Source organism: Clostridium sp. MCC353 (assembly GCF_018785315.1).
In the GTDB taxonomy this organism is placed as follows: Bacteria; Bacillota; Clostridia; order Lachnospirales; family Lachnospiraceae; genus CHH4-2.
This window is the reverse complement of sequence record NZ_WQPN01000113.1, coordinates 1-49661: the sequence shown is the minus strand read 5'-3', so window position 1 is coordinate 49661 and position 49661 is coordinate 1. Positions and strand designations below refer to the sequence as shown.

Genomic DNA, 49661 nt, shown 5'->3' with positions numbered 1-49661 from the left:
TTCTATTTGAGCAAGATGTATATTGATGATTTTTCAAAAGGGGAGGATTATTCCAAACTGGAGGAGTGTATCCATATAGGTATTTTAGGGTTTGACCTGCCTCATGCAGATCATTATTACTCGGTTATCCGGCTAATGGATGAGAAAACGCACGTCATATATAGTGACAAGCTGAGTTTGCGCATGTTATACTTAAATCAACTGGATCGGACCTCCAAAGAGGAGAACGAAGAAGAGGTTTATAAGTGGGCAAAGCTGATATCGGCGAAAGATTGGAAGGTGTTGAGAGAGATGGCTGAGAAGAATGAATATATGAAAGCAGCGGTAGAAGAGATGGGGAAGATCAATTCAGATCAGGAACTGCGGTACAGATACCTGAAAGAAGAGATGAGATTATCGGATGAGACAACGATCAGGAATGCTTTTATTAATAAGGGGCGGGAAGAAGGAAGGGCCGAGGGATTACAGATGATGCTGCGTCTGATCAAATCGATGCTGAAGGATGGCATTGGACAGGAGGAACTTGACCGTCTGGAGACAGATGAGGAATTTAAGGAAAAGATGATTGAGAAGTATATGAAGTGATATTCCGGCGGTATATAGATCTGCCTTAAAAAAGGACCAATTCGGGCTGTTTTCTATTTGAAGACAGCCTGTTTTTATTTTATAGAGGAAGGCTGTTTGCAGGCGTTCAGGAGTGTGACAGAAAGCAATGTTCAAACACGCCCTGGTATTTTCAAAATGCAGCCTGGGATATAACTTTTTTCTCTGGGATGTATTTTTACATTGCTATAAAAATTAATAAGATACGAAAAAAGGATTTTTGAATACCATATAATAGAACGTACCAATTGCGAAAATAAGCGATTATATGCTGAATACCAGCAATATCCGGAAAAGAAATGGGATTAATTTTTATATTATTCTGAAATAATATTGACACGTTCCAATTTATGGATTATACTATGCAATATAAAGAATAAAAACGGGATTGGTGTAAAAAATAGTCTCTCATAGATTATTGATTCGCCCAAATTTGTGCCGGAGCCACAAATTTGATTCGCAGCTGGGAATTTGAAATTTTCAGCGCGTGCCTGTGCATAAAATGCTCCGGTATGGAGGGATTTATATGAAGAAAGAAGTGTTGATAGCAGCTCACCGTGGAACATCAGGCGCTAACATCATACAGAATACCATAGGGGCTTACGAGAATGCGCTGCTGCATGGAGCCGATATTCTGGAAGTGGATGTGATCCAGACAAGGGATGGGGATTTTTTTACGTTTCATAACGGACAGGAACCGGGTCTGGTAGGGACCAGTCAGGATATCAGAACCATGACTACAAATCAGGTGAAGGAACTCAGATTTATTAACGGAATGCAGGAACGGGTTTTAGAACCTGTTAATGCCCTGGACGATGTGCTGGAACATTTTAAGGGCCGTCAATGTCTGATTAACATTGACAGGAGCTGGTTTTACTGGAAGGATATCATTCAGGTGCTGAACAGGCATCAGATGAATGACCAGGTCATTTTAAAGAGCCATCCTGAGAAGGAAGAGCTTGAGATTTTGGAAGCTTCAGGGCCGCAGCTCATGTATCTGCCGATTTTGAGGGATCCGGCGAAATTGGACTTTGTGAAGCAGTATGGGGTGAATCTTTATGGGGCGGAAGTGATCTTTGAAACGGAGGACAGCATTTTTACATCGGAAAAATTTATTGGGGAGATGCACAGGCAGCAGAAAAAGCTTTGGGTTAATGCCATTACGTTAAATGATACGATAAAACTGACAGCGGGACATGACGATAACAGCGCTATTTTGTCCGATATGGATGAAGCCTGGGGCTGGCTTTTGGATAAGGGGTATGACATCATTCAGACAGACTGGCCGCTGCTGTTGAGGAATTACATAGAGAAGAGAAACGCATAAACAGATGACCGGGCCGCGAAAAGCGGCAGAATAGGAGAAGAAAATGAACAAGAAAAGATGGATGGCGGCAGCTATATTAGTATCAGTGGCCTTAACCGCGGGATGCGGGCAAAAAGGCGGTTCCGGCACGGCTGACCCGGCAGTTTCCAAAACAGAAGAGAAGTCAGGTTCCAAAAGCGGCAGCCCGGTTACGGTCAATTATTATGGCAGGCCGGATGACAACAAGGTGGAATCTACGATTGTGGCGGCATTTGAAGCCTCTCATCCGGATATTAAGATCAACTATGTGGAACTGCCGGATTCTTCTAACGACCGTTTAAAGACGATCAATACGGTCTTGCAGGCAGGGGATGCGTCCATAGATGTGTTTGCGGGAGATGTGGTCTGGCCTCCGATCTTCGCCTCCGCGGGATGGGTGATTCCATTTGACGAGTATCTGACAGAGGGGGAACTGGGGGAATATTTGTCAGGCCCATTAAGCGCCTTCCAGCTTCAGGGAAAAACTTATGGGCTCCCATTTATGTCTGACGCAGGCGGGTTATACTACAGAAAAGATCTCCTGGAAAAGTATGGGAAGGAAGTTCCAAAGACATGGGCAGAGCTGAAAGAGACTGCCGCAGAGATTGTTGAAAAAGAGGGGAACCCTGATTTGAAAGGATTCGTTTCCTACTGGAAACAGGCCGAAAGTCTGACAGGTTCCATGCTGGAGATGTATTGGGAAAAGGGCGGACGCGTTATAAATGACGACGGAACCAGCGCCATTGACCAGGCTCTCTTGGAAGAGACGCTGGCAGATATGAAAAAAATGATGGATGACGGGCTGACTGCGCCGGGAATCGAGACATTTGGAACAAAGGAAGCGAGAGATGTGGTCTGCGCGGGAAATGCGGTGTTTGCGAGAGACTGGCTCAGCGGATATGGACCGTTTAACGATGCGGAAACTTCCAAAGTCGCGGGCAATATGATGCTTGCGCCTCTGCCGGGAGACGGATGTCTGGGGGGCTGGGGAGTTATGGTATCCAGTTTTTCAAAGCACCAGGCGGAAGCGGTTGAATTCGCCAGGTTCAGAGCCAATTATGAAAGCCAGATGACCGCTTTTGACCTGGTGGATATTAAGCCGACCCTTAAAAAGGTTTTTGAAGATCCGGAGATCCTGGCGAAAAAGGCGGAGATGCCTCAGTATTTGAAGGCCCTTGACCATTCCAGGCCAAGACCCCAGTCGCCGTATTATGCGGAGATTTCGGGCATTATGCAGCTGGAAATCCATAGTGTGATCACGGGTATGAGCACGCCGGCGGACAGTGCGGATAAGATTGTGAAGCAGGTGAAACAGGTCATCCAGTAATTTTAAAGAAAAAGGAGAAGCCCATGGAACGAAAAAGTACCAGAATTGGATATTTTCTGCTTCTGCCCAGTGTGGTTTTGATCGCTGTTATGATTGTTTATCCGGCGGTAAATACGATCTATCAGAGCTTTTTCGAGATCAGGACCCAGACTGCGGCTTTGGGAGCAAAATTTGTGGGGGTTAAGAATTATATCCGTGCATTTCAGGATGAACATTTTTGGGATACCTTGTGGTGGACCCTGGCATTTACCGGAGTATCGGTTTTTATTGAACTGATCATCGGCATGTGCCTGGCGCTGGTGATGAACCGGAAGATACCGGGACAGGGGCTGATTAGAACTGCAATCCTGATTCCATGGGCGATTCCCACGGTTGTATCGGGTATTGTCTGGACCCAGTTTTTCTCACAGAACGGGCTGGTAAATTTCGTGATGCAGGTGATGAATCTGATCGATGCGCCCCTCAACTGGCTGGGCAATGAATGGCTTTCCAGACTTTCTATTCTCATTGCGGATATCTGGAAGAATACGCCCTATATGTCGCTGCTGCTTCTTTCGGGACTTTTGACCATATCCAAAGATTACTATGAGGCGGCCCAGATCGACGGAGCCAGCAAATGGCAGCAGTACTGGAAGATTACCCTGCCTCTGATCAAATCTACCATGTCGGTTACGGTGCTGTTTCGGATTATTTCTGCCATGAGGGTTTATGACCTGATTGTGGCAATGACGGGCGGCGGGCCGGCAGGGAGAACGGAGACGGTGTCCATGTATGCGGTCAACACTTATTTTACATATGGCAACACGGGATACGGAGCGACTTTGTCGGTGCTCATGCTGGTCATATCCGTGGGAATCAGCCTGTTCTTTGTGGACAGTTTAAAGACGAAGGGAAGTGTTTAAATGGGCGTGAAGATGACGGGATGGAAGAAATTTGTTTATCTGCTGTTTGTGGCCGCGTTTTTATTTGTGATGATTTCACCGATGCTGTATATGATTTCGGCTTCATTTATGGCGGAATCGGATCTGAGCCGGATTCCTCCGCGGATTCTGCCTTCGGTCTGGAGCGTGAAGAATTATGTGGCGGCGTTTGTGCAGCAGCCGCTGCTTAGGTATGTATTCAACAGTTTTGTGATCACAACCATCGCTGTGGCGATCTGCATAACGGCGGGAAGTATGGCTTCTTATGCGCTGACCAGGACGAATATCCGGTTTAAAAAGGTATTTTTAATCTTTGTGCTGACCATATCGCTGCTTCCTACGATCACACTGATCAGTCCCATTTTTAAAATGTACAGCAAGCTGGGGCTTTTGAATACTCATATCGGTCTGGCGCTGATCGTGTCGGTTCTGGATCTGCCGATGACGATCTGGTTTTTGACAGCCGTGTTTAAGGGGATACCGGTTTCATTTGAAGAGAGCGCTAAACTGGACGGGGCCAATATGTTCCAGTTGTTTGTATATATCATTATCCCGCTTTTAAAAGCCAGTATTTTTTCCATCAGCATTCTGGTTTTTATCGGGGCATGGAACCGTTTCCTCTTGTCCCAGGTGCTGAACCAGTATGAGCAGTACCGGACTGTGGTGGTGGGACTGACTTTGTATCAGACAACCCATACCATTCCGTTTGGGGTTGTGGCGGCCGCGGGTATGATAACGGTTCTGCCGCTGATGGTTATGGTGTTGGTGTTCCAGAAGAATATTCTGGGCGGGATTATGGAAGGGGGGGTGAAAGAATAATTAGGGCTTAAAAGCAGGGAGAGACGGCAGAGGGATGTACTTGAGAATTGGAGTGAGTTAAATTCCGCAAGCCTTGTCCGGAGAGCTCTGCTTGCACTTGTAATTGGGGAAGCATCGGGCTGGAGAGAGGACGCAAAAGTCAGCCTGCATCGGGCTGGCGATGGGGACCGGGCTTTATGAAGGGACGGTTATTACGCTGAAAACACTGCAGACCAGGGCGCATTCGGAAATCGTGCAGAAAATCAGTGGATAGAGCGGGCTGAAATATTTATAAAAGAGATGAAGGCGGCTTTTCTTGGAACTGCACCGCCGGTATGCCTAAAGGATGGCGAGTGGCTGTAAATGGTGATTTGGGGTGCCTGGAAGAATATATGATTATAAAATATTTTCAGCAATTCATCTTGAAAAATAAATAGACTTTACACTCTGAATATGCTACATTGTTTATAGGATATTTATTGGAGCAGGAAAGAGGGGATACAATGACAGATTCGCAAAAGCTTGATTTTATTATAGCGAATATGGTTAATATGGCGACTAAAGAAGATTTAAGCCACATGGCGGCTAAAGAAGATTTAAGTCAAATGGCAACTAAAGAAGATTTAAGCCATATGGTGGCTAAAGAAGATTTAAGTCAAATGGCTACCAAAGAAGATTTAAGCCATATGGTGGCTAAAGAAGATTTAAGTCAAATGGCAACTAAAGAAGATTTAAGTCAAATGGCAACTAAAGAAGATTTAAGCCATATGGCGGCCAAAGAAGATTTAAGTCAAATGGCAACCAAAGAAGATATAAGCCACATGCCATCTAAGGAAGATTTGCAGTTGTTGAAAATGGAATTGTATGATGAAATAATAAGAGCAGAAAATGCTGTTGATAAATACAACGAAATACTAAAATCTCTTAATGTAAAATACGATACATTGCTGCTGCAATCTGATAATACAGTGTTGCTATTGAAATTAGTAACTAATTTACAGGACCGGGTCACAGACCTTGAGAAGAAATTGGCATGATATTAAATACAGATTTAAAGGTGTAAAAGTCTAAGAGAGATCAAGGCTTTGCACCTTTTTATTTTCTCTATTATGCAACATAGATTTTAAATATTCAAATTAGCCTTTGACAATAATTTCATAGGTTTTATTTTAAGGTCTAATACGATTCTGTATATCCGCCAATTGTTTCATACAGGGGAAACGTTCATCAGCAATTAAGCCTGTACAGACACCATAGAAATCCGGTAATTTGAATTTATCAGCAATAAGTTCTGTTAAAAAACTGCGTCTGCTGGGATTTTTTTTACTGGTGTCTGCCAAACTATTTCGATAGGGATGCTATCAGCATATCCACATTTGCTAAACGTTCACGGCTGGTTTCCCATGTTTTTTGAGAAATTATGGCCGCAAGAATTTCTGAAACTACTGCGTTACTGACATTGGAATAGAAGGGCAGCCCGGCGTTTGCTTTGGAGTACAGGGTTACATCCGCAGTGGTAATGGTGTTAGTTTCCTTTTTGTCCGTTATGACAATGAGATTAGCACGCTCTCGATTCACAGCCATAAGAACTTCTTTTTCTAAACGGCATAAACGCCCAAAACTAAAAAGGATAACACAATCATCCTTTTTCAGATTGGCCAGAATGGAAGAAGCCTCAAATCCCCATTCGGTCAGCTTGAATAGGTTGGGCAGAATAGGGAGAAGGAGGGTGTATAAGGTCTCGACTGCGCCGATTCTGGAAAAAGACCCAACAATATAGTGGCTCTTTCCCTGGACCATCAAGTCAGCCGCTTGTGAAAATGTCTCCATTTCGTTGCGTTCAATGGTTTTCTGGACCATGCCGCAGTATAAGTCTTTCATCTGCTCCGTATTTTCCAATGGGAAAAATTGACGCATCTCCATTCCGGAAGTGAATTTTGTCAGTGTGTTGACATCCTCCGGGTTCTTATCAATCAGCAAAGCAAGCTCAGCTTGTACCTGACGCTTTAAATCAGCAAAGCCATCATATCCCAAGGTCCTGGAAAACCGGACAATAGAGATGTCACTAATATTCAAATCTGCAGCGATTACTTTTAAGGACTGAAACGCGAGGATCGACTTGTTTTTGATAAAGTATTTCGCAATTTTACTCTCAGTTCGAGTCAGTCTTGCTTCTTGAAGCCGCTCCTCAAATGTTTTTTCCACGTCTATGATCCCCTTTACATTTTATTTAGCATGATTATAACGTATATTATTTTGGATTGCAAATATGTTGCGAATACAAACAAAATATTCGTATAAAAGTCACAATTATCGACAATAAATGTTGTAAACTATGACAAAAAATATCGAAAAACCGCTAAATATGTTGACATTTACAACATATATCAATATGATAAGAATACAAACGCAACATAAAGTCGGCTTTTTAAAATAACAAGGAGGAACAGAAAAGTATGTTAAACTTAGGAATCATCGGCTTTGGCGAGGCAGGCTACTACCTCACTAAAAACCTCATCGAAGGCAGTGTGCAGGTATACACCTTTGATGTGGCCGTAAACCAAGAGGACGAGAGAGCGGAACTGATCGCCTGTAGGGCCAGGGAGAATTCCGTCATTCTTGCAGACTCCATGGAGGATCTTTTTGAGAAAGTTGAGATCGTGTTCTGTCTGACCAGTGCTGGCAGTGCGGTGCCTGTAGCCAAGAGCATCAAAAGCCTGCTCCGTCCGGGCCAGGTTTATATCGACCTGAACTCCACCTCACCACAGACCAAAGAGGAGATAGCTGCAGCTCTGGATGGAGCTGAGGGTATTTTTGTGGAGGGTGCTGTCATGGGCGCTGTTCCTGCGAAAATGACCCAGGTACCCATTAATGTCTGCGGACCGGATGCTGGGGTGACTGCTCAGCGTTTGAATGCAGCAGGTTTGAACATTCATGTTGTTGAGGGCAAAATCGGATCTGCCTCGGCTATGAAAATGTTTAAGAGTATTCTTTCTAAAGGTATGATTGCCCTCATTTCCGAGACTGTTTTCTGTACAGAAAAGTACGGCCTGACCAAACCAGTCCTGGAGGACCTGATCAATACCATCAACCAGATGACCTTTGACGGATTCTGTAACTACGTTGTAACCCAGGCGGCGGTTCATCACGTCCGCCTCTCCAAGGAGATGGAGGAAGTAGTTAAGACACTGGACAGCCTTGGGGAAAATTCCATCATGACTCAGGCCGTTCGGGACAAGTTTGTCTGGATGACCGAACAAGGCTTTGCAGATTATTTCAAGGAGCGGCCAGCTACTTATGACGAGGTCGTCGCCGTAAAACGCAAAATGGAGGGTAAAAAATGATAAGAGAATTTGTAAATCTCCGAAAAGAAATTGCTAAAGGTAAGAAACTGGCTGGTACATTCGTTCGTATTGAGAGAAATCCCGCAATTTTCTATATTGCCAAAGAAGCCGGTCTCGATTGCGTGGTATTCGACGCGGAACATGGTGCATACAACATAGAGACCCTTCACGATCTTTTGTCCACCGCTAATGCCTTAGAGGTTCCTGCCATCGTCCGTATTCCAGAGGGAACCAAGGACTTTGTTTCACGCACACTGGACGCTGGTGCTTCCGGCATTGTGGTGCCTATGGTTGGTACGGCAGAGTATGCCCGGAAAATCGCTTTTTACGCCAAGTATCCGGATATTGGCAGCAGGGGGTATACATCCAGCAGCGGCCATACCCAGTACACCTCCTTTGCCAGGCATGTGGAGCTGATGAAGGAGGCCAATGAACGAATCCTGGTCATCGTCCAGATTGAAACTTTGGATGGTGTGGACAACGTGGACGAAATTGCGGCTGTGGACGGGATTGATATGCTGTTCATAGGGCCAAACGATCTCTCTGTTGCTTTGGGCATTCCTGGTGACCTGACTAATCCCAAGGAGTTGGAGGCCATTAAGAAGGTCAGCGATGCCGCCAAGCGACACAATAAGGGATTTGCTATGGCTGCAGGCAAAGGTCTGTGTGAAAAATTCAAAAATGAGCTGGATCTCTTCGTCCTGGGCGCTGATGCTGCAATGCTGTTCAGCGGCATGAAGGATGTTCGGGAGACAGTGGATGGTTTTATTGCGGAGAAAGAGGAGGATTGATAATATGGGTACGACTGCTATTCTCACATTAATTATCCTGATTGCGACTACTTTAGGCTTCATCTTCAATATTGCTCCCGGCGGCTTGGTTTCCATGACTGCCGCCATTGCTCTGGCCCTGGTTGGTGCGGTAAGCCCTGCTGATGTGTTTTCGCCTATGGGCGGCACAACCGTTGCGCTGGTTATGACCATGATTGTGTTAGGATATGCCCTGTTTCATGTCGGTGTGGCAAAGAAGATGGCACAGGCTATCGTTAAGATCGTGGGCAAATCGGAATCCCGTATCATGATTGCCGTGGTCATCGTTGCTCTGATTTTGTCTGCTGTATGCAGCGGCGTTGCTGTGGTTGCCGTACTGCTCCCGATCGTAATCAGCATTTGCCTTGAGGCCAATATCTCTGTTTCCCGTCAGCTGATCCCGCTGTCCTTTGCCGCCAGCATCGGTTGTAACCTGACCCTTGTTGGCGCCGCCAGCAATGTGGTCGTGGCCGGTGTACTGGAAAATGCTGATGTACCCTTCCTTTCATTTTTTGAGTTGGGAAAGGTTGGCCTTCCTCTCTGTATACTGTTTATTATCTATTTCCTGCTGATTGGAAAAAGACTGCTTCGTAACGGTGACACGTCTAATCAAGAGTATATTCAGAGACTTACGGCGAAATCCAAGGATGACGAGAATTTTAATACCAGAAAGGCTTCTATTACTGTAATCGTGCTGGCTGCTGTTTTTGTGGCTATGGCTTTGGATTTAGACCGTTTCCCCATGTACTTTGTGGCTGGTATTGGTGTTGTGGTCCTGCGTTTGACCAACTGTATCAACGAAAAAGAGTTTTTTGAGTCCATCGACTTATCAACGCTGTTTATTGTTTCTGGTCTCATGACATTGGCTACCGGTGTCAGTAAGAGCGGACTGGCGGCAGCTATTGCCAACGGCTTTATAGCCTTCCTGGGTGATAATCCAAGCAAAATGATTGTACTTTTGGCTGTACTGGTGATTACCTGTATTTTAACCAACCTCATGTCCAATACTGGTGCGGCCGCCCTCCTCACCCCTGTTTTTCTTCCCATTGCTCAGACACTGGGGGTAAACCCGGTAGCAATTGGTGTGGCAATTTGTGTAGGGGCATCCATGCCTTTCCTGACACCTTATGGTTCTGGAACGAATACATTGTTGATTGCTCCGGGCAATTTAACTGTACGAGATTTCTTTGTTCCGGGTATTGGACTCACCATCGTGAGTATCATCGGCTCTATGATTTTCATTCCTCTTGCGTTTCCGCTTTAATGAAAAACGCTGGTGTATAAATGGGTTTTAGAGATCACATAGAGATTTAAAATTGAAGTTGAAAATGGTTGATTTATCTGTTAAATTCAGTTAAATACTTGTAATCCCAATAAATATGTGCTACTATGTATCAATAATTTAATAATAAAATCTTCAGGGCAGGGTGTAATTCCCTACCGGTGGTATAGCCCACGAGCCGCAAGGCAGGATTCGGTGAGATTCCGAGGCCGACAGTATAGTCTGGATGAAAGAAGATAATTAGGATTGCGTGATTACTGTTTAACGCTGTATTTTTGATTTGCCCTGGAATGAGATTTCTCATTTCAGGGCATTTTTTATTTCATAGGAAAGTTCATCCTATGAAATAAAAAAGCCCTCCGGGCAGGATCGCACTACGGCGGCGGGGAATTATGTCGCTGAAGCGGCCTGCCGCCCGGATGAGTCTTTAGCTGCAATCCTGACCGTTCCATACACAGATACCCTGAATTTTAATTGATTCAGGGTATTTTTGCGTTGTAACGGTGGGAATAAGAAAATTAAATGCGGAGAAAGTGAGGAGCAGAGTGGAAAACAAAGAAAACCATAAAGAACAGTACGGCCTGAAAAATGAAGAAAAATACATGGCCCTGGCCCTGGAACTGGCGGAAAAAGGAGCCGGTTTTGTCAGTCCCAACCCAATGGTGGGCGCGGTGGTGGTGAAGGAGGGCAGGATTATCGGCACGGGATATCACAAAGCCTGCGGGCAGGCCCATGCGGAGCGGAATGCTTTGGCGGACTGCCGGGAATCGCCGGAAGGGGCGGATCTTTATGTAACACTGGAACCGTGCTGCCACCACGGGAGTACCCCTCCCTGCACAGAGGCGATTCTGCAGAGCCGGATCGCCAGGGTGATTGTGGGGTCCCGGGACCCTAATCCGCTTGTGGCGGGAAATGGCATCCGCATGCTGCGGGACAGGGGAATTGAGGTGGTTACAGGGGTGCTGAAGGAACGGTGTGACCGGCTGAATGAGGTTTTTATGCACTACATCAGCACGGGTACGCCCTATGTGGTTTTAAAGTACGCCATGACGCTGGATGGGAAAATCGCAGCGGTTTCAGGGGATTCCAAATGGATAACCGGAGAAGAAGCCAGACATTATGTCCACCAATGTCGCAGCCGTTACAGCTCTGTTATGACCGGGGTAGGAACTGTATTGGCGGATGATCCCATGCTCAACTGCCGGATTCAGGGCGGCAAAAATCCGGTCAGGATCATCTGTGATTCCAATCTGCGGATGCCGTTAGAATCCCGGATCGCGGCCACGGCGGCAGAGATTCCCACAATTCTGGCAAGCTGCTGCCAAAACCGGGAAAAGGAAGAGGCGTACCGGAAATGCGGGATAAAGATTCTGCATACAGCGCCTAAGAATGGCCGCGTCGATCTTCGTGAACTGATGAAAATGCTGGCAAAATTGGAGATCGACAGTATTTTTATGGAAGGCGGGGGTAATCTTAACTGGTCTGCATTGGAATCCGGCATTGTAAATAAGGTGCAGGCATACATAGCCCCCAAACTGTTTGGAGGCACAGGCGCAAAAACCCCTGTAGGGGGAGTGGGAGTGGAGCGGCCAGACCAGGCATTTTACCTGGACCAGATATCCACAAGGCAGATTGGCGGTGACTGGCTGATAGAAGGGAAGGTGAAAAAATCGTGTTTACAGGAATCGTAGAAGAGATTGGAACGGTAAAGGAACTCCGCAGAGGAGCAGATTTCTGCATGGTGGAGGTCAACTGCAAAAAAGTGCTGGAAGGGACCGGGGCAGGTGACAGCATCGCGGTCAACGGCGTCTGCCTCACGGTAACATGGCTGGACGGCAGGGGTTTCCGTGCCGACGTGATGCACGAAACCATGAACCGGTCGTCTTTAGCCCGCTTGATACCCGGAAGCCGGGTGAATCTGGAACGGGCCATGGCAGCAGACGGCCGGTTCGGAGGCCATATCGTAACCGGTCATATCGACGGCACAGGGACTATATTGAGGACGGAAAAAGACGGAATTGCGGTTTGGTATACCGTTAAAACGGACGCAAATATCATGAGATACATCATAGAGAAAGGATCCGTGGCGGTGGATGGGATCAGCCTGACTGTTGCGGATGTGAAGAAGGACACCTTTTGCATCTCCGTAATACCCCACACCATGTCCGAAACAATTCTGTCCGAAAAACGGCCGGGAGATGTGGTGAATTTGGAAAATGACTGCGTAGGGAAGTATATCGGCCGCCTGGTAAATAGCCCGGAAAACGTTGAAAATGGCAAAAACGTTGAAAATGGCAAAAACGGTGAAAACAGCAAAAACGGGGAAAACAGCAAAAACGGGGAAAACAGCAAAAATGGTAAAAACGGCAAAAACAGCAAAAACGGGGAAAATGGCCAAAATGGCAAAAGCATGGAAAACGGCAGAAACAGCAAAAACAGTGAATATGGCATCACAGCGGAATTTTTAGCAAAATATGGATTTTAGAAAGGCGGTAGAATAATGTTTCAGTACAGCAGGATTGAAGAAGCTTTAGAGGAACTTAAAAACGGCAGAATTATTTTGGTGACAGATGACGAGGACAGGGAAAATGAAGGAGATTTCATCTGTGCGGCCCAGTCTGCGACCACGGAAAATGTGAATTTCATGGCAGTGCACGGAAAAGGGCTGATCTGTATGCCCATGAGCCTGGAGTTATGTGCCGGGCTCCAGCTCCCCCAGATGGTTTCGGATAATACGGATAACCACAGCACCGCATTTACCGTATCCATCGATTATATCGGCACCACTACAGGCATTTCAGCGGCTGAACGCAGTCTGACGGCTATGAAATGTGTGGAAGAAGGCGCCCGTCCGGAAGATTTCCGGCGTCCGGGCCACATGTTCCCCCTGGCGGCCAGGAAAAACGGGGTTTTAGAACGGCCTGGCCATACGGAGGCAGCGGTGGATCTAATGCGGCTGGCCGGTTTGAAGGAATGCGGCCTGTGCTGTGAAATCATGAGGGATGACGGAACCATGATGAGAACGCCGGAATTAATTGAATTAGCCGAAAAATGGAACCTGAAAATGATCACCATCAAAGATCTCCAGACCTACCGGAAGCAGAAGGAATGTTTGGTAGATTTAGCGGCCGTAACCCGGATGCCCACCCGGTATGGTGAGTTCATGGCGCATTGTTATGTAAACCGTTTGAATGGGGAACACCATGTGGCGCTGGTAAAGGGCGGGATCGGAGACGGCCGGGATCTTTTGTGCCGCGTTCATTCGGAGTGCCTGACCGGGGATGCATTTGGTTCGAAACGGTGCGACTGCGGCCAGCAGCTGGCTTCTGCCCTAAAGCAGATTGAAAATGAGGGCCGGGGCGTGCTTCTGTACATGAGACAGGAAGGCCGGGGAATCGGCCTGGTCAATAAACTGAAAGCGTATCAGCTCCAGGATAGAGGCATGGACACGCTGGATGCCAACCTGGCCCTGGGATTCGCCGGGGATTTAAGGGAATATTACATCGGAGCCCAGATTTTAAGGGATCTGGGGGCCAAAACCCTGCGGCTTATGACCAATAATCCGGATAAAGTTTACGGACTTTCCGGTTTCGGTCTGGAAATTATAGAACGGGTACCCATTCAGATGGAGCCGACCGAAGAAGATCTTTTTTATCTGAAGACAAAACAAAAGCGCATGGGACACATTTTAAATTATTAAACGGAGGAATTGTATAATGAAAATTTATGAAGGTAATTTGGTATCGGATGGAATCAGGGTTGGGATTGTAGTATCCCGTTTCAATGAATTCATAACCTCAAAATTATTATCAGGAGCGGTGGACGGGCTGAAACGCCATAATGTGGAGGAAGATCACATTGAGGCAGCCTGGGTTCCGGGGGCATTTGAAATACCCCTGATCGCATCTAAAATGGCTCAGAGCGGCAAATATGACGCAGTGATCTGCCTGGGGGCGGTGATCCGGGGAAATACCTCTCATTACGAGTATGTGTGCAGCGAGGTTTCCAAAGGGATTGCGGGTGCAGCCTTAAACAGCCAGGTTCCGGTTATGTTTGGAGTTCTGACCACCGAAACCATTGAACAGGCCATTGAACGTGCCGGCACGAAAGCGGGTAACAAAGGATTTGAATGCGCCGTGGGGGCTGTTGAGATGGTGAACCTGATACGGGAAATTACTGCGTAGACGCTGATTTGGGCTGTTTCAGCGCTGATATGGAACTGGATTATAACGCGGCCGCTGCCGGTAAGGGCCATTTCAGCGCGAACACCAGATGGGGGTATTTCACCTCAGATTATTTACATTTTCCACAATACACCGTATACTTATCATAAGAATAAGAAAAGGCGGTAGGGGATATGGAAGAAAATGAGTATTACACAATACCGGAATCGCAGCTTTGCAGGAAATGCCATGTCAGGCGGATCGATCTGACGGAAAACAGCAATTCGATTCTGTGTAAGGAGTGCAGGGAGGAACAGATCAAATATCCGTTTCCCAAGAAAATGATACCTGCGGCAATTATTATCATACTGCTCCTGGGTGCGGCCCTGATCAGGGTTCCCAAAACGTTAAGCTGTTACAAAATCTACCAGTCGGCCAAGGCGGAGGCCCAAAGCGGTGAAGTATATGAAGCGCTGACCGGCATGTTAAAAGTGCTGGAAACCTATCCGGATTCTGTTCCCGCGGCAGAACTGGCCATTGAACTGGCAATGGACTATGGATATTATGATTTCGGCGGCTATCTGATTAATGAATACATGGTTGGGAAAGAGGTGAATGACAGTACCTACGCAAAGATGAACATGTATACAGACCGCTTAACCAGATATTACAATACCTATGATAAGATGGATGAGATCAGCCAGAATTTGGATGTGAATCAATCGGAAGAAGAGATCATGGCGTCTTTGAAGCGGGAGCTTCTGGCGTGTGTGGATGATCCGGAACAGTATCCGGCGCTGATCTATTACTATCTGGGCAATATGTCAACTGATCCGGCTGAGGCGGAACAATACCTGGAAGCGGGGATTAAGGAAGATCCCAATCTCACAATGCTTTCCTCCGCTTTGGGAACCTTAAAACGCCGTGCCGGTGATTTTGAAGGGGCCAGAGAGCTTTATCAGAACATTTTGGACAGGGATAAAAGCGATCCGGCGGCCCTGCGGGCCATGGGAATCCTCTGTATGCTGGAAGGCGATATGGAACAGGGTCTGCAATATGTTCAAAGATCCTATGAAGAAGACCCGGAAGGGATGTATGTCAAGGAAACTCTGCTCATCGCGCTGATGGAAAACGGAAGGGCAGAGGAAGCTGAAACCATGAAAAAGCAGTTTGAGGAAGCGGGCCAGGTGTTCGATGAGGAGTTTGACAGTTATCTGGACGGCAGCGTTTCCCTGCACGATTATTATGTAGATGAAGAATAGGGGGAGAAAGATATGATTATCATACCTGGTTTTTTGATTTCACTGCTGACGTTTCCGGGAGTAATCGTTCATGAATTCGCCCATCAGTTATTCTGCAGGATTATGAGGGTTCCGGTTTATGATGTGGTGTATTTTCAGGCTAAAAATCCGGCGGGGTATGTGGCACATGAGCCGACGGAAAAGCCGCTGGCGTCATTTTTGATCTCTACGGGGCCATTTTTCGTAAATACCATTCTGGGGATGCTGATTGTATTTCCGGCGGCTATTGAATTGTTCCGGTTTGAGATCTATAAGAATCCGCTGACGCTTCTGCTGGGGTGGCTGGGAGTTTCGATTTTAATGCATGCATTTCCAAGTACGGGAGACGCCAAGGTGATGGTACAGGCCATACTGAAGAATCCGGATGTGAATCCGGCGGTTAAGGTTGTGACTGCGCCGGTGATCGGGCTGGTGTATCTGGGGGCGCTGGGTTCCATGATGTGGCTGGATTTGGTCTATGCGGTGTTTATGGCTATGGTGATACCGAATCTGGTGGTTATGCTGATGTAGAAGAGGCTGAGCTGACAGTTATGGCAGAGGATTATAAGAAGGACAGAGGAGCGGGATAATTCGCTCCTCTCATTTTAGATAAAATAGGCTGTAAAAATAGCTGGGGAGTATCGTGTAAAAATATTTAGGCATGGAGGATGACACGCAATTTATAATTTCCTGGCTTTAATGACAAAAGCTGTGGGAAGCATTAATGCTTTTCTGCCAAAATCATTATTTGATGCCATCGCTTTTTCTCTGTCTGTTTCTTCAATAAGCTTTTCGATAAGAAAACCATTGTTGGCTAAAGTATTAATATACGTACTCAACATACGGTTGGAAAGCATAATATCTTTGCTGCTGATATCTGCATGATACCAATCTTCTTTAAAATAGGAATTACAGAAAATAAGTCTGCCATTCTCAACGGAGACACATTTATGAATGGGGTGCGACCATCCAAAAACGAATGTACCGTCCTTTTTTAGATATGAGTGAATGCGCTTAAAAGTTTTATTTAAATCAGTGCTCCAGCCAATACCATAAACGGAATAAATTAAATCAAAATAATCGGTTGGAATACCGCATTCATTTTCCATAGGCGAACAGATAAGCTTTGCATTGATTCCCTGTGCTTCGAGGAAGTTTTTTGTGAGTTCAATTTGATTTGCGGATATATCCATTCCCCACAATTCTACGACACCTTTTTCTGAAACATATTTTAATGAATGACCGTTGCCACAGGCAACTTCAAGAACTTTTTTATTCGATAAACTTCCAAGTAAATTTAGATGTTCTTCAGATGGAAGAAAAGCTGCCCAATTTGGTAAAAAAACGGTACCTAATAGTTTGCTGCCTATTGTACTCCAGAAGTCAGTATTTGTTTTATGCACTTTGTAAACATCTAGCTCGATATTTTCCGCATCATCTAAAATTTGTCCCCCAACAATGTTCTTTTTCATCATTTCTGCTTCTTTTACAAGTTTAATCATATTTTCCTCTGCTTTCTTTTTATAGACATCATCAGTCAGTTTTTCACCCGAAAATAATTCATTAAGATCGATTTTGAGAATTTTACAAACTGGCTGCATAAAAGATAATTCAGGCATTCCGTTGCCGCATTCCCACTTACTTACAGTTTTATCGCTAATATTAAGAATATCAGCAAATTCTCTTTGAGTTAAATTCTGCTGTTTTCTCATTTCGGCGATAAATTTTCCGATTTTAACTTGGTTCATACTGTCACCCTCCCCTTTTTCTTTAGAATTATATAATAGTTACCTGTAAAATCATACCTACGAATCGTAGAGTTGATATTAGAGATTCTTAAAAAGCAAAAGGATACTAAACAATTTACCATACTCCGCATGTTATATGCTATAATTTATTATATATTTTGGTTCTCCTCATTCCCCACAATCAGACTTCTATGTGCCTTGTGGAAGATATAACATGAGGGAAAACTAAGTGAAAAGTCAAAATCAGAATTAGAAGTTATGGAGGCGGTATGATGAAAGCTGATATCAAAACAAAAAATATCATTTATAATATTCTGTTATATAGCGTAATGATTTTATATTTGGTGATATTGTTTGCCCTTCTGTTTCAGAAAAAAAGAATAGGTTCTTTTCAATCCATAAACCTCATTCCTTTCCGGACAATCTCAGGTTATTTGTTCAGTGAAGACATTATTTTGAGGTCTTTTGCATTGAGCAATCTATTGGGAAATGTTGTGATTTTTGTACCTTGTGGGATTTATATAACGTTGCTGAACCGGAACAAATCAGTCATTGTCAATACATCCATAATCGCTTTGCTTAGCGCACTTGTTGAAGCCGCACAATTTGTTTTCAAGGTGGGCGCAAGTGATATTGATGATGTAATATTGAATGCGCTTGGCGGTTTCGCCGGTGTTATTCTGTTCCGCTTAATTTATATGATATTTAAGGATAAATCAAAGTCAGCCATTGCGTTAATGGCTCCAATTGGAGCCATACTTGCATTTATTATTTTAATATTAGTAAATCTATAAAAAGCTGATTGAATTGGAATGGGAGGGGTAAAGATGAAAATGTTTTTCTTGATATTTAGTGTTGTGTTTATAATTTTAACTTTTGCCGGAGCCGGATATGTTCTCTGTAATCACGGGCAGGTAAATGCTGGATATGCTGTTGTTCCTATGGTTTTTTCATTGATCGGACTAAGTTTTTACCGGAAGTATAAGTGATCAATTCTAAAAGTCTTTCCATGGGCAGCGTTCCATCCAGGCTTATATGCCTGCATTTCTGTTTTACAAGCCTTTCCCAGAGTGGATGTCCCGGATCCGGAGGCTCCGTAAATATGTATAACTGACATGAGCGCACCTCACTAAAGATAACGTTGCTGTTCCTGATATCTATTGTATTGAGTTTTGCCCTGTTTGTCCATCACACTCTGAAATTTTCAACAAATGCTAATATTTGTCTTAATCATAAAAAGGCCCAACGCTCATATCAGCCCCGGCAGCACATCCCCCGGCTTTTCATGAATCATATAATCCGCCCGCCTGTCCATAAAATGTTTTTCTTCATTAATTAATATCAGTTTATTCCCCTTATAATATGGAAGAAAATTAGCGGCCAAATGAGCATTCAGATGGCATCCCAGCACCAATAGGGTATCGGCTTTCTCCACTTCCAAAGCCGCCTGGGCTATGGCTTTGCTGTTCAGCATTTCGCCCATCAGCCGTACCGACGGGCGTACTGGAATGCCGCATTTTTCACACAGCGGGATAGGAGTATTTTTTTTCATGTAATCGATGGTATACTTTTTTCCGCATCTGGGACAGATGTTTTGATAAATGCTGCCGTGAAGTTCGATTACATGCCGGCATCCTGCCCGCTTTGAAAGACTGAATAGTTCCCGCGTAATTACAGCTTTTAGATTCCCGTTCTGTTCCATCCTGGCAAGTGCCTGGTGGCAGGGGCCGGGAACTCCCGGACGGTTAAGGATTTCATTCCGGTAGAACTCAAAAAACTGACGGGGCCTGGTGTTGTAGAAAGAGGCGGAAAATATCTCTTCCGGCGCATATCCATATTTCATCTCTAAATCATACAATCCGTCCTCCTGGCGGTAATTCAGACACCCGCAGTCCATACTCACTTTCAGCCCCAGCAGGCAGACGATATCAGATGAACCGGCAATGATTTCTTTAATGCGGTCAGCTTGCATAATTATCCTCCTTTGTGTAAAATTTATACAAAAAAAGGCATGGTCAATAAGCCCACGCCCTTTTTCAATACCTTTCATGCAAAAGTATATCACTATGAAATGATTTGTCAATTTAAAATTGTTAATTTATTAACTTTTCTTCCCATTCATTAGGTTTAAAGCCGACTAATACGAAATCATCCCCGATGATCAGCGGCCGTTTAACCAACATCCCATCCGTTGCCAAAAGCTTTACCTGAGCGTCCTGGTCCATGTCGGGAAGCTTTTCTTTTAGAGCCATGGATTTGTATAATAATCCACTGGTGTTAAAGAATTTCTTGGTGGGAAGACCGCTTTTTCCGATCCACTCGTTCAGCTCTCCGGCATTGGGATTCTTCTCTTTGATATGCCGGTCTGTATAGGAAACCTGATGATCATCCAGCCATTTTTTCGCCTTCTGGCAGGTGGAACATTTGGGATATTCTAAAAATAATACGTTCATTATGAAACCTCCTGGTCTGAAAAATTTTGATGGAATAAAATTAGTAACTGTTCAGGACATCCGATTATTCCGCCGCCCGGAACTGCTGCTAAAATTATTGTATAACAGGTTATGGAATATGAAAAGCATTAATATGATGGTAGTAAGATTCTTTTATTAAGGCAAAACAGCGGTGAAGGCGTGCCAGCGTAACGCAGTATTTGCGTAACGCAATATTTGCATAACGCAATACTTGCGTTACGCAGTATTTACGCAAAAACCGCTCCGGCATGGAGGTAATTTATGAAAATATTAGCGGTTCTTTCAGATTTTATTATCCCTATTATTATTTTTTATATTATTGGATTTGCTGTTTTGATGAAGCGGCCAGTCTATGATGATTTTGTGAAAGGAGCAAAAAAGGGCGCAAAAACAGTGGTTGATATTATGCCCACGCTGGTGGGGCTTATGGTGGCGGTGGGCGTTTTGCGGGCCTCCGGATTTCTGGACGCGGCGGCAGAAGCGTTGGGGAAAATAACGGACCGGTTCGGATTTCCGTCCCAGCTGCTCCCTGTGGCCATTGTGAAAATGTTTTCGTCCAGCGCGGCCACAGGCCTGGCCCTTGACATATTTAAGCAGTACGGTACGGATTCTTATCTGGGATTGATCACTTCGCTGATGCTGAGCTGTACAGAGACTATTTTTTATACGATGAGCGTTTATTTTGTGACGGCCAGGGTCACGAAGACCAGATATACTCTGACCGGCGCGCTGCTCACCACCCTGACCGGGCTGGCGGCCAGCGTATTTTTGGCGGGAATGATGGGGTAAGGAAGCTGTGAACATTTTGTGAAAACGGCATTTTTTCCAGTATATGTAAGAATTTCCTAAGTTTTAGGTGGTTGTTTTGAATGCCAAAATAATGTATAATCATTTGGAAGCTTTGATCGAATAAGAGTATGTCTGAAGGGGAAAAAAGTGGAGAATTACGAAGCATTCAATGAGTTGTGGGTTAAGCTGTTTCGGGATGTGATGGATATCGAACAGCAGGTCATCATTACCCAGGAGTTCAAAGACATTACGAATAATGACATGCATGTAATCGATGCCATCGGTATAGAAGATCCTAAGAATATGTCTGCCATTGCCAGAGAATTGTCTGTGACAGTGGGGACATTGACCATTGCGATGAACAGCCTGGTAAAAAAAGGTTATGTCATCCGAAGCCGGGGGAGCGAGGACCGGCGGGTCGTTTATATTTCCCTTTCTGACAAAGGAAAAGTCGCTTATCAGCACCATAAGAATTTCCATAGGGCAATGGTTGAAAGCATTATGGAAAGTTTGGATGAGAATGAGAGAAAAGCTTTAATGAAGGCGCTGACGAAATTAGACCATTGGTTTCGCGGCCAGCAGAAGAATTAAGGAGGCAGTACGTAACGATGAAGAAATTTATGATGTGTTTTGTAGGAGCTGCGCTGATGTTATCATTGGCTGCCTGCACGCCAACTACAAAGAAACAAAACACTACCGCCAATAGCATGGAAAATAACATGGAAGAAGTTGAGACGGCGGCGCCGGGAGGAGCGTTTGACAAGGTTCCTGACCCGACTGCGGAATCCGTGGATGTCATTTCCATTTACTCCGGCAATGAAGACGCCACCGGGCTGAAAAAGTCCATGACTGAGGTAAAGGAACTGGATGCCCAGGCGCTGGTGGACAAGCTGATCGAAGAAGGCGTTCTTTCAGAAGGAACCAAAGTGCTGAGTTTTGAGGTGACAGGAGGCAGCGACGAGGAAGAAGGCGGCCCGGGCGCTTCAAAAGATGCTTCTTCAGAAGCGTCTGAAAAGATCGGAACACTGGATCTGTCACAAATACCCTCTTCCGGAACCACAGGCGAAGACCTGATGCTGGGAGCTTTGGGCAATACTTTTATTGAGAATTTTGAATTGGATAAGCTGAAACTGCTGGTGAACGGTGAGAACTATTCCAGCGGACATATTGAGCACGGCGATGATGATTATTTGGAATATTATTCAATGAAGAAGTAGAAGTCAGAATATAAAATGGCGCAGGGAATTTAACCAATCCCCCGCGCCATTTTATATTATTTTAAATGATAATTCAGCAGCCATTCCTTAAAATATACGGTAATCACATTGAATGGCGCCGGTCCGATATCCAGCAGGAATTTATGGAATTCTTTCAAATCAAAATCCTCTTTTAAGGTTTTCTGAGCCATATCCCTCATCTGAATGATTTCCAGATACCCTACATAATACTCCAGATAGTTGGTGGGATTGGCGATCATGGCATAATACATATTATCCACAATATCGCTTCCTTCAATGCTGTAATACTGTCCCAGGTAATCGGCCACCTGCTCTTTTGTCCATTTATAATAGTTAATATTAATGTCCAGCAAAGCGTGAAGCCCCAGGGTGGAAGAATTATTATAGGCCAAAACCTGAGCAAGCAGAGGGTCTAAGCCGTTATCTAAGGTATAGCTGTAATTTTCCACGTAGGTCGCCCAGCCCTCACTGTAGCTGGAAAAGTTCATAAGGCTTCTCAGATGACAGGGACTCTGATTGAGGAAATATACGTTTTGATAGAGATGCCCCGGATATCCCTCATGGGCCAGCGTGGTATAAAGGTCCGCGCTTTCATATTTTTCATTTCCATTGATATAAATGACATTGTTTTCGAAGTTGTCGAGAGGCGGAGTCAGGTAAAATGCGGGGCTTAAAGATCCTTCCAGAGCTTTTGGCACATATTTTACCGTATAGGAACAGGGCGGGAGCTGAGGAAAATCTTTAGGGATCTTGCTCTGCAGATCATTTAAAATCGCTGTCGGTTCCGTTACGCTGAAATCGTAATTGTCCAGTTTATCCAGCACCTGGGGATTATCCCTTATAATTTTTGACATGGACATTAAATCGCTGTCAATCTGGTTTTCAATGGCCTTTTTCAGCTCATCCACCGTGGTATAAGAGGTGCCGGTGGCCGATGCGATCAGGTATTTGTAATAATTGGAGCCCTTAGGAAGACTCCACAGCCCGGATTCTGTAGTCCCTGTTCCCCGCAGCTTCTCCAGCTCTTCCGTCAGCATCTGATAAGCGGGAATGAAGTCGGATTCCAGGATCACCCTGTTTTTCTCAATATAAGCGGCCTTCTCCTCATCGGTCAGCCCTTCCACCGTATCCAGACGGCTTGCAAATGTCTCCGTCAGAAAGCTGTGCTCAGGCGTGAGCAGATACCCCTGACAGGATTCCAGAACCTCATCCAAAATGTAATCGCACATAAAGAGCCCGGCCGCGGACTGTTCTTTTTCAAATTCGATGATCTGGGCATAGTATTCGTCAATCTGTGACAGCAGGATCAGATATTCGTCGATGTCCTTTTTTCCATAAAAAACATACTCCGCCAGCAGAACCGGCAATTGGGCCTGGACTCCGATGGTTGGGGAAATGGGCTGGTAATAGAGTTCCATGCCCTCAGAGCGGACTTCTGTGGAGAGCATGCTCTTTAAAATATCATAGGTCAGTTTCTGGTCTTCTCTTAAAAGTTCTTTATCATAACCGTCCAGTTCGTCCAGGATATTCTTGGTGTCCAGCAGATCTTCCTTCATATAGTCCAGAGAAAAATTGCCAAAACCGGAATTGTATTCCGTAATCCCAAGACTGGCCGGATCCGTAACGGTATAGTGGAGGTTTAACAGGCTTTCGGATACATTTTCGCGGAAAATATCTTCGGTCAACTGGTCAAATGTCTCCTGTATCTTCAGGGCATCCTGATCATAAGTCTCGTATTCCTGGTCTTTTTCAGTGGTCTCGGCGGCTGTACCGGATTCTTCTTTGGCCGGAGGCCGGGTGATACAGCCGGATAACAGACAGAGCGTCAGAAGCAGGGCCATTATCATATAGTAAATTTTGTGTCTGCGTGTTTTCATAGAACTTCTCCAATCCTCTTTTTTCGGCATTTCATTATCCTATTATAATTTATATTAAAATAGAATACAACACATAACAATTTTTCGCATCTGATGTCTGATAACCGCTTTCAGGACCGCAGTGTCCGGTAAAAAATGGCTCTATTTTGACAGAACTTCCAGTTGGAATCAAAAAGAGTATTTTTTTGGCAAATACCATTATTTTGAGATGAAAAAAGAAAAATAATATAAATATAATCTGATTTTAAATAATGGTATTTTACAAAATGTTCCAGATTGCAGAGAACATAAAATAATGATACGTTTTTGGTGAAATTATCAGAAACTTTAAAGCGTTACCAACACCCGGCCAATGCATAAAAGGGGGGAATGGGGGATGGCGCCGGCCTGTTGGTTTTCCGGATCATTTTTAATAGCCGGATGATGATTTTAACCAAAATGAAAGAGGAGGATACGGTTTTGAAGAAAAAGGCAATTCAATTGTTAGCGTTCGCCGTGGCGTCTGCGGCAATGGTTTCTCTGGCAGGATGCGGTACAAAAGAGACGGCAGGAACCACTGCCGGGGCAGAAGGGCAGGTCACTGTCCCGGCGTCAGAGAAAGAGACAAAAGAAACCACTGCCGCCGGGGAGAAAGGCGGCAAGCAGGAAGACGGAGCAAAAAAGGAAGAAAAAGCCAAGGAAGTGCCAAAAGGCAATAAAGGAGGAGTGCCGGAACATATCCAGTCCTTTGAAGGCGCAGTGCCCGAAAACTGGAAAGCGGTTTCCGGAAATCTGGAGATTTCTGATAAGCACTATAAACATGAAAAAACATCCTTGAAATGGCAGTGGGAATCAGGAGGCAGCCTGGTTGCATCTGATGAGGTCAACATGGATGTGGCCAGTGAAACGGAACATGGGGGCATCATAGCCTGGGTATATAACGAAAATCCCATCAAAGACAAACTCACTGTAAATTTGGGAACAAAAACCCAGATTGCAGACGGGAAGCCGGCATATACCTTTGATTATTATCTGGACTTTGAAGGGTGGCGGGCCCTTTGGATTGATTTTAAGAAGGATGCGGTCAATCCGGCGGCCGCCGATACGGCGGTAACCATTGAACAGATGGAAATCAAGGCGCCTGAAAGCGCCGAAAAGGGAGAACTCTATCTGGATCTTGTGGAATTTGTGAACAACCTGCACTGGTGCCGGGCCCAGGATTACCAGATACCGATCCAGCGGGCCAATTCCAATGGAGGATTGGGCGGCACATGGGAAAGAGGCTACTATTATATCAAGCAGAAGCCCCGCACAGAGTTAACGCCTCTGACGGATGAAGAGCTGGCGGATATCAAAACCATTGAAAAACGGTTCGACGAATGGGTTTACGGCACAGGAAGATATGAAGACCAGGGGCCCATGGAAATGCGTAAAAAGGCGCTGGACGACTACATAAAAGAGGGGCTGGAGGATTATGAAGGGCTGGACATCAAACGCCATGAAGACGGATCCATCACAGGAGTGCCTCTGTTTGCCAGCCGGTCGCCCTATATTAAGATGGGAAAACAGTTCGGTTCAGAAGTCTCTACGGAGATATTTCTGCCGCTGGTATTTGACTATAAATTGAACGGAAACATGGAAAGCTTTGAAAAGCTGATGACATTATTCGACTATTACCATGACCAGGGATGGGCCGAAGGCAGCGGTTTGGGCACGCCGGATCATGAAACCAACCGTTCATCAGGCTATTTTGTGGCGGTTTACCTCATGCGGGAAGAGCTGAAAGAGACAGGACGTTTTGACCGCGAAATCGGGGCAATGAACTGGTATACGGATTTTGGAAAAGTGTATGGGGAATATAAAGTTGATTATACGGAAACCACAGCCGATGAAATGAGAACCCATTTCTTATACCGGCTGCTCTATGCCATGGCGATGGAGGATTCGCCGGAAAAAGTACAGGCCATCAATGCCTATCGTGAGTGGGTGGAGAGCGCTTTGGAGCTGAATCCCAACTTTGCGGGCACCATCAAGCCGGATTACACAGGGTTCCACCACAGAGGAATTTACGTGAGCGCTTATGCGCCTCATGGATACCATATGGCGGCGATGATCAACTATCTGCTGCATGACACCGTATTTGAACTGAATCAGCCGTCCCAGGAGAACTTAAAAGGCGCGTTGACGGCGCTTGATGTGATGACTAAAGATTATAACCTGCCCCAGAGCCTTACCGGAAGATTCCCTAAACAGACGGGAATTGTCAGTGAAGTCCTCCCGGCCTATGCCTATATGGCCCTTTCCGGGAACCCGTCCACAGGGGATGAGATCGATCAGGACATGGCCGGCGTATTTATGAGGCTTTGGGATCCGGAAAATGACGCGCTGAAAAAGCGGTTTAACAAGTGCCGCGCAGGGATCAGCTATATTGACACCATTGGCGGCTTAGAACTGGTATACGATCTGGTAAATAAGGGAATTGAGGCAGGAAAAGAGGCCCAGGGATTCTTTACAAAACCATATGGCGGCATGGTAATCCACAGACGTGATGACTGGATGGTGAACCAGAAGGGCTGGAGCCAGTACGTATGGGATTATGAATCCGGCGGAACGAAGAAGGAAAATGTATACGGAAGATATAATTCCTACGGCGCTCTTCAGATCATGACTGAGCCCACCCCGGCAGAGAACGGAATAACCGTTCAGAAGGGCTGGGACTGGAACCGGGTTCCGGGCGCAACCACAAAATATCTCACTCCGGAGCTGCTTTCCAGTGAAGTGAATGACTTCGCCCACCGCACCTTCTCAGATCAGACCTTCTTAGGCGGTGTGAGCAGCCAGGGAATGAATGGAATGTTCTCAATGATCCTTCACGATACCCAGTATGATCCGTCATTTTATGCCAATAAATCGTCCTTCTTCTTTGATGACGAAATCATCTGCCTGGGTTCCGGTATTCAGAACGGGGACAAGGACCATGCCACAGAGACAACCCTGTTCCAGTCCGGGTTAAATGACGATACATCGATGCCATTTTACTTAAACAGCGGAGAACCCATAACGGAATATCCTTATGAAAAGGCATTTACCGGGGATGAAACCGTATGGATGATGGATCCCTATGGAAACGGATACTATATCCCTAATGCAAAAGGCGTCCATATCGTAAGGAATACCCAGACTTCTAAGGATGAACTGGACAAAGAGGAAACCAAAGGCGAATATACCACGGCCTGGATCGACCACGGAAAAGCGCCTGAAAATGCCGGTTACGAATATGTAATTAAAGTCCGCACCACGCCGGAAGAGATGGAAAAATATGACGGGAAATCCTATGAAGTGCTGCAGCAGGACGACAAAGCGCACATCATAAAGCATATTCCGTCCAATACCATGGCTTATGCAGTGTTTAAAGAGAATCAGGCAATCGGACAGGGTATTTTGGCTGCATCCGACACGCCGGTTATGGCTATGGTGAAAGAAGAGGGAACGGATAAAATCGTATTCAGCATGAGCGACCCGGACCTGAGACTGCCGAAATTACCGAATCAGACCATGGATGAGGATGTAGCCACCACATACAGCACAGGAAAGACAGTGACCGTTACGCTGAATGGAGAATGGAAACTGTCAGATGCACAGGAAGGAATCCGGGTTGTTAAAACGGAAGGCGGACAGACGGTTCTGGAACTGGACTGCATCGATGGACAGACGATGGAGGCAGTTTTGACAAAATAGGCGCGGCGTGGTAACAGACTTGTCTGAACCGTTACGCGGCGTGAATTGAGAATATAAATTCAAGGTTTGAGCCCCCCCTTGACAAAACCTGTGGAAAAGATTAAACTAAAATCACTTTATAAAATAATAGAAGAAATGCTGTGAAAAGAAGAGTAAGCAGTGTAGCTATGGACAGAGACTCCCGGGAGCTGAGAAGGGGGAATAGACGAAACTGCCGAACATGGTCTTGGAGCTTCGCGGCTGAGCCGGGCAACCGGGTTAAGCGGCGACGGGAGCGCCCGTTATCGTGTCAGACTGCTGTATGGCAGTTGCAGAGGAAGATGCCGCGAGGTATCTGACAATTAAAGTGGTAACACGGGATATAATCCCGTCTTTAAAGAAATTTAAAGACGGGATTTTTTTTACCGTTCAGGAGGAATGTTTACCATTGAGTGAAGAGGAAAAACAGGAGGGTACAAACATGTGCAAGGATTGCAAAAAACCATATTACATCACAACGGCCATCGCCTATACGTCAGGAAAGCCCCATATCGGCAACACCTATGAGATCGTTTTGGCCGACAGCATTGCCCGCTATAAAAGAGAGCAGGGTTATGAGGTCCGTTTCCAGACCGGTACGGACGAACACGGACAGAAAATTGAGCTGAAGGCAGAAGAAGCGGGCATTACGCCCAAGGAATTTGTGGACAATGTGGCCGCGCAGATCCGCTCGATCTGGGATCTGATGAACACGTCCTATGATAAATTTATTCGCACTACCGATGGGGATCACGAAGTCCAGGTACAGAAGATCTTTAAAAAGTTATATGACAAAGGGGACATTTACAAAGGATATTATGAAGGGCTTTACTGTACTCCATGTGAATCCTTCTTCACCGAATCCCAGTTGGTGGACGGAAAATGCCCGGACTGCGGACGGGAAGTGCAGCCGGCCAAAGAAGAGGCTTATTTCTTCAAGATGAGCAAATATGCGGACCGCCTGATCCAGCATATTAACGACCATCCTGAATTCATCCAGCCGGTTTCCAGGAAAAATGAAATGATGAACAACTTCCTTCTCCCGGGACTTCAGGATCTCTGCGTTTCCAGAACCAGCTTTACATGGGGGATTCCGGTGTCATTTGACCCAAAACACGTAACTTATGTTTGGCTGGACGCGCTGACCAACTACATTACCGGCCTTGGTTACGACTGTGACGGCAATAACGGGGAATTATTTGACAAATACTGGCCTGCAGACCTTCACTTGATTGGAAAAGACATTATCCGTTTCCATACCATTTACTGGCCGATTTTCCTGATGGCGCTGGATCTGCCGCTGCCAAAACAGGTATTCGGACATCCGTGGCTCCTCCAGGGCGACGGAAAGATGAGCAAATCCAAAGGAAATGTGCTCTATGCCGACACGCTGGTGGATTTCTTCGGCGTGGATGCTGTGCGCTACTTCGTGCTTCATGAGATGCCCTTTGACAATGACGGGGTGATTTCGTGGGAACTGATGGTGGAACGCATGAATTCCGACCTGGCCAATGTATTGGGCAACCTGGTAAACCGTACGATTTCCATGTCAAATAAATATTTTGGCGGAGAAGTGCGCAACGGCGGCGCTGCCGGAGAGGTTGATGAGGACTTGAAGCAGGTTGTGCTGGCGGCTGTTAAAAAAGCGGACGCTAAGATGGATGATCTGCGGGTGGCGGACGCCATTTCAGAAATCTTCAACATTTTCAGAAGAAGCAACAAATATATTGATGAAACCATGCCATGGGCTCTCGCTAAGGATGAAGCTCAGAAAGACCGCCTTGCAACGGTTCTCTATAACCTGGTAGAGGCTATCACCATCGGGGCTTCCCTGCTTGAATCTTTCATGCCGGAAACATCCGCTAGAATCCTGACACAGCTGAACGCGCAGAAACGTTCTTTGGAAGAGATGGAAACCTTTGGCCTTTATCCTTCAGGAAACAAGGTGACGGATAAACCGGAAATCTTATTTGCCCGTATGGATTTAAAAGAAGTGCTGGAAAAAGTGGAAGCAATGCATGCCGCAGAAGCTGACGCGGACGGCGCGCCGGCAGAAGAGGCGGAAGAAGTGATCGACATCGAGGCGAAGCCGGAGATAGAATACGGCGATTTTGCGAAGCTCCAGTTCCAGGTAGGAGAGATCATCGCCTGCGAAGCGGTTCCCAAGTCCAAGAAGCTGCTCTGCTCCCAGGTTAAGATCGGGAGCCAGGTAAGACAGATTGTCAGCGGAATCAAAGCCCATTATACGCCGGAAGAGATGGTGGGGAAAAAGGTGATGGTTGTTGTAAACTTAAAACCTGCGAAGCTGGCGGGAGTGATGTCAGAAGGCATGATTCTCTGTGCGGAAGATGCGGACGGTAATCTGTCCCTGATGGTTCCGGAGAAAAAGATGCCGGCAGGAGCTGAAATCTGCTAGGCGGCAGTTTGGATTTGTTTGAACTTCTGCTCTAGTGTAACAGTTCAGACCTGTCTGACCTGTTACGCTCTAGTACAAATACTGTAAAACAGGGCTGGGAAAGGATATCCTTCTCAGCCTTTTTATGATATGCTAAAATATGAATTGCGGCTGAGAAGCTGAAATCCTCAGCGAGTGCCTGGGCAAAAAGCGCTCCATCATGAAGGATTAGAGAGTTTGGAAATTTATTGAATAGAATCGGAGGTAATGATTGAAACAGGAAGATGCCAAAACCGGGCTGAAGAGGTGGAATGGGATTAACGGAAATACATTAAAGATGATAGCAGTGATCACCATGGTGATCGACCACATAGGAGCGGTGATGATTGAAGGCGGGGTTTTAGGATATTATAATACCGGATTTTTAAATTCCACGTTGAGCCGGAGGCAGATGGAACTGTGGATGAACCTGGATTTTGTCTGCCGTACAATCGGGCGGATTGCATTTCCGATCTTCTGTTTCCTGCTGGCCGAGGGATTTATCCATACCAGAGATGTAAAGAAATATATAGGCCGTATGGCTGTATTCGCCCTGATTTCTGAAATTCCCTTTGATCTGGCCATATTTGGGACGCCGTTTAATTTTGAATATCAGAATGTCTATTTTACTCTTGTAATCGGGCTGTTGGTGCTGCTTGGCATGAGCAGGCACCCTGATAATGGAATCGCCCAGGCCCTTTCCTTTATGGGAGGCTGCGCCGCGGCTGTTGTTCTCAGGGTGGATTACAATGTGGTGGGAGTTCTGCTGATAACGGCATTTTACCTCTTCCATGGGAAGAAGGGACAGAGAACCATAGTCTGCGGGGGGATTGCGGCCTATGAAAGTTCCGTATGCCTTGGCGCGGGCGCGCTTTCTTTGGCCCCCATTTGGTTTTATAATGGGGAGCGGGGGAAGATGAAGCTGAAATATTTGTTTTATTGGTTTTATCCGGCGCACCTGATGATTCTTTATCTGGCCAGGTTTCTCATGGGATTCTTTTTAAAGTAAAGCGTGAGGCCATTTTCGAAAATGCCTTCACGCTTAATGTAAAAAAGCTTGATGTAAAAAAATAAGTTAAGAGGTGACAGCTATGATATTCGATACCCATGCCCATTACGACGATGAGGCATTTAAAGAAGACAGGAACGCTTTGCTGAACAGTCTGCAGAGCAATGGAATAGAGGCCGTGGTAAACATAGGCGCCAGCATCCAAACCACGAAAAACACCCTGGAATTAATGAAAAAATACCCGTTTATCTATGGCGCCGTAGGCGTTCACCCCAGCGAGACCGCCGAACTGGATGACAGCCTTCTGAATTGGTTGAAAACGGTTTCGAAGACCCCTAAGGTGGTAGCCATCGGAGAAATCGGCCTGGATTATTATTGGGAAGAACCGGGCCATGACGTGCAGAAGGAATGGTTTGTCAAACAACTGAACCTGGCCCGTGAAACCAAACTTCCTGTGGTAATACACAGCCGGGACGCGGCTAAAGATACGTTAGATATCATGAAGGCGGAACATTCGGAGGACATAGGAGGCGTGATCCACTGCTTTTCCTATGGGGTGGAAATGGCCCGGGAATATTTGAAAATGGGATTCTATCTGGGGATCGGCGGGGTGCTGACCTTCAACAACGCCAAAAAGCTGAAAGAAGTGGTGGAATACGCCCCCATGGACCGCATAGTTTTGGAAACGGACTGCCCTTATCTGGCTCCGGCGCCCAACAGGGGCAAGAGAAATTCCTCTTTAAACCTGCCCTATGTGGCGGAGGCCATTGCCCGGATTAAAAATATCTCTCCGGAAGAAGTTATTGAAATTACCTGCCGCAGCGCGAAACAGCTTTACAGGCTGTAAAATGAAGGATTAGTAAGGGAAAACGGTCAGAAGTACTGCAAAAGAAAGGATATATATATGCGTGTTAATTTAGGGGATCCTAAAAATACTATTGAAATCATTCAGAAATACCAATTTGCGTTTCAAAAGAAGTTCGGCCAGAATTTCTTAATCGATACCCATGTGCTGGATAAGATTATTAAGGCGGCAGGGGTGACTAAAGACGATTTGGTGCTGGAAATCGGGCCGGGAATCGGAACGATGACCCAGTATCTGGCGGATGCGGCCAGACAGGTGATCGCGGTGGAGATAGACACCAACCTGATCCCCATTCTGAACGAAACCCTGAGTGATTATGACAACATTAAAATAATTAATGACGATATTTTAAAAGTTGATATTAATCAGCTTGCCATGGAATATAATCAAGGCAGGCCCATTAAAGTTGTGGCCAATCTGCCCTATTATATTACAACCCCTATTATTATGGGGCTGTTTGAAGGAGGGGTGCCCATCGACAACATCACCGTAATGGTGCAGAAAGAAGTGGCCGACCGCATGCAGGTAGGGCCGGGGTCTAAGGATTACGGGGCATTATCCCTTGCAGTGCAGTATTATGCCGAGCCGTACATTGTGGCAAATGTTCCGCCCAACTGCTTTATGCCAAGGCCCAATGTGGGGTCTGCGGTAATAAGGCTGACCCGGCATGAGAAACCGCCTGTTCAGGTAAAGGACAAGGATTTGATGTTCAAACTGGTGAGGGCCTCATTTAACCAGAGGAGAAAGACATTGCAGAACGGTCTGAATAACTCGCCGGAAATACAATATACAAAAGAGCAGATCGGCGCGGCCATCGAAAGCCTGGGCGTTTCGCCTTCTGTCCGGGGGGAGGCGCTGACCCTGGAACAGTTTGCCCGGCTGGCAGACTATCTGACGGATCATAAATAGATAGTATTCATCATTAAACGACTGGAGGAAATGGGATGTCAGAGTCATTAATTACCAAAAAGGCCATAGCCCAGGCGCTGAAAGACCTGTGCCGGGACAAGGCATTTGATAAAATATCAATCGCGGATATTACGACGGCCTGCGGCCTGAACCGACAGACGTTTTATTATCATTTTCAGGATAAATATGAGCTGTTGAGCTGGATTTTTTATAATGAAAATTTTTCTAAGATTACGGACGACATCTCTTTTGAAAACTGGGATAAGAGGTTTCTGGAAATGCTTCAGATCATGCAGGCTGAGAAGACATTTTATATGAATACGCTGAAAGAACAGGAGCACACATTTGAAAGCTACCTGTTTGAGATGGCAAAAACGTTATTTTTGGAAGCGATAGAAGCCCTTGATAAAAATAAGAAGCTGGAATTGGAAGAGAAGGAATTTGACGCGGAATTTTATGCGCATGGAATCTGCGGAGTTATCGTCACCTGGGCGCAGAAGGGCATGAAAATACCGCCGGAAACAGTGGCGTACCGGCTGAAACGCCTTGTGAGAGACAGCGAAAAGGCTGCTTATATGCGGAGCCTACAGTATAAACTCAGCCCAGACGGTGCAGAATGATATCAATACATTCTTCACGGGAATGGGTCTGCAGAAGCGCCAAAAGTTCATTGTGTCCGGGAAGTTTCGTGCCCGGATCAGGATGAAACTGGACATAAATCTGCAGCATCTCTTCGATATTCCGGGCGGTGCGTTCCGGCGATTTTTTGTGGTTTCGTAACAGATGGAACAAAGCCGTCTTTAACATGGAAAGACGGAGATTATTTTCTACTGACATAAGAATCCCCCCTGATTTTTTTATCATAAAAGAATTGGGGGAAAAATACGATAGACAGATTGCGGGATCTGTCTGCTTTTTTGACATTCTTCACAGGATGTCGTTTTTATCTTTAAAAGAGACAAGACATTAGCGGTGAAGTGTGCTAGAATATAGAGTATAAAACTATGTCAGATAGAGACAATAAACAGGAGAAAGGAAATTGGTATCATGGGAAAAAATGCAGGTAAATGGTTAAAAGCAGGCGTCCTGGCAGCGGGCGCGGGTGTGGCTGCCAAACTTGTCTATGATTCGGCGAAAAAGAAACAGGACAAAAAAGATATTGAAGAAATACAAAAGGAGATCGCTGAGAGAGATTACAGCGATACCTATGCATATATGGTGGGCGGGGGCCTGGCTACGATGGCGGCAGCGGCATATCTGGTGCGTGACTGCGCATTTCCGGGAGATCACATCACAATTTATGAAGGCATGCATATTCTGGGCGGAAGCAATGACGGGATCGGTACGCCGGAGAAAGGTTTTGTGTGCAGGGGCGGACGTATGCTGAATGAAGAGACATATGAAAACTTCTGGGAACTGTTTGGAAGCATCCCTTCCCTTGACCAGCCTGGCCGCAGCGTGACGGAAGAGATTCTGAATTTTGACCATGCTCATCCCACCTGCGCAAAAGCCCGTCTGGTGGATAAAGACGGCAATATTCTGAATGTGGAGAGCATGGGATTTAACCAGGAAGAGAGAATGGCCCTCTTAAAGCTGATGCGTACGGATGAGAAGAAACTGGATGATATGACGATCCAGCAGTGGTTTGAGGGAATGCCTCATTTCTTCACCACGAATTTCTGGCATATGTGGCAGACTACGTTCGCGTTCCAGAAATGGAGCAGTTTGTATGAATTCCGCCGCTACATGCAGAGAATGATCTTCGAATTCAGCAGAATTGAGACGTTGGAAGGCGTTACAAGAACGCCTCTGAACCAGTATGACAGTGTAATCCGGCCTCTGGAAGAATTCCTGAAGGGCAAAGGGGTAAAATTTGTACACAATTGTACGGTGACGGACATTGATTTTGAAGACGGCGAGGGAATTACTGCTAAGAAACTATATCTGAATGACAATGGAGAAGAGAAGACTGTGGAGCTGAAGGCCGGAGATATCTGCATTATGACCAATGCATGTATGACCGACAGCGCTACGTTAGGCGATTACGATACGCCGGCTCCTGCACCGGAACTGCGGCCTATTTCGGGCGAGCTGTGGACAAAGGTTGCGGCTAAGAAACCAGGTCTGGGCAATCCGGAACCATTTTTCACCAAAGAGCATGAGACCAACTGGCTGAGTTTCACTGTAACCTGTAACGGCAATGAGATGTTGAAGGAGATCGAACGCTTTACGGGCAATGTGCCGGGAAGCGGGGCTCTTATGACATTTAAGGATTCCAACTGGCTGATGAGCAGCGTTGTGGCAGCCCAGCCCCATTTCAGAAACCAGCCTTTGGATCAGACGATCTTCTGGGGATATGGGCTCTATACCGACCACATCGGCGATTATGTGAAGAAACCTATGAAGGAATGTACCGGAAAAGAGCTGCTGGTGGAATATCTGCATCACCTTCATCTTTCTGAGGAGAGAATTGAGGAACTGCTGAAGACAGTTGTAAATGTAATCCCATGCTATATGCCATATGTGGATGCACAGTTTGAACCCAGAAAGTATACGGACCGTCCGGAAGTGATACCGGCGGGATCCACCAACTTCGCCATGGTGAGCCAGTTTGTTGAGATTCCTGAAGATATGGTATTTACGGAAGAGTATTCGGTGAGGGCAGCGAGACTTGCGGTTTACGGACTGATGGGAATTGACAGGGATGTCTGCCCGGTTTCTCCGTATGCGAAAGATCCTAAGATTCTCATGAAGGCGGTTGTGAAAGCGTATAAGTGATTTGATGGTAGTTCAATAGCGCATTTCAATAGCAAGAACTAAATAGCAATAGGTGCTGTAGAACCAGAACCGGAATGTATTAAGAATCTGCTTTACACTCCGGCATAAACTGGTTCTGCCGCACCTATTTTTTTATCCCACAAAATATTTATTCCACCGGAATAATCCAAATCACATTGCATCCAGGCAGTCGGCCACCGCCGCGATATTTGCGTAATCCAGGCCGCCGGGGAGCGTGCAGTCGCTTCCGAGTATCAGCCGGACGTCCTGCATGGAGGCGCATAATTCCCGGGTCTGTGCCGCGATTCCATCCAGATCGCCTTCAATCATGGGCCCTTTCCGGTGGTCAAATCCTCCTAAAATAATCTTGCCTTTGAATATTCCTGCGCCTTCCCGTAAGCTTGTACCGCTCTCACGCACTCCCCAATTCACGATATCGCAGGGATAACCGGAGAAGCGTTTTATGTCCGCTTTCGGCTTACATACATGCAATACAACGAATTTTGCGCCCGCATCATATGCATGCTGCATGACCATGCGGTCTAAGGGGGCAATATACCCGGCATGCTCTTCTTCTGTGAACACATCTGCCTCACCGCCCAGCGCCGCATAATAAATGCCTTCAGCTCCTGCTTTGATAAAGGCGTCTTCCATGCTGCACAGGCTTTGGGCAATATTTCGCAGTCCAGCTGTAAATGCTTCTGGATTGGTGCGCAGATGATACATCTGAGCATACCTTCCGATTGAATCGTACTCCGGCGCTCCCAGAAGTGTGTGTGATGCAGACGCCACCACCCCGTGGAGCGTGGCCATGGGGGCGAGGTCTGTGCGCTGGGTGAATATTTGGCGCAATAGCTCGGCCTGTGCCTGGATAAACGGCGCATTTTCGTCGTATACGGGCACATTTTTCCAGTCATCCGCACATTTTATGCTGTGATCGCAGGGCATCAAATGTTCGGTCATAACCTTGGCAATATCCGTCTTTGTCTTTTCGAAATACTCTAAATGAGCCTGAACCGATTTTTCTCCGTAAAAAAATTCTTTCGGAAAGTGCATCCAAAAGCCTGCCGGCGGACGGTCGTATGGTTCTCCGTTCAGGAGTGCGTAAACTCTTTCTTTACCTGTCATCGTAACCCGCTTTCATATTTATCAATTGTTCATCAGGCGCCGCGGCTGCTGTGGTAGCGATTGACCGCCACCCACCCGTGCTGCGCGTTGGCCTTTCCCAGCTCTTCCAGAATATCTGGTTCTCCGTGAAGGGTTTCCTCCAGCCAGTCCGCCTCCTTTTTCTGAAAACTGCGCAGTATTTCCGGCCGCTGGGCCGCCAGGTTATTTAACTCTGCCGGGTCATTCTTCCGGTCAAAAAGGGCGTAGTCGGGGAAATCCCATGGGCCGGAATTGAACGTATGCACCATTTTCCATTCCCGGTCAAACACCGCCCGCTGGCAGGTATATAAACCGTGGTCACACACCAGAAAATCCCGCCCGCCATCCGGCGTCACACTGTTCTGCAGGGGTACGCCGTCCCAGCTTTCGGCAGGCTCAATGCCAAAAAAGGATGTGACGGTGGGCGCGATGTCCAGGCCGTACACCATTGAATCGGACACCTGGCCCCCATGCTGCTGGCGTGGGAATTTCAGGATCATGGGTATGTGGATGCAGCTGTCGTGTACTGTCCCGTGTTCAAGCAGCATCTGCGCTTCTCCGTATTGCTCCCCGTGGTCTGCGCTTAAAATCAGCACACATTCATCATAGATTCCTTCACTTTTCAAAAACTCAGTCATTTCGCCGATCAGCTTGTCGGTATATAGGATTTCCGCATCATATCTGCGCAGAAGTTCTTCTAAATCCTGCCTGTTTTTCACTCCCACGTGTTCCCCGCCCCGGTATTCCCTGGAGGCGCAGAGGGCATCCAGTTCCCGGTCTGGGATCTGTTTTGTGGAAGGCACGGGGGTCTGGGCCAGAATCTCTTCCGGCGGCGCCAGAGGGCCGTGGGGATCCCAGTAATGCAGATGCAGGAACAAGTTTTCGCCTTTAAACGCGGTCAGGACTTGGCGTGCCGCCCGGTTCACTTCACTTCCATCAAACCGCTGAAAATGTCCCCCGCCCGAACGGAATGAGGGATCAATCACCTGGCAGAAGCCTTGATAATACCACAGAGCCGGATGGCGTCCGAAGGAAGAAATCCCCACCGTTTCCACGCCATTTTGACAGAGCCGGAAACACAGGGCGTCTTCTTTTGGGGTATGGACCTGGAGCGCTCGTTCTCCGTGGGTTTCGACGCCATTGCAGACTCCGAAACGTCCCGTAAACAGAGCCGCACGGGACGGCATACACGGTGTATTTGACGCGAAAGCCTGTGTAAAACGCACTCCGTCCTGTGCCAGGGAATCCATATTCGGAGTGTTAAGCTGGCTTTTATAACACCCCAAATGATCCGGGCGGAGCGTATCGATATCGAAATAAATTACTTTCATAGAAGCACCACCTTGTTTTCCTTTGCAGAATCATAAATCGCACACACCATTTGCTGTGTCTTATATGCGTCTTCCGCTTTGATGTACAACTCCTCTTTGCCTGTTAAATAACCATAGAAGTTGTGGATTTGTTTCACATGGCTCGTGCCCCAATAGCGTTTTACGTCTCCATATTCGAAAATATCCGCCGGATCTTCGCTGGCGGTCAGTTCCTGTCCGTTATTCAGATAAATATGTGCTCTGGGGCCTTCCATGACGGCCCGGCCTTTCTCACAGACCAGCTCCAAAAATACCGGCGAATTGGTACAAAAATGGTTCATGGCGTAGAAACATCCGTAAGCGCCGTTTTCAAATTCAATCCGTCCCTGTGCCGTATCCTCCACATGGCTGCTGGGATGGTTCCAGTTGGAAAATGCCGCTGTGACGGACGAAACGCTGCCGCCTGTCAGCCACCGCATCAAGTCCAGCGTATGGATAGCCTGATCGATGATTACACCGCCGCCCTCTTTTTCCCAGGTGCCTTTCCAATCGCTTTTGCTGTAATATTCCTCCGACCGGTCCCAGGTCAGAATCATTCTCGCAGCGGTTACTTTTCCCAGAGAACCGTCATCCAGACTTTTACGGATGAGCTGAGATCCGGCATTATAACGGTTTTGAAAAATAACCGCCAGCGTCTTTCCTGTCTGAGCAGATACGTTCAGCATTTCCAGGGCATCGGCGTCACGGATCGCCATGGGCTTTTCCGTTATGACATGGCAGCCGTTCTTCAGCGCCTTTATAGCGAAGGGCGCATGTAAATAGTGTGGAGTGCAGATGTGCACAACATCCGGATGTTCCTTGGAAAGCATTTCGTCCATATCCGTGTAACCGGCACAGTAAAATTCCCCGGCGGCTTTCTGCATTCGGTCCGGCTTGCAGTCGCATACGGCCGCAAGCTCTGCTTCCTCAGCCTTTTGAACCGGCACCGCGTGCATGGGGAAAATGTTGCCGCAGCCAACGATAGCTGTCCGCAAAACGTTTTTATTCATCGAAAACCAAACCCCTTTCTTAAAACGTGGGTTTGACAGATCAAACCCACGCTTTTGCTGTTTTTCTGTATAATCGAGACTTTTGTATATAACATTAGGGTCGTCAGCGCACCATGAACTGCTCAATATGACGCTTTCCAAGCACGATCGCTTTCCAGCGGTTTTCCGGTTTAGACCAGACCGGACCGTGAGGTTCGATCACGATATAGCCTTCATAACCATGATGATAGAGCATGCCCATCATCACATTCCAGCGGAGGTCCCCCATACCGACAATCGGTTCAATCTCGAAGTTGTCGTCTCCATACCGGAAGATGTCTTTCGCATGGAAATGAACGATTCTCCCGCCGAATTCCTTGATGATCTCATACGGATCGGCTTTCATATTGCGCATGATGCCCACTGGGTCCACCTTCAGATTAAATTCAGGGATTTCAGCGCACAATCTGCGTAAAATCTCACGGCTGCGCACGAAATTTCCTCCGTGGCCCAAATAACATGCCAGTTTGATGCCCCGCTCGTCGGCGTACTGCTTATAAAACAGATATTCTTTTTTGAATTCCTGGATGTTCTTGTCCACATCTTCCGGATCGAATTCGCCGGTATTAAAGAATGCCATTTTGCAGCCAATCTGGTCTGTCATATCCAAAAACTCAAGCATTTTTTCACGAACCTTCGCGCGCTCGTCTGCATCAGGGCTGATTGTGTTCAGCCACCAGCATCCGCAGGCCGCGGGAACAACCGGGGTATGTTCAAAAGCCGGTTTGATTTTATCCACATCAAAGTCCAGGCCTGCTTTGGCGTTAAATAAAAGCTCCACGCCGTCGATTCCCTGTTGTTCTGCCAAATCCACCCACCTGCGCAGATCGGAGGAATCTTTGCAGTCCTTCATTTCCACAATAAATCCAATTTTATTCATGATGTTCTCCTTTTCTAATTCGCAGCACTTCAGACGGCCCATCTTCCTGACCGAAAAAGCGGGTCAAGTTTTCCGGCCGTCTGAACTGCGGCTTAAATTCCTAAAACTGTTTCGATGCGGCCGGAAGCCAGCGAACGCCGGGCGGCTTCAACCACCTGAAGCGGTACAAATGCATCCCGGGCGGTTTTGCTGTTATTGGTGTGATAAAGCAGATCGTCCACGAAGGCTTTGTGCTGAAGATATCCGAAAAAATGGGGGTCTGCCGGGGCGGCTTTCCATTCCGCGTCTTTTCGTGGATCACCGTCGGCGTTCCATCCGTAATAAACCATATCACTGCGATGAGGATTGTATAAGTAAATGGCGCCCTTCGTTCCGTAAATTTCCATCTCAAACCGCTTAGTGCAGGCTACCTGGGTCCAGAATATTTCATGGAATACGGTTGCGCCGCTGTCCAGGCGGTAATTCAGGACTGCGGTATTTTCTATTCCGTTAAGATTTGCGCTCTCACCGTAACCGCGGTTTTCCATTTCATCTTCCGGAGACATATGCAGTGCGAATACCTGCTTAATGTTGGCGCCGGAAATTGTGTGGATTAAGTCCATACCGTGGCAGCCGATATCCATCATGCAGCCCCCGTACCCCGGAGCGGAGTCGAATGGATTTTTAGTGGCGTTCCGCATCCTGATATGTTTGACCTCCCCAATCTGGCCCTGCTCCACGATCTGCCGGGCCGCCAGGGAGCCGTCCATGTATGAATGCATGAATGAAGGGGTCAGTTTCACTTTGCATTCCTCAACGGTACGGATAATATCCCGTCCCTCTTCAATGCTGTAGGCAAATGGTTTTTGGCTGAAAATATGCTTTCCGGCATGTGCTGCCGCTTTACAGAGAATTGCATGCATCTCTATTTTCGTAAATATACACACAGCGTCAATGTCCGGGTCGGCTAAAATGTCCTGATAATCCAGGGTGTATTTTTCGAACCCAAAATCCTTCGCGGCATTAACCGCACGCTCTTCGATCAAATCGCAGGCCCAGACCAATTCTGCGCCGTCAACCCGCGCCAATGCGGGCAGATGGTACTCATTAGCGATTTTGCCGCATCCGATCACTCCAAAACGAATCTTTTTCATGTTCCCTGCTCCTTTTTGTATGATTTATCTTCACTTATATTCTAACGGTCCAATGCGGTCTGGTTGATGGCGACATATTCATCAACCGGCATTTTATCAAATTCAGCAATGAAGGCATCCCATTCACTCATGGGCCGTTCGCCGGTAATGAATTTAACCACATTTTCGTTGGCATAATCCAGAATATCCTTTTTGTAGATATCCATTTTCTTGCTCTCTTCCGCCGTATAGTTTACACGGAGGAAATTAGCCGGGCCCGGGCTGATATAATCGCGGACAACATCATTGGCCGCTTTTGTAGCCGGAAGCTGTGCGGCGCTGGCGTCCACGTCGTCAGTGATGCACTGGGGCAGTTTTCCGCCAGGGAAGAGCGCCCATTTGCCCAACGCCTGGTCCAGGGTCAGACCATCCGGGTTATTGGTGATTTCTTCTTTCAGAACCTTCTTGCCGTCTATCACGTCGTAGCTCTTGCCTTCGATGCCGAAACGCATTAAAGTGGTGCCTTCCTTGCTGTAGAAATAATCCAGCCACCGCATGGTCGCTTCCGGATATTTATTGGAAGAGGTGATGACTGCCGTTCCTGTGGACTGGAGATTACCGATGTGGTAGGTGTAATAGCGGTCGCCGAAGGGGCCTTCCAAAACCGGCGGCTGTTCATAATTATCTTTTACTGCGCCCAGCCACTGGGTATTTCCCATTCTGGGAACAAAACCGATCTGACCGGCATTTGCTTTGGCTGAAACCTGGGAATCATCCATCGCATAGGATTCGGTATCGATAAGGCCCTCTGCCCAAAGTTTATTCATGTACTCCACAAGGGCCTTAAATTTATCCTCTGTGGGAATAAAATTGACTTTTTTATCCTTGTCCACTTCCAGCCATGTGAAATCGTAATCCACCACGCTCAGGGTGCCGTTTACGCCGATGCCGAAACTGCCCAGCAGGTGCTGGAACATTCTGGTAGCGTATTGTTTCGCCGGAACCGCGTAAGGGATTTCATCCTTGACGCCGTTGCCGTTGGGGTCCTGATCCCGGAATGCGACCAGCGTATCGTACAATTCGTCTGTTGTTGTGGGCATTGGCAGGTTTAAGCTGTCCAGCCATGTCTTGTTGATCCACTGATGCATGATCAGGTTGCCTTCGGTGAAATTGATCTGCGGCAGGGAGTAGATGTGGCCGTCCGGAAGCGTCGTTCCTTTTGCGATTGCAGGATATTCTTCCAGAACCGCATAAAAATTCGGCGCATATTCTTTATATTCATCTAACGCGATGATCTGTCCGTTGGTGGCGTACTTCATTTCATCGGACGGGCTGATCTGGGCGCGCATGATGATGTCCGGCAGTTGGTTGGAAGCGAAGGCCAGATTCAGTTTTTCTTTAAAACCCGCGTCCGGAACACATTCCCATTCGATCTTAATATTGGTCAGTTCTTCCATCCGCTTAATCGCGGGATGCTCGTTCCAATCGCCCACATTGAGATTCTGAGCCACTAACCCCTTTAAAACGATGGGCTCATTGACAATGGGCATTCCTGTTTTATTGACGGCTGAACCTCCTGCCGTCTCATTGGCCGCCGCAGACGAAGCTGCTTTGCCGGTGCTTTCGGTGCTGCTAGCCGCGGATCCGCCGCAGCCGCTGAGCATACCGGTACAGAGTGATGCTGCCATAATCAAACTTATCGCTCTTTTTTTCATTGTAAAACCCCTCCTGTTTTGTTTTTTTATTTTCCTTTTCATTATAAAACCCCTGATATCATTTTCTGTTTTTCCTCATAAATGCGGGCGTCCACCTCCTCTTATCCTTTCACCGAACCAATCATAACCCCCTTCACAAAGAATTTCTGAAGGAATGGATAAAGTATCAGCATCGGCACGCTGGAAACAACGACAACCGCATACTTCAAGCTTTCAGAAACCATCAATTTGTTTATATCCGTTTCCATTGACTCGATCATCTCACTGGTGGCGTTTGACAGAAGGATGTCACGCAGAATGAGCTGCAGCGGATATTTGTCGGAGGACCCTACATAGATCAGGCCGTTGAAATAGTTGTTCCAATAAGCGACACCGTAAAACAGGGTCAGTACGGCAAGTATAGGCGCCGACAGCGGCAGCACGACCTTGAAGAATACGCGGATATCGCCGCAGCCGTCTATTTCGGCCGCTTCGTACAGCTCTTCAGGGATGGTGGACTGGATGTATGTCTTTGCCACAATAATATTGTAAACAGTAACCATGTTGACCAGAATGACTGCCCAAACCGTGTCGTACAGGCCAAGTTTCTGAACGATGAGATAAGTGGGAACCATTCCGCCGTTAAAAAACATGGTTATCATGAAATAGGTCATGAAAAACTTTTTGCCGTATAATTTCCTGCGGGCCAGGGGATAGGCCGCGCTGATGGAAAGTGTGGTCGCGATCATTGTGCCGAGACAGGTGTAGAAAATGGTATTCCTATAGCCGGTCCAGATTTTTTTATTCAAAAACACCTGCTTGTACGCCTCGAAATTAATTCCTTTAGGCAGAAGCCATACATTTCCCTGGAACACTTCCATGGGGCTGCTGATGGATGCCGACAGAACAAAGATCAACGGGTAAAGAGTGATAAACACTGCAAATGCGACGATGACTGCGACGACAGTGCCGAACACTTTATCTGAATGCGGCTGTTTTATTTTAGCTCTCTGCATCTTTTATAACCCTCCCTTTCCTCAGAATAAACTGGTTTCACTCAGTTTTTGTGAAATCTTATTCACAATAAGCAGCATCATAACATTGATCACATTATTGAACAGGCCGATAGCAGCCGCAAAACCATAATCCGCGTTGAGCAGACCGCTCTGATATACAAAGGTGGCAATGACCTGGGATGTTTCGATATTCTGCTGGTTCTGCATTAAGAATATTTTTTCAAATCCCATGCTCATCAGTTTGCCGGCATTCATAATAAACATTATGGTTACCGTCGGCAGAATGGAGGGCAGATTGATATGCAGAATCCGCTGCCACCGGGATGCGCCGTCTACCTGAGCCGCTTCATGAAGCTGAGAATCAACCCCTGTTAGGGCCGCTATGTAAATGATCGCGTTCCAGCCTGTATTCTGCCAGATGCCGGACCAGACATACATATGAGGAAAGGTGCTTGAACTGGTTAAAAACGGTATTTTTTCCATTCCAAGGTCCACCAGGATCTTGTTGATCAAGCCATTGCTCTGGCTGAAAAAGAGATTGAGCACGCCTACCATAACCACTATGGAAATGAAATGAGGGGCGTAAGAAATCGTTTGAACCGCTTTTTTCATCTTCTCATTTCTTATTTCGTTAAAGGCCAGGGCCAGTATAACGGGAATCGGGAAGGAAACCAGCAGGCTGTACAGGCTCAGGCACAGGGTATTTCTTATAAGGCGGGTAAAATAGTAGGAATTAAAAAAACGGTCAAAATGCTGGAAACCAATCCATGGGCTTCCTGTAATCCCCAGAACCGGAGAAAAATCTTTAAACGCAATCTGCACGCCGTACATGGGAAAATAATTAAATACCAAAAAGTATACCAGTGCCGGAAGCAGGAAAAGATACAATCCCTTCGACCGGTTGAGCTTCATAAAGATCACATGCCGTCTCCCGTTTTTGTCTGGCGGGGGAACGCTTTGCTGAGCAGGGGATTTTGCAGATGTTCTATCCATTTTGTTTACTCCTTACAATTTATTTGCTTGAATCACAAACATATTGTACATATTACAGCAAGGATATTATGGCTTCAACATGCTTTTTTTGCTTTATATTGCAAAAATTTACTATTTCCGCTGCTTTTTTTAACACTTTTTGTCTATAATTGACATTCGCTTTGGATAATTGTATAATGTTCGCTAGAAAGCGGCCGGTTTCGGCTTCTTCACACGTCACTCTTCAGGAGGTTTTATGCGAACAAAACATCTTCCGCGTGCATTTCAGCCTATTTTCCATTTTTCAATTGCGCTTTTTTTCGCGCTGGTTTTGGTATTCGGCACATTGGATGCCCGGGCAGTTTTGAAATCAAAAAAAGAAATGAAACAGATGCAGGTTCTCACGTTAGAGCAGTCCTGCCAGAATATAGAGTATTTTTTATATGGGGCCATGCGGTGCGATCTCATTTTTCAGAAGAATTCCAAACTTGGCGCTTATAATATATCGAAAAACCGGGCATATCCGCATAACATCATCCGGGAACTGAACCTTCTCCAATCCTATATCAGCAGCTTAAAAAGCCTTGGTTTTGTTTATACCTCATCTCCTTATGAAGAGATCAACCATATCGTATATACGGATGCCGGTGTGTACAGCGGCGACAGTTATCTTTCCCTGCAATGTGAAAGCAGCCTTCCTTACGATACGCTTCTGGACAGCCTTCAGGGGATAGACGGGCCTTGTTTTTTGACCGACGGCATTGTCTCACCCAAATATCTTTTGTATGCCATGCCCATTTTTCCCGAAGACCTTTCTTCGCCAGGGTATCTCCTTTTCCTTTTAAACCGGAATGAGTTTATTAAGCCGTTCTCTGATCTTGTTGCGAAATACGGCGGGGATATCTATTTTTTTGATCCTTTCGGGGATCTATTTCTTTACTCCGGCACCTCGTTCCAAACGTTTTACGATGCGAAGCAGAGTTTGGCTGATGGTTTTGACTACGCTGGCGCTGACCGGGATGAGCATTTTGAATATACCAGCGATCTGTATTCTTTTACTGCCTTCCAGTCTGTTCCCAAAAGCACGTTTTACGCTTCTCTGAACGCTTCCATTTATCTGCTCCTCGGTATTTGTGCCTCGTCGCTCATTTTCGGCATCGCCATACTGATGATCATTACCAGCCACAGCGCCAAACCACTGAATACACTGGTTGAAGGGCTCCGCATACAAGAGGGGCTGCCCGATGACAGCGCTTCTTGCGGCAATGAATTTGACCAGATCGCTTCATCGTTTCAGAATCTGCTTTCACAGCAAAAATCACTTGCACAGACGGTGGTGGCCCATGCGCAGATGGAGGAAGAACAATACATATTGTTCCTGATGGGGCTTTCCGGGGCCACAAGCTTTTCAGATGGGCTGTTGGAAAAATACAATTGTCTCTTTTCCGATCCTGACCGTAAATTCTGTGTGTGTATATTCCGGTTTGACAATGCGCAGACCATTTCCACCGGTGACCTATCCTGCCTGCAGTCCCGGCTGCACGAAAGTTTTGCCGCTGAATGCCTGTCTGACGGATACGGAATAATGGCCAGCCTGCCCGGTTCGCTTGCTAATGCAGCCCTCTGTTTTCTTCCGGGTGATGTGGATGAATACCATTTTATATGTACTGTACGGGAAAATCTGCAGCAGAAATTCTGCCTTCAGCTTTCGTGCAGCATAAGCAGCATCGTCAAGAGAAAAGAATTTCTGCCGCATGCGTATAGAAATGCCATAAAATCATTCCGTTATTCCATTTTTCTCCCCAACTGCTGTATCCGGGAGAGTGATATCGAGCAATTGGACATGAGCAACCGTTCCAGCAGCTCTCAGATCAGCATCAGCGCGCTTATCCAGGCAATCAATTCCTGCAATCACACGGAAATTGCCAATCAGTGCGCAAATTTCTTTTCACAGGTGATGAAGCGGTCTTCTCTGGCTGATTATAAAATCGCCTATTTTGACCTGATGGCCCAGCTCTCGAAAACGATTCAAAAATGCCCGGCTTCCGAACGGGAAGTGCTGTTCTATCAGTTGGAAACCCTGTACGAAGACTTTTATGTGCCGCCTGAATATCTGGAGAAAAAAGTGTACGACCTGTGCTGCATTCTCGCAAATACGATCTACCAGTCGCAGAATACCATTCTAAGCAGCAGCCTGGAAACGGCAATTCTCAACTACATAGACCAGCATTATACCTCCCCGGATTTAACGCTGGATGTGATCGCGCAGGCGCTGTCATTTTCGCCGTCATATCTTACGCGGTATTTCAAGGAAAAGCAGGGGGTGTCCCTGATGCAGTTCATCGACCAGAAACGATTTTCCAAAAGCAAGCAGCTGCTGGTTGAAACCAAACTTTCCGTCAAAGAAATCCGCGAACAGTGCGGCTATACGGACGCCGCCAACTTTTCCCGGAAATTCAGGCAGAATGAAGGGATTACACCGAAACAGTACCGTATGCTGCATGGCAGGAAAAGTGAAGATGAGATTTAAAGAAAAGGGTGTTAAAGTAAAGGGGCTGTCGCACTAAAGTAAAGGGTGAAGGCATTTTCGAAAATGCCTTCACCCTTTACTTTAAATCTTAGAAAGCGCGGCTTCATCAGCCACTACAACCACATCATTGTGAAGCTGCAGAATGGAAGCCGGAACCTTCGGCGTAATCGGCCCTGTCAGAACTTCGCGGAGAATTGCAGCTTTGTCTTCCCCGCTAACAACCAACAAAATCTTCTTCGCCTGCATAATGGTTTTGATGCCCATGGTATATGCCTGGCGGGGAACGTCGTTAATGTCGGCAAAGAACCGTTTGTTAGCTTCAATTGTGCTTTCCTGAAGGTCAACGCAGTGAGTAGTTTTGGCAAATGTATCGTCCGGCTCGTTGAAACCAATATGTCCGTTGTGCCCTAACCCTAAAAGCTGAAGATCAGCGCCGCCAAGGCTGTTAATTACGTCGTCATAGCGGGAGCATTCTTTTTCACTGTCAGGTTCTGTTCCGTTAGGAACATTTGTATTTTCAAGTTTAATATTAATGTGCTTAAACAGATTATTATACATAAAATAATAGTAGCTCTGGTCGTTGTCTCTGGAGAGCCCCTTATACTCATCCAAATTCACGGTTTTCACTTCTGAAAAATCCAGATCACCTTTGTTGTACCAGTCAATTAACTGTTTATAGGTTCCGATCGGCGTGGAGCCGGTAGCAAGACCTAAAACACAGTCTGGTTTCATAATTACTTGCGCAGAGATCACATTAGCTGCCTTTCTGCTCATATCCTGGTAATCCTTCGTTCTGATAACTTTCATTATTATTCCCCTCCAAAAAATGAAAAAAATTTTTATTGAGTAACAAATACAGGATAACATTTTTATATCATAATTTCAATGGGTAAACGCATAAAATATTAAGCAAAGGGGTGAGAGCATGTCTAATTATAGAAGATTGATATCCTACATCTATGCCTATGAAGGCGGTGTAAAAGGGAAAAATATTGGATTCGCAAAACTGGAGGCCAGAAACGGCCAGTGCAGAATCAGCGTAAACGTAAAAAAAGTGTATGTAGGCGGTAATGACCTTGGCGTGTATCTGTTATCGGGAAATGCAGAAATCCTGCTGGGTAAAATATTCATCCGAAACGGAGCCGGAGAGTTCCGTACAACGGTTCCGGCTTCCAATATCGGCGGTTCCGGATGTACATTAGACGAATGCTTTGGTCTGACCATTCATGATGTTGAGAGTACCTGGCAGTGTTATACAACGATCTGGGAAGATGCGGTGGCCCATGCCGCTGAATTGGAGCTGGCGGAAGTTACCTCGGAAAAACAACGGGAAAAGGAGCCGGACGGGGGAACTGTGCCCGTAGAACAGATACGAGCGGAAATCCAGGCGGAAGTGGAACATGTTTCGGAAAATGAAGATGCAGTGGATATGCAGAATCTGGACCTCCCGCCCCATGAAATCCAGGATAGAGAGGAAAAAGGCGGCCAGCATATCCCATTTCCAGTAAAAAAAGAGTCAGAACAAACTCAGGGAAATTGTGCCGATATGCAGAAAAATATGCGGCCTTCCGATACACGGCCTTCTGAAACGCGGCCTACTGAAACACAGCCCTCTGAAACACAGCCCTCCGATATACAGCAGCCAAATCCAGGATCATCCAATGCCCAGCCCTCCGATACGCAGCCGGAAATGCCTTTAGTCAGGAAACCGGGACAGCAGATGGTGCAGCAGCCTGATTTTAATGTTCAGACAGGAGATGGACGTGGATACAGACCTCGGTATCAGGGCCGTCCGTCATCTGATTGGGGCCAGATTCCAAATGCACAGCCGAATGATATGGGGCAGATCATAAACGGCTATCCATATGAACAGCCCCGGTTTGGCTATTCGTATGGAGCAGGCCGCCAGCCGGGAACAGGCCCGGTTCATCAAATGAAGACAGGGGGAGAATCACAGCCAGGATGCTGGACGGGAACCCGTCAGTTTTATCGGCCGGAGTTTCAGAGGGGAGCCTGGCCGGGAAATCAGCCGGAAACTCAGGGGGAACCCTGGCCGGGAAATCAGCCGGAAACTCAGGGAGAACCCTGGCCGGGAAATCAGCCGGAAACTCAGGGAGAATCCTGGCGGGGAATGCAGCCGGAAACTCAGGGAGAGTCCTGGCGGGGAATGCAGCCGGAAACTCAGG

42 protein-coding genes, 1 pseudogene, 1 riboswitch and 1 other annotated feature are annotated in these 49661 nt (G+C 46.5%); of the genes and pseudogenes, 28 read left to right on the top strand and 15 right to left on the bottom strand.

The features are described from left to right. The 6 genes from GPL15_RS19575 to GPL15_RS19550 all read left to right on the top strand — a co-directional run. Window positions 1–585: Rpn family recombination-promoting nuclease/putative transposase (locus GPL15_RS19575; protein ID WP_215700356.1), on the top strand; the 585-nt coding region annotated here is incomplete at its 5' end. Between the two features lie 544 nt (window positions 586–1129). After that, entirely contained in the window at window positions 1130–1930 is an 801-nt protein-coding gene (locus GPL15_RS19570) for a glycerophosphodiester phosphodiesterase family protein (protein WP_252198513.1), read from the top strand. A 43-nt stretch (window positions 1931–1973) separates the two neighbouring features. After that, entirely contained in the window at window positions 1974–3275 is a 1302-nt protein-coding gene (locus tag GPL15_RS19565; RefSeq protein WP_215700355.1) for an ABC transporter substrate-binding protein, read from the top strand. Window positions 3276–3298: 23 nt separating this feature from the next. Next, entirely contained in the window at window positions 3299–4177 is an 879-nt protein-coding gene (locus GPL15_RS19560) for a sugar ABC transporter permease (RefSeq protein ID WP_215700354.1), read from the top strand. Then, window positions 4178–5014 (top strand): carbohydrate ABC transporter permease, encoded by an 837-nt coding sequence (locus GPL15_RS19555; RefSeq protein WP_215700353.1) that lies wholly within the window; start codon window positions 4178–4180, stop codon window positions 5012–5014. It begins immediately after the preceding gene. Between the two features lie 482 nt (window positions 5015–5496). Further along, window positions 5497–6030, top strand: a complete 534-nt coding sequence (locus GPL15_RS19550) for a hypothetical protein (protein WP_252198512.1) — start codon at window positions 5497–5499, stop codon at window positions 6028–6030. Between the two features lie 304 nt (window positions 6031–6334). Here the strand turns inward: GPL15_RS19550 and GPL15_RS19545 are convergent, their stop codons facing one another. Then, the gene (locus GPL15_RS19545; RefSeq protein ID WP_215700352.1) at window positions 6335–7198 is read right to left on the bottom strand and encodes a MurR/RpiR family transcriptional regulator; all 864 of its coding nucleotides are present in this window, start codon (window positions 7196–7198) and stop codon (window positions 6335–6337) included. Window positions 7199–7449: 251 nt separating this feature from the next. Between GPL15_RS19545 and GPL15_RS19540 the strand changes: the two genes are divergently transcribed. From GPL15_RS19540 to GPL15_RS19500, 9 genes are all read left to right on the top strand, one after another. Continuing rightward, window positions 7450–8337, top strand: coding sequence for an NAD(P)-binding domain-containing protein (locus tag GPL15_RS19540; RefSeq protein ID WP_215700351.1), 888 nt, complete (start codon window positions 7450–7452; stop codon window positions 8335–8337). Continuing rightward, window positions 8334–9128, top strand: coding sequence for an aldolase/citrate lyase family protein (locus GPL15_RS19535; protein ID WP_215700350.1), 795 nt, complete (start codon window positions 8334–8336; stop codon window positions 9126–9128). The genes GPL15_RS19540 and GPL15_RS19535 overlap by 4 nt, the downstream gene beginning before the upstream one ends. Before the next feature lie 4 nt (window positions 9129–9132). Continuing rightward, window positions 9133–10410 carry an SLC13 family permease gene (locus GPL15_RS19530; RefSeq protein WP_215700349.1) on the top strand — a complete coding sequence of 426 codons (1278 nt, stop codon included), beginning with the start codon at window positions 9133–9135 and terminating at the stop codon, window positions 10408–10410. Window positions 10411–10555: 145 nt separating this feature from the next. Next, window positions 10556–10670: riboswitch (FMN riboswitch) on the top strand. A 339-nt stretch (window positions 10671–11009) separates the two neighbouring features. Further along, on the top strand, window positions 11010–12119 hold the full coding sequence (gene ribD, locus GPL15_RS19525; RefSeq protein ID WP_275950511.1) for a bifunctional diaminohydroxyphosphoribosylaminopyrimidine deaminase/5-amino-6-(5-phosphoribosylamino)uracil reductase RibD: 1110 nt from the start codon (window positions 11010–11012) through the stop codon (window positions 12117–12119). Further along, complete coding sequence (ribE, locus tag GPL15_RS19520) at window positions 12101–12913, top strand: riboflavin synthase (RefSeq protein ID WP_215700348.1); 813 nt, start codon at window positions 12101–12103, stop codon at window positions 12911–12913. Before ribD ends, ribE (GPL15_RS19520) begins: the two co-directional genes overlap by 19 nt. Window positions 12914–12928: 15 nt before the next feature. Beyond that, window positions 12929–14128 carry a bifunctional 3,4-dihydroxy-2-butanone-4-phosphate synthase/GTP cyclohydrolase II gene (locus GPL15_RS19515; protein ID WP_215700347.1) on the top strand — a complete coding sequence of 400 codons (1200 nt, stop codon included), beginning with the start codon at window positions 12929–12931 and terminating at the stop codon, window positions 14126–14128. Between the two features lie 16 nt (window positions 14129–14144). Further along, window positions 14145–14612 carry a 6,7-dimethyl-8-ribityllumazine synthase gene (ribE, locus tag GPL15_RS19510; protein ID WP_215700346.1) on the top strand — a complete coding sequence of 156 codons (468 nt, stop codon included), beginning with the start codon at window positions 14145–14147 and terminating at the stop codon, window positions 14610–14612. A 173-nt stretch (window positions 14613–14785) separates the two neighbouring features. After that, window positions 14786–15853 carry a tetratricopeptide repeat protein gene (locus tag GPL15_RS19505; RefSeq protein WP_215700345.1) on the top strand — a complete coding sequence of 356 codons (1068 nt, stop codon included), beginning with the start codon at window positions 14786–14788 and terminating at the stop codon, window positions 15851–15853. A gap of 12 nt (window positions 15854–15865) precedes the next feature. After that, complete coding sequence (locus GPL15_RS19500; protein WP_215700344.1) at window positions 15866–16402, top strand: metalloprotease family protein; 537 nt, start codon at window positions 15866–15868, stop codon at window positions 16400–16402. A 149-nt stretch (window positions 16403–16551) separates the two neighbouring features. Here GPL15_RS19500 and GPL15_RS19495 read toward each other — a convergent pair whose 3' ends face one another. After that, window positions 16552–17619, bottom strand: coding sequence for a methyltransferase domain-containing protein (locus GPL15_RS19495; protein WP_215700343.1), 1068 nt, complete (start codon window positions 17617–17619; stop codon window positions 16552–16554). A gap of 269 nt (window positions 17620–17888) precedes the next feature. On the opposite strand from GPL15_RS19495, the gene GPL15_RS19490 reads away from it, so the two are divergent. Next, window positions 17889–18413, top strand: a complete 525-nt coding sequence (locus tag GPL15_RS19490) for a VanZ family protein (RefSeq protein ID WP_215700342.1) — start codon at window positions 17889–17891, stop codon at window positions 18411–18413. A 455-nt stretch (window positions 18414–18868) separates the two neighbouring features. Here GPL15_RS19490 and GPL15_RS19485 read toward each other — a convergent pair whose 3' ends face one another. Both GPL15_RS19485 and GPL15_RS19480 read right to left on the bottom strand, forming a co-directional pair. Beyond that, entirely contained in the window at window positions 18869–19591 is a 723-nt protein-coding gene (locus GPL15_RS19485; RefSeq protein WP_215700341.1) for a Sir2 family NAD-dependent protein deacetylase, read from the bottom strand. Window positions 19592–19712: 121 nt separating this feature from the next. Next, the gene (locus GPL15_RS19480; RefSeq protein ID WP_215700340.1) at window positions 19713–20072 is read right to left on the bottom strand and encodes an arsenate reductase family protein; all 360 of its coding nucleotides are present in this window, start codon (window positions 20070–20072) and stop codon (window positions 19713–19715) included. 282 nt (window positions 20073–20354) lie between these two features. On the opposite strand from GPL15_RS19480, the gene GPL15_RS19475 reads away from it, so the two are divergent. The 3 genes from GPL15_RS19475 to GPL15_RS19465 all read left to right on the top strand — a co-directional run bounded on the left by GPL15_RS19475 (window position 20355) and on the right by GPL15_RS19465 (window position 22099). Then, window positions 20355–20882: a nucleoside recognition domain-containing protein gene (locus tag GPL15_RS19475; protein WP_215700339.1), complete on the top strand. Its 528-nt coding sequence runs from the start codon at window positions 20355–20357 to the stop codon at window positions 20880–20882. A 147-nt stretch (window positions 20883–21029) separates the two neighbouring features. After that, window positions 21030–21473 carry a MarR family transcriptional regulator gene (locus GPL15_RS19470; protein ID WP_346345007.1) on the top strand — a complete coding sequence of 148 codons (444 nt, stop codon included), beginning with the start codon at window positions 21030–21032 and terminating at the stop codon, window positions 21471–21473. 17 nt (window positions 21474–21490) lie between these two features. Then, a complete protein-coding gene (locus GPL15_RS19465; protein WP_215700338.1) occupies window positions 21491–22099 on the top strand; it encodes a GerMN domain-containing protein in 609 nt (202 codons plus the stop codon). Between the two features lie 56 nt (window positions 22100–22155). On the opposite strand, the gene GPL15_RS19460 is transcribed toward GPL15_RS19465, so the two are convergent. Then, entirely contained in the window at window positions 22156–23997 is a 1842-nt protein-coding gene (locus GPL15_RS19460) for a DUF885 domain-containing protein (protein ID WP_215700337.1), read from the bottom strand. A 459-nt stretch (window positions 23998–24456) separates the two neighbouring features. On the opposite strand from GPL15_RS19460, the gene GPL15_RS19455 reads away from it, so the two are divergent. From GPL15_RS19455 to dhaS, 6 genes are all read left to right on the top strand, one after another. Continuing rightward, complete coding sequence (locus GPL15_RS19455; protein ID WP_215700336.1) at window positions 24457–27714, top strand: chondroitinase family polysaccharide lyase; 3258 nt, start codon at window positions 24457–24459, stop codon at window positions 27712–27714. Window positions 27715–27845: 131 nt separating this feature from the next. Next, window positions 27846–28092, top strand: a binding site (T-box leader). Window positions 28093–28174: 82 nt separating this feature from the next. Then, window positions 28175–30148 carry a methionine--tRNA ligase gene (gene metG, locus GPL15_RS19450; RefSeq protein WP_215700335.1) on the top strand — a complete coding sequence of 658 codons (1974 nt, stop codon included), beginning with the start codon at window positions 28175–28177 and terminating at the stop codon, window positions 30146–30148. 250 nt (window positions 30149–30398) lie between these two features. After that, on the top strand, window positions 30399–31175 hold the full coding sequence (locus tag GPL15_RS19445; protein WP_215700334.1) for a TraX family protein: 777 nt from the start codon (window positions 30399–30401) through the stop codon (window positions 31173–31175). 82 nt (window positions 31176–31257) lie between these two features. After that, a complete protein-coding gene (locus GPL15_RS19440) occupies window positions 31258–32022 on the top strand; it encodes a TatD family hydrolase (protein WP_215700333.1) in 765 nt (254 codons plus the stop codon). Window positions 32023–32079: 57 nt separating this feature from the next. Further along, the gene (gene rsmA, locus GPL15_RS19435) at window positions 32080–32949 is read left to right on the top strand and encodes a 16S rRNA (adenine(1518)-N(6)/adenine(1519)-N(6))-dimethyltransferase RsmA (RefSeq protein ID WP_215700332.1); all 870 of its coding nucleotides are present in this window, start codon (window positions 32080–32082) and stop codon (window positions 32947–32949) included. Between the two features lie 35 nt (window positions 32950–32984). Continuing rightward, entirely contained in the window at window positions 32985–33569 is a 585-nt protein-coding gene (gene dhaS, locus GPL15_RS19430) for a dihydroxyacetone kinase transcriptional activator DhaS (protein ID WP_215700331.1), read from the top strand. Here dhaS and GPL15_RS19425 read toward each other — a convergent pair. Beyond that, the gene (locus GPL15_RS19425) at window positions 33547–33786 is read right to left on the bottom strand and encodes a hypothetical protein (protein WP_215700330.1); all 240 of its coding nucleotides are present in this window, start codon (window positions 33784–33786) and stop codon (window positions 33547–33549) included. The two genes, dhaS and GPL15_RS19425, sit on opposite strands and share 23 nt — an antisense overlap. Before the next feature lie 210 nt (window positions 33787–33996). On the opposite strand from GPL15_RS19425, the gene GPL15_RS19420 reads away from it, so the two are divergent. Continuing rightward, on the top strand, window positions 33997–35727 hold the full coding sequence (locus GPL15_RS19420) for an oleate hydratase (protein WP_215700329.1): 1731 nt from the start codon (window positions 33997–33999) through the stop codon (window positions 35725–35727). 171 nt (window positions 35728–35898) lie between these two features. Here the strand turns inward: GPL15_RS19420 and GPL15_RS19415 are convergent, their stop codons facing one another. The 8 genes from GPL15_RS19415 to GPL15_RS19380 all read right to left on the bottom strand — a co-directional run bounded on the left by GPL15_RS19415 (window position 35899) and on the right by GPL15_RS19380 (window position 44885). Next, window positions 35899–36855 (bottom strand): uroporphyrinogen decarboxylase family protein, encoded by a 957-nt coding sequence (locus tag GPL15_RS19415; RefSeq protein ID WP_215700328.1) that lies wholly within the window; start codon window positions 36853–36855, stop codon window positions 35899–35901. Between the two features lie 32 nt (window positions 36856–36887). Continuing rightward, window positions 36888–38204, bottom strand: coding sequence for a sulfatase (locus GPL15_RS19410; RefSeq protein WP_215700327.1), 1317 nt, complete (start codon window positions 38202–38204; stop codon window positions 36888–36890). After that, entirely contained in the window at window positions 38201–39232 is a 1032-nt protein-coding gene (locus GPL15_RS19405; protein ID WP_215700326.1) for a Gfo/Idh/MocA family oxidoreductase, read from the bottom strand. Before GPL15_RS19405 ends, GPL15_RS19410 begins: the two co-directional genes overlap by 4 nt. A 103-nt stretch (window positions 39233–39335) precedes the next feature. Continuing rightward, window positions 39336–40151 carry a sugar phosphate isomerase/epimerase gene (locus GPL15_RS19400; protein WP_215700325.1) on the bottom strand — a complete coding sequence of 272 codons (816 nt, stop codon included), beginning with the start codon at window positions 40149–40151 and terminating at the stop codon, window positions 39336–39338. A 92-nt stretch (window positions 40152–40243) separates the two neighbouring features. After that, complete coding sequence (locus tag GPL15_RS19395) at window positions 40244–41284, bottom strand: Gfo/Idh/MocA family oxidoreductase (protein ID WP_215700324.1); 1041 nt, start codon at window positions 41282–41284, stop codon at window positions 40244–40246. A 41-nt stretch (window positions 41285–41325) separates the two neighbouring features. Further along, window positions 41326–42978 (bottom strand): extracellular solute-binding protein, encoded by a 1653-nt coding sequence (locus GPL15_RS19390; RefSeq protein WP_215700323.1) that lies wholly within the window; start codon window positions 42976–42978, stop codon window positions 41326–41328. A gap of 101 nt (window positions 42979–43079) precedes the next feature. After that, on the bottom strand, window positions 43080–43973 hold the full coding sequence (locus GPL15_RS19385; RefSeq protein WP_215700322.1) for a carbohydrate ABC transporter permease: 894 nt from the start codon (window positions 43971–43973) through the stop codon (window positions 43080–43082). Window positions 43974–43994: 21 nt separating this feature from the next. Beyond that, entirely contained in the window at window positions 43995–44885 is an 891-nt protein-coding gene (locus tag GPL15_RS19380) for an ABC transporter permease subunit (protein ID WP_215700363.1), read from the bottom strand. A gap of 316 nt (window positions 44886–45201) precedes the next feature. Here GPL15_RS19380 and GPL15_RS19375 point away from each other — a divergent pair, with 316 nt between their 5' ends. Beyond that, on the top strand, window positions 45202–47475 hold the full coding sequence (locus GPL15_RS19375; protein ID WP_215700321.1) for an AraC family transcriptional regulator: 2274 nt from the start codon (window positions 45202–45204) through the stop codon (window positions 47473–47475). An 81-nt stretch (window positions 47476–47556) separates the two neighbouring features. Here GPL15_RS19375 and nagB read toward each other — a convergent pair whose 3' ends face one another. Further along, window positions 47557–48282 carry a glucosamine-6-phosphate deaminase gene (nagB, locus tag GPL15_RS19370; RefSeq protein WP_215700320.1) on the bottom strand — a complete coding sequence of 242 codons (726 nt, stop codon included), beginning with the start codon at window positions 48280–48282 and terminating at the stop codon, window positions 47557–47559. Window positions 48283–48400: 118 nt separating this feature from the next. On the opposite strand from nagB, the pseudogene GPL15_RS27595 reads away from it, so the two are divergent. Next, window positions 48401–49661: pseudogene (locus GPL15_RS27595) on the top strand (hypothetical protein); the annotation flags it as partial.

Excerpts from the sequence above, each read along its gene's own strand:
- GPL15_RS19570 (WP_252198513.1), top strand. The coding sequence starts at position 1,130 with ATGAAGAAAGAAGTGTTGATAGCAGCTCACCGTGGAACATCAGGCGCT.
- GPL15_RS19565 (WP_215700355.1), top strand. The coding sequence starts at position 1,974 with ATGAACAAGAAAAGATGGATGGCGGCAGCTATATTAGTATCAGTGGCC.
- GPL15_RS19560 (WP_215700354.1), top strand. The coding sequence starts at position 3,299 with ATGGAACGAAAAAGTACCAGAATTGGATATTTTCTGCTTCTGCCCAGT.
- GPL15_RS19555 (WP_215700353.1), top strand. The coding sequence starts at position 4,178 with ATGGGCGTGAAGATGACGGGATGGAAGAAATTTGTTTATCTGCTGTTT.
- GPL15_RS19550 (WP_252198512.1), top strand. The coding sequence starts at position 5,497 with ATGACAGATTCGCAAAAGCTTGATTTTATTATAGCGAATATGGTTAAT.
- GPL15_RS19540 (WP_215700351.1), top strand. The coding sequence starts at position 7,450 with ATGTTAAACTTAGGAATCATCGGCTTTGGCGAGGCAGGCTACTACCTC.
- GPL15_RS19535 (WP_215700350.1), top strand. The coding sequence starts at position 8,334 with ATGATAAGAGAATTTGTAAATCTCCGAAAAGAAATTGCTAAAGGTAAG.
- GPL15_RS19530 (WP_215700349.1), top strand. The coding sequence starts at position 9,133 with ATGGGTACGACTGCTATTCTCACATTAATTATCCTGATTGCGACTACT.
- GPL15_RS19515 (WP_215700347.1), top strand. The coding sequence starts at position 12,929 with ATGTTTCAGTACAGCAGGATTGAAGAAGCTTTAGAGGAACTTAAAAAC.
- ribE (WP_215700346.1), top strand. The coding sequence starts at position 14,145 with ATGAAAATTTATGAAGGTAATTTGGTATCGGATGGAATCAGGGTTGGG.
- GPL15_RS19505 (WP_215700345.1), top strand. The coding sequence starts at position 14,786 with ATGGAAGAAAATGAGTATTACACAATACCGGAATCGCAGCTTTGCAGG.
- GPL15_RS19500 (WP_215700344.1), top strand. The coding sequence starts at position 15,866 with ATGATTATCATACCTGGTTTTTTGATTTCACTGCTGACGTTTCCGGGA.
- GPL15_RS19495 (WP_215700343.1), bottom strand. The coding sequence starts at position 17,619 with ATGAACCAAGTTAAAATCGGAAAATTTATCGCCGAAATGAGAAAACAG.
- GPL15_RS19490 (WP_215700342.1), top strand. The coding sequence starts at position 17,889 with ATGATGAAAGCTGATATCAAAACAAAAAATATCATTTATAATATTCTG.
- GPL15_RS19485 (WP_215700341.1), bottom strand. The coding sequence starts at position 19,591 with ATGCAAGCTGACCGCATTAAAGAAATCATTGCCGGTTCATCTGATATC.
- GPL15_RS19480 (WP_215700340.1), bottom strand. The coding sequence starts at position 20,072 with ATGAACGTATTATTTTTAGAATATCCCAAATGTTCCACCTGCCAGAAG.
- GPL15_RS19475 (WP_215700339.1), top strand. The coding sequence starts at position 20,355 with ATGAAAATATTAGCGGTTCTTTCAGATTTTATTATCCCTATTATTATT.
- GPL15_RS19465 (WP_215700338.1), top strand. The coding sequence starts at position 21,491 with ATGAAGAAATTTATGATGTGTTTTGTAGGAGCTGCGCTGATGTTATCA.
- GPL15_RS19460 (WP_215700337.1), bottom strand. The coding sequence starts at position 23,997 with ATGAAAACACGCAGACACAAAATTTACTATATGATAATGGCCCTGCTT.
- metG (WP_215700335.1), top strand. The coding sequence starts at position 28,175 with ATGTGCAAGGATTGCAAAAAACCATATTACATCACAACGGCCATCGCC.
- GPL15_RS19440 (WP_215700333.1), top strand. The coding sequence starts at position 31,258 with ATGATATTCGATACCCATGCCCATTACGACGATGAGGCATTTAAAGAA.
- rsmA (WP_215700332.1), top strand. The coding sequence starts at position 32,080 with ATGCGTGTTAATTTAGGGGATCCTAAAAATACTATTGAAATCATTCAG.
- dhaS (WP_215700331.1), top strand. The coding sequence starts at position 32,985 with ATGTCAGAGTCATTAATTACCAAAAAGGCCATAGCCCAGGCGCTGAAA.
- GPL15_RS19425 (WP_215700330.1), bottom strand. The coding sequence starts at position 33,786 with ATGTCAGTAGAAAATAATCTCCGTCTTTCCATGTTAAAGACGGCTTTG.
- GPL15_RS19420 (WP_215700329.1), top strand. The coding sequence starts at position 33,997 with ATGGGAAAAAATGCAGGTAAATGGTTAAAAGCAGGCGTCCTGGCAGCG.
- GPL15_RS19415 (WP_215700328.1), bottom strand. The coding sequence starts at position 36,855 with ATGACAGGTAAAGAAAGAGTTTACGCACTCCTGAACGGAGAACCATAC.
- GPL15_RS19410 (WP_215700327.1), bottom strand. The coding sequence starts at position 38,204 with ATGAAAGTAATTTATTTCGATATCGATACGCTCCGCCCGGATCATTTG.
- GPL15_RS19405 (WP_215700326.1), bottom strand. The coding sequence starts at position 39,232 with ATGAATAAAAACGTTTTGCGGACAGCTATCGTTGGCTGCGGCAACATT.
- GPL15_RS19400 (WP_215700325.1), bottom strand. The coding sequence starts at position 40,151 with ATGAATAAAATTGGATTTATTGTGGAAATGAAGGACTGCAAAGATTCC.
- GPL15_RS19395 (WP_215700324.1), bottom strand. The coding sequence starts at position 41,284 with ATGAAAAAGATTCGTTTTGGAGTGATCGGATGCGGCAAAATCGCTAAT.
- GPL15_RS19390 (WP_215700323.1), bottom strand. The coding sequence starts at position 42,978 with ATGAAAAAAAGAGCGATAAGTTTGATTATGGCAGCATCACTCTGTACC.
- GPL15_RS19385 (WP_215700322.1), bottom strand. The coding sequence starts at position 43,973 with ATGCAGAGAGCTAAAATAAAACAGCCGCATTCAGATAAAGTGTTCGGC.
- GPL15_RS19380 (WP_215700363.1), bottom strand. The coding sequence starts at position 44,885 with ATGAAGCTCAACCGGTCGAAGGGATTGTATCTTTTCCTGCTTCCGGCA.
- GPL15_RS19375 (WP_215700321.1), top strand. The coding sequence starts at position 45,202 with ATGCGAACAAAACATCTTCCGCGTGCATTTCAGCCTATTTTCCATTTT.
- nagB (WP_215700320.1), bottom strand. The coding sequence starts at position 48,282 with ATGAAAGTTATCAGAACGAAGGATTACCAGGATATGAGCAGAAAGGCA.